This is a genomic window from Sporomusa intestinalis (assembly GCF_055383785.1).
Genome location: NZ_AP042390.1, coordinates 229,316 through 286,986 on the forward strand (window position 1 = coordinate 229,316; position 57,671 = coordinate 286,986).

At 53.2% G+C, this 57,671-nt stretch carries 43 protein-coding genes, 2 tRNA genes and 1 riboswitch (2 of these 46 running past the window's edge); of the genes, 39 read left to right on the forward strand and 6 right to left on the reverse strand.

Going from position 1 to position 57,671, the window contains the following annotated elements; translation table 11 throughout:
• From ACZ481_RS01110 to addA, 4 genes are all read left to right on the forward strand, one after another.
• Positions 1–75: the final stretch of an iron-containing alcohol dehydrogenase gene (locus ACZ481_RS01110; protein ID WP_464768368.1), read on the forward strand. It extends 1,068 nt beyond the left edge of the window; 75 of the gene's 1,143 nt are visible here — the last part of the coding sequence; its start codon lies off the left edge, out of view; the stop codon is at positions 73–75.
• 98 nt (positions 76–173) lie between these two features.
• Complete coding sequence (locus tag ACZ481_RS01115; protein WP_464768369.1) at positions 174–1,772, forward strand: sensor domain-containing diguanylate cyclase/phosphohydrolase; 1,599 nt, start codon at positions 174–176, stop codon at positions 1,770–1,772.
• Positions 1,769–5,263 (forward strand): helicase-exonuclease AddAB subunit AddB, encoded by a 3,495-nt coding sequence (gene addB, locus ACZ481_RS01120; RefSeq protein WP_464768370.1) that lies wholly within the window; start codon positions 1,769–1,771, stop codon positions 5,261–5,263. Before ACZ481_RS01115 ends, addB begins: the two co-directional genes overlap by 4 nt.
• Complete coding sequence (addA, locus tag ACZ481_RS01125; RefSeq protein WP_464770553.1) at positions 5,247–8,993, forward strand: helicase-exonuclease AddAB subunit AddA; 3,747 nt, start codon at positions 5,247–5,249, stop codon at positions 8,991–8,993. Before addB ends, addA begins: the two co-directional genes overlap by 17 nt.
• 50 nt (positions 8,994–9,043) lie before the next feature.
• Here addA and ACZ481_RS01130 read toward each other — a convergent pair whose 3' ends face one another.
• Together ACZ481_RS01130 and ACZ481_RS01135 are read right to left on the reverse strand one after the other, a co-directional pair.
• Positions 9,044–9,919: an LPP20 family lipoprotein gene (locus ACZ481_RS01130; RefSeq protein WP_464768371.1), complete on the reverse strand. Its 876-nt coding sequence runs from the start codon at positions 9,917–9,919 to the stop codon at positions 9,044–9,046.
• Positions 9,920–10,401: 482 nt separating this feature from the next.
• Positions 10,402–11,352 (reverse strand): magnesium transporter CorA family protein, encoded by a 951-nt coding sequence (locus ACZ481_RS01135; protein WP_464768372.1) that lies wholly within the window; start codon positions 11,350–11,352, stop codon positions 10,402–10,404.
• A gap of 614 nt (positions 11,353–11,966) precedes the next feature.
• Between ACZ481_RS01135 and ACZ481_RS01140 the strand changes: the two genes are divergently transcribed.
• The 9 genes from ACZ481_RS01140 to ACZ481_RS01180 all read left to right on the forward strand — a co-directional run bounded on the left by ACZ481_RS01140 (position 11,967) and on the right by ACZ481_RS01180 (position 20,140).
• Positions 11,967–12,055 (forward strand) — tRNA-Ser (locus ACZ481_RS01140).
• Between the two features lie 143 nt (positions 12,056–12,198).
• Positions 12,199–12,289, forward strand: a tRNA-Ser gene (locus ACZ481_RS01145).
• 286 nt (positions 12,290–12,575) lie between these two features.
• Positions 12,576–13,268, forward strand: coding sequence for an aspartate/glutamate racemase family protein (locus ACZ481_RS01150; RefSeq protein WP_464768373.1), 693 nt, complete (start codon positions 12,576–12,578; stop codon positions 13,266–13,268).
• 212 nt (positions 13,269–13,480) lie between these two features.
• A riboswitch (cobalamin riboswitch) is annotated at positions 13,481–13,663 on the forward strand.
• Between the two features lie 220 nt (positions 13,664–13,883).
• Positions 13,884–15,458 carry an ABC transporter substrate-binding protein gene (locus tag ACZ481_RS01155; RefSeq protein ID WP_464768374.1) on the forward strand — a complete coding sequence of 525 codons (1,575 nt, stop codon included), beginning with the start codon at positions 13,884–13,886 and terminating at the stop codon, positions 15,456–15,458.
• A 33-nt stretch (positions 15,459–15,491) separates the two neighbouring features.
• Positions 15,492–16,478, forward strand: a complete 987-nt coding sequence (locus ACZ481_RS01160; protein WP_464768375.1) for an ABC transporter permease — start codon at positions 15,492–15,494, stop codon at positions 16,476–16,478.
• Complete coding sequence (locus ACZ481_RS01165) at positions 16,471–17,331, forward strand: ABC transporter permease (protein WP_464768376.1); 861 nt, start codon at positions 16,471–16,473, stop codon at positions 17,329–17,331. Before ACZ481_RS01160 ends, ACZ481_RS01165 begins: the two co-directional genes overlap by 8 nt.
• Before the next feature lie 12 nt (positions 17,332–17,343).
• On the forward strand, positions 17,344–18,276 hold the full coding sequence (locus ACZ481_RS01170; protein ID WP_464768377.1) for an ABC transporter ATP-binding protein: 933 nt from the start codon (positions 17,344–17,346) through the stop codon (positions 18,274–18,276).
• On the forward strand, positions 18,266–18,889 hold the full coding sequence (locus tag ACZ481_RS01175; protein WP_464768378.1) for an ABC transporter ATP-binding protein: 624 nt from the start codon (positions 18,266–18,268) through the stop codon (positions 18,887–18,889). The genes ACZ481_RS01170 and ACZ481_RS01175 overlap by 11 nt, the downstream gene beginning before the upstream one ends.
• 255 nt (positions 18,890–19,144) lie before the next feature.
• Positions 19,145–20,140 (forward strand): xylose isomerase, encoded by a 996-nt coding sequence (locus tag ACZ481_RS01180; RefSeq protein WP_464768379.1) that lies wholly within the window; start codon positions 19,145–19,147, stop codon positions 20,138–20,140.
• A gap of 122 nt (positions 20,141–20,262) precedes the next feature.
• Here ACZ481_RS01180 and ACZ481_RS01185 read toward each other — a convergent pair whose 3' ends face one another.
• Entirely contained in the window at positions 20,263–20,991 is a 729-nt protein-coding gene (locus ACZ481_RS01185) for an alpha/beta hydrolase (RefSeq protein WP_464768380.1), read from the reverse strand.
• A gap of 310 nt (positions 20,992–21,301) precedes the next feature.
• Between ACZ481_RS01185 and ACZ481_RS01190 the strand changes: the two genes are divergently transcribed.
• The 4 genes from ACZ481_RS01190 to polX all read left to right on the forward strand — a co-directional run bounded on the left by ACZ481_RS01190 (position 21,302) and on the right by polX (position 26,864).
• Complete coding sequence (locus ACZ481_RS01190; RefSeq protein ID WP_464768381.1) at positions 21,302–21,511, forward strand: hypothetical protein; 210 nt, start codon at positions 21,302–21,304, stop codon at positions 21,509–21,511.
• Between the two features lie 486 nt (positions 21,512–21,997).
• Entirely contained in the window at positions 21,998–22,681 is a 684-nt protein-coding gene (locus ACZ481_RS01195; protein WP_464768382.1) for a TerC family protein, read from the forward strand.
• Between the two features lie 507 nt (positions 22,682–23,188).
• Positions 23,189–25,129: a penicillin-binding protein gene (locus ACZ481_RS01200; protein WP_464768383.1), complete on the forward strand. Its 1,941-nt coding sequence runs from the start codon at positions 23,189–23,191 to the stop codon at positions 25,127–25,129.
• Positions 25,130–25,142: 13 nt separating this feature from the next.
• Positions 25,143–26,864 carry a DNA polymerase/3'-5' exonuclease PolX gene (gene polX / locus ACZ481_RS01205; RefSeq protein ID WP_464768384.1) on the forward strand — a complete coding sequence of 574 codons (1,722 nt, stop codon included), beginning with the start codon at positions 25,143–25,145 and terminating at the stop codon, positions 26,862–26,864.
• Between the two features lie 59 nt (positions 26,865–26,923).
• Here the strand turns inward: polX and ACZ481_RS01210 are convergent, their stop codons facing one another.
• The gene (locus tag ACZ481_RS01210) at positions 26,924–27,205 is read right to left on the reverse strand and encodes a small, acid-soluble spore protein, alpha/beta type (RefSeq protein ID WP_464768385.1); all 282 of its coding nucleotides are present in this window, start codon (positions 27,203–27,205) and stop codon (positions 26,924–26,926) included.
• Between the two features lie 221 nt (positions 27,206–27,426).
• Between ACZ481_RS01210 and hypA the strand changes: the two genes are divergently transcribed.
• The 8 genes from hypA to ACZ481_RS01250 all read left to right on the forward strand — a co-directional run bounded on the left by hypA (position 27,427) and on the right by ACZ481_RS01250 (position 35,624).
• Positions 27,427–27,768: a hydrogenase maturation nickel metallochaperone HypA gene (gene hypA / locus ACZ481_RS01215; RefSeq protein WP_464768386.1), complete on the forward strand. Its 342-nt coding sequence runs from the start codon at positions 27,427–27,429 to the stop codon at positions 27,766–27,768.
• A 2-nt stretch (positions 27,769–27,770) separates the two neighbouring features.
• Positions 27,771–28,460, forward strand: a complete 690-nt coding sequence (hypB, locus tag ACZ481_RS01220; protein WP_464768387.1) for a hydrogenase nickel incorporation protein HypB — start codon at positions 27,771–27,773, stop codon at positions 28,458–28,460.
• Entirely contained in the window at positions 28,453–28,632 is a 180-nt protein-coding gene (locus tag ACZ481_RS01225; RefSeq protein WP_464768388.1) for an aspartyl-phosphate phosphatase Spo0E family protein, read from the forward strand. Before hypB ends, ACZ481_RS01225 begins: the two co-directional genes overlap by 8 nt.
• Positions 28,633–28,740: 108 nt before the next feature.
• On the forward strand, positions 28,741–30,102 hold the full coding sequence (locus ACZ481_RS01230; RefSeq protein ID WP_464768389.1) for an amino acid permease: 1,362 nt from the start codon (positions 28,741–28,743) through the stop codon (positions 30,100–30,102).
• Positions 30,103–30,283: 181 nt separating this feature from the next.
• Positions 30,284–31,396, forward strand: a complete 1,113-nt coding sequence (gene alr / locus ACZ481_RS01235) for an alanine racemase (protein WP_464770554.1) — start codon at positions 30,284–30,286, stop codon at positions 31,394–31,396.
• 312 nt (positions 31,397–31,708) lie between these two features.
• Positions 31,709–33,091 (forward strand): amino acid permease, encoded by a 1,383-nt coding sequence (locus tag ACZ481_RS01240; protein WP_464770555.1) that lies wholly within the window; start codon positions 31,709–31,711, stop codon positions 33,089–33,091.
• Between the two features lie 273 nt (positions 33,092–33,364).
• Positions 33,365–34,480 (forward strand): alanine dehydrogenase, encoded by a 1,116-nt coding sequence (gene ald, locus ACZ481_RS01245; RefSeq protein WP_464768390.1) that lies wholly within the window; start codon positions 33,365–33,367, stop codon positions 34,478–34,480.
• A 364-nt stretch (positions 34,481–34,844) separates the two neighbouring features.
• Positions 34,845–35,624 (forward strand): CheR family methyltransferase, encoded by a 780-nt coding sequence (locus ACZ481_RS01250; protein WP_464768391.1) that lies wholly within the window; start codon positions 34,845–34,847, stop codon positions 35,622–35,624.
• A gap of 8 nt (positions 35,625–35,632) precedes the next feature.
• On the opposite strand, the gene ACZ481_RS01255 is transcribed toward ACZ481_RS01250, so the two are convergent.
• Positions 35,633–36,790, reverse strand: coding sequence for a D-alanyl-D-alanine carboxypeptidase family protein (locus ACZ481_RS01255; RefSeq protein WP_464768392.1), 1,158 nt, complete (start codon positions 36,788–36,790; stop codon positions 35,633–35,635).
• A 190-nt stretch (positions 36,791–36,980) separates the two neighbouring features.
• Here ACZ481_RS01255 and ACZ481_RS01260 point away from each other — a divergent pair, with 190 nt between their 5' ends.
• A complete protein-coding gene (locus ACZ481_RS01260) occupies positions 36,981–37,637 on the forward strand; it encodes a polysaccharide deacetylase family protein (protein ID WP_464770556.1) in 657 nt (218 codons plus the stop codon).
• 23 nt (positions 37,638–37,660) lie between these two features.
• Here ACZ481_RS01260 and ACZ481_RS01265 read toward each other — a convergent pair whose 3' ends face one another.
• On the reverse strand, positions 37,661–38,044 hold the full coding sequence (locus tag ACZ481_RS01265; RefSeq protein ID WP_464768393.1) for a hypothetical protein: 384 nt from the start codon (positions 38,042–38,044) through the stop codon (positions 37,661–37,663).
• A 157-nt stretch (positions 38,045–38,201) separates the two neighbouring features.
• Between ACZ481_RS01265 and ACZ481_RS01270 the strand changes: the two genes are divergently transcribed.
• The 13 genes from ACZ481_RS01270 to ACZ481_RS01330 all read left to right on the forward strand — a co-directional run.
• A complete protein-coding gene (locus ACZ481_RS01270) occupies positions 38,202–38,798 on the forward strand; it encodes a glucosaminidase domain-containing protein (protein WP_464768394.1) in 597 nt (198 codons plus the stop codon).
• 402 nt (positions 38,799–39,200) lie between these two features.
• On the forward strand, positions 39,201–40,364 hold the full coding sequence (locus ACZ481_RS01275) for a glucose-1-phosphate adenylyltransferase (RefSeq protein ID WP_464768395.1): 1,164 nt from the start codon (positions 39,201–39,203) through the stop codon (positions 40,362–40,364).
• A 116-nt stretch (positions 40,365–40,480) separates the two neighbouring features.
• Positions 40,481–42,451 (forward strand): 1,4-alpha-glucan branching protein GlgB, encoded by a 1,971-nt coding sequence (glgB, locus tag ACZ481_RS01280; RefSeq protein WP_464768396.1) that lies wholly within the window; start codon positions 40,481–40,483, stop codon positions 42,449–42,451.
• Positions 42,430–43,632, forward strand: a complete 1,203-nt coding sequence (locus tag ACZ481_RS01285; protein WP_464768397.1) for a glucose-1-phosphate adenylyltransferase — start codon at positions 42,430–42,432, stop codon at positions 43,630–43,632. Before glgB ends, ACZ481_RS01285 begins: the two co-directional genes overlap by 22 nt.
• Before the next feature lie 34 nt (positions 43,633–43,666).
• Complete coding sequence (gene glgD / locus ACZ481_RS01290) at positions 43,667–44,788, forward strand: glucose-1-phosphate adenylyltransferase subunit GlgD (protein ID WP_464768398.1); 1,122 nt, start codon at positions 43,667–43,669, stop codon at positions 44,786–44,788.
• Position 44,789: 1 nt separating this feature from the next.
• On the forward strand, positions 44,790–46,223 hold the full coding sequence (gene glgA / locus ACZ481_RS01295; protein ID WP_464768399.1) for a glycogen synthase GlgA: 1,434 nt from the start codon (positions 44,790–44,792) through the stop codon (positions 46,221–46,223).
• Positions 46,224–46,273: 50 nt separating this feature from the next.
• Entirely contained in the window at positions 46,274–48,715 is a 2,442-nt protein-coding gene (locus tag ACZ481_RS01300; protein ID WP_464768400.1) for a glycogen/starch/alpha-glucan phosphorylase, read from the forward strand.
• 16 nt (positions 48,716–48,731) lie between these two features.
• The gene (locus tag ACZ481_RS01305) at positions 48,732–52,241 is read left to right on the forward strand and encodes a bifunctional glycogen debranching protein GlgX/4-alpha-glucanotransferase (protein ID WP_464768401.1); all 3,510 of its coding nucleotides are present in this window, start codon (positions 48,732–48,734) and stop codon (positions 52,239–52,241) included.
• A gap of 252 nt (positions 52,242–52,493) precedes the next feature.
• Positions 52,494–52,907: an RrF2 family transcriptional regulator gene (locus ACZ481_RS01310; protein ID WP_464768402.1), complete on the forward strand. Its 414-nt coding sequence runs from the start codon at positions 52,494–52,496 to the stop codon at positions 52,905–52,907.
• A 20-nt stretch (positions 52,908–52,927) separates the two neighbouring features.
• Positions 52,928–54,313, forward strand: coding sequence for a cytochrome ubiquinol oxidase subunit I (locus ACZ481_RS01315; protein ID WP_464768403.1), 1,386 nt, complete (start codon positions 52,928–52,930; stop codon positions 54,311–54,313).
• Complete coding sequence (gene cydB / locus ACZ481_RS01320; protein WP_464768404.1) at positions 54,304–55,308, forward strand: cytochrome d ubiquinol oxidase subunit II; 1,005 nt, start codon at positions 54,304–54,306, stop codon at positions 55,306–55,308. Before ACZ481_RS01315 ends, cydB begins: the two co-directional genes overlap by 10 nt.
• A 24-nt stretch (positions 55,309–55,332) precedes the next feature.
• Positions 55,333–57,435 carry a WD40 repeat domain-containing protein gene (locus ACZ481_RS01325; protein ID WP_464768405.1) on the forward strand — a complete coding sequence of 701 codons (2,103 nt, stop codon included), beginning with the start codon at positions 55,333–55,335 and terminating at the stop codon, positions 57,433–57,435.
• A gap of 17 nt (positions 57,436–57,452) precedes the next feature.
• Positions 57,453–57,671, forward strand: partial view of a hypothetical protein gene (locus tag ACZ481_RS01330; protein ID WP_464768406.1) — the start only. 1,110 nt of this gene lie beyond the right edge of the window; 219 of the gene's 1,329 nt are visible here — the first part of the coding sequence; its start codon is at positions 57,453–57,455; its stop codon lies off the right edge, out of view.

Sequence of the window (57,671 nt, forward strand, 5' to 3'; positions counted from 1 at the left end):
ACCCGTGTTAACCCCGTAGCGGTCACTGCTGAACAAATGGCCAGTGTACTGAGACTAATGTATAAGGGCGGATGATTTTACAATTATAACCAGCAGGAAAGCGGTTTGACAGCGGCGAAATTATATTGCAGATTCTGTCAAGACAGGAACCTTGGGAAAGGCAGGGATGATATATGCTTGATATATACCGTCTGAACGCCTATCTAACGTCACTTCATAATACCGCGATGGCTTTAATGAACCATCTTGATATCCAGGAATTGCTGGAAAGTATGGTGAGCCGGGCTGGGGACCTTGTTGGCACCAAGAACGGTTATATTGCCCTGCTGGATGAGGCTTCGGGCCGCTTTACCCTTAAGGTCACTGCCGGTTTTTTTACCCGCTGCCTGGGCATGGGAATTACGCCCGGCGATGGCGTTATGGGGCAGGTCCTGCTGCAGGGTGAAACCTGTATTATTAATGATTATGCCACCTGGCGCCACCGCAGGCAGGAACCTGAATACAATGAGCTCAGGGCCGTAATGGGAATGCCGCTCAAGGCCGGTGGTGACCTGGTGGGCATTATTGGCCTGGCTTACACCGAACCCCGCGTATTTGGCCGGGAGGAGGCTGTTGTACTCAGCCGGTTTGCCGATCTGGCATCTATCGCTCTCACCAATGCAACCCTATATACCGCCTTGCAGCAGGAACTGGCCGGTCGCAGGAAGATTGAGAAAAAGCTAAGGTATATGAGTTATCACGATGCCCTTACGGGGTTATACAACCGGACCTTTTTTAAGCGGGAAATGGGACGGATTGAGCGTGCCGGCAATAAGCCTGTTGCCATTATTTTATGTGATGTGGACGGGCTTAAACTGATCAACGATACCTTAGGGCATGAGCAGGGCGATTTGCTGCTGGATGCCGCCGCCGACGTCATCAAAGCCAGTGTCCGGTCCGGTGATATTGTTGCCAGGATTGGCGGCGATGAATTCGCAATTTTACTACCCGATACGGACAATAAGCGGGCCGGTTCCATTTGCAGCCGGATACGCAGGGCCGTAGATGCATATAATGCCGGGCATCTGGAGCTGCCGCTCAGTATGTCGCTGGGGTTTGCCGTCAGTGATGGCAGTGCGGTGGGGACCGGTACTATGAATGAACTGTTCCGGGAAGCTGATGATAATATGTACCGGGAAAAACTGCACCGGAGCCGTAATACCCGCACGGCGATTGTGAAGGCCTTATTGAAAGCCCTGGAGATTCGCGATTTTATTACCGAGGGCCATGGTGACCGGCTGCAGGCTTGGGCGGCAGAGCTGGCTGCAGCCCTCAATTTATCCGAGCGGCGTACCAATGATATTAAACTGCTGGCTCAGTTCCATGATATCGGGAAAGTGGGGATACCGGACCGGCTCCTGTTTAAGCCAGGCCTGCTAACGCCGGAAGAGCACCTGGAGGTACAACGGCACGCCGATATCGGGTATCGGATCGCCCAGTCGATTTCCGATCTGATTCCTATTTCCGATTTTATCTTAAAACACCATGAATGGTGGAACGGCCATGGTTATCCGATTGGCTTGAAAGGCGAGGAGATTCCACTGGAATGCCGGATTTTAGCCATTGTTGATGCCTATGATGCGATGACCAGTGACAGGCCATACCGGAAAGCCCTGCCGCCTGAGGCGGCCCTTGCCGAACTCAGGCTGCAGGCCGGCAGTCAGTTTGATCCGGAGCTTACGGCAAGGTTTTGCGAGCTTATCGTAAAGCGCTTAGGGGGGAACAGCGTTTGACTCTTAAACTAATCCTGGGCCGGGCCGGCTATGGCAAGACCTGGCAGTGTTTTGACGATATTTTATCCCGGCTGGCCGAATCGCCTGATGGCCGGCCGCTTATTTTTATTGTTCCCGAGCAGGCTACCTATGAGGTCGAGCGGGCCCTGGCCTCTGCCTGCCCTGCTACCGGGTTTGTTCGTGCCCATGTTCTGGGATTTCGCCGGCTGGCCCACCGGGTGCTGAATGAGACCGGGGGCGCTGTCAGACCCCATATATCCGAACTCGGCAAGCGGATGGTCTTTCGCCGCCTGCTAATGGAGCATAAAGCCAGCCTAAGATTGCTTACCCGGGCGGCGGCCGAAAAGAGCTTTGCCGTAACTATTGAAGGCCTGGTTAAAGAATGTAAGGCTTATAAAATCAGCCCGGCCATGCTGGCGGCAGCGGCGCAGGAGCGAATGGAAAGTCCGGCGCTTGCCGCCAAGCTTCACGATGTGGCTCTCCTGTATCAGGGGTTTGAAGATTTTCTGGCCGAACGGTATATCGACCCCGAGGATGTTCTAAACCTCTTGGCTGAAAAAATTTCCGATTCGGGGCTTTTAGCCCAGGCTGAGGTCTGGATTGACGGCTTCAGCTGGTTTACGCCTCAGGAATATGCGGTCCTGGAGGCTTTGCTGCAAGCGGCGGCAAGTATTACCGTTACCCTTTGTCTGGATCAGCCGGACAATCCCTTTAACACCCGGGAGGAAGCGTTGTTTCACCGTCAATGGCAAACCTATGAAAAATTAAAAACAATGGCCGCAAAACTGAAGGTGCCTGTTTGGCAGCAGGAATTAACCAGACCGCACCGGTTTGCCAAAAGGCCGTTAGCAGCTATTGAACGGAATTCTTTTGGCGGGTATAAGGCCGTGGCAGCGGATGCCGGCGATAACGGTACCGGTTTTGTATTGGCGGAGGCCGCTAACCGGCGGATTGAGGCTGAGGCCATTGCCTGTGAAATGATCAGACTAAGCCGGGAAGAAGGCCTGCGGTGGCGGGATATGGCGGTTTTGGTCCGGGACACAGACAGTTATGTGGAATTGATGTCGACCGTGCTGGCTGATTATGACATACCGTTTTTCAGTGACGGCAGCCGGCCGGCCGTGCACCATCCCCTGGCTGAGCTTATGCGGTCAGCCATTGAGCTTGTGCTGGAAAAATGGAGCTATGAACCGGTATTCCGCTGCCTCAAAACCGATTTACTGCCCGTAACCCGGGATGAGGTTGATAGCTTGGAAAATTACTGCCTGCAGTTTGGCATTCGCGGGTCGCGCTGGACGAACCCGGAAGCCTGGACGTTTCGCCGCCGTTATTCGCTGGCAGAGGACGAATGGGCCGGCGATGAGTTAAGCGAGCCCGAGCAGGCGTATCTGGAACAGATTAATCGTATCCGCCGCCAGAGTACGGCCGAGTTGATACAGTTTGCCGGCAGGCTGATGCCGGCTGGGCGTCAGGGGGTGCCGCCAGTGGAACTGGCGCAGGCGGTTTATGAGCTGTTGACAGGCCTCCAGGTCCCTGACACGCTGGCGGCCTGGGCTGCTGCCGCCGAACAGGCCGGGGACCTGGAACAGGCCCGTGAACACCGGCAAATATGGGCCAAAGTGATCGAACTGCTTGATCAGATTGTGGATACGTTTGCGGAGCAGCCGTTAACCCTGGAGGATTTTGCGGCGATTATCGGCGAGGGGCTGGAAGGGACCCGGCTCAGTCTGATTCCACCCAGTCTTGACTATGTAACGATTGCCGCGCTGGAACGAACCAGGCGGCTTCACATCAAAGCGGCCTTTGTGCCGGGGGCAAGCGACGGCGCGCTGCCGCGCCGGCGGCGGGAGGAAGGACTCCTGACTGACAATGAACGGGCTTTGTTGACCAAGCTGGGGTTGGAGCTTGGCGGCGGTGCCGCTGCTGATACTTTTGCCGAGCAGTTCTTGGTCTATACGGCCTTAACCCGGGCCAGCAGCTGGCTGTGGGTGAGTTATTCCCTGGCCGATACGGAGGGCAAGGCCCAGGGGCCGTCACCCATTGTGCGCAGGCTTAAAGACATTACCGGCAATAAAGTCCGGACTTTGCCGGTTGAGCCGCCGCCCGGGCAGGAGGCGCAATATCTGGCCAGAGCTGACCGGGCGTTGGCGGCGCTGGCCTGCGCCCTCAGGCTGTACAAGCAGACAGGCCGGATCAGTCCTGCCTGGTGGGAGGTCTATAACTGGGCGCTGGCCAAAACCGGTCTGCGTCCCCAGTTGGCTGCCGCCCTGGGTGGTCTGTTTCATTATAATCAGATCGAGCGGCTGCCGCCCAGTCTTCCCGGCCGGCTGTACCTGAAAAATGACGTGCTGCAAGGCAGTGTCACCCGGTTTGAGGCCTTTCGGGCCTGTCCGTTTAAGCATTTTGCCCAGTATGGCCTGGGGTTAAAGGAGCGGGCTGTTTATCAGCTTAAAGCCCCTGATCTAGGCCAGTTTCTGCATGCTGTCATTAAAGCGTTTGGCGATAAACTGGCAGAAACCAGGCAGGCGTGGGGCGATGTGACCCCAAGCCAGATCAGCGAGCTGTGCACCGGTATTGTGGCCGCGCTGGCGCCTAAACTGCAAAATGAGATCCTGTTGAGCAGCAAACAGCATGCCCATTTAGTCACAAGGCTGACCCGGCGGGCTGTCCGGTCCATCAGCCGGCTGGTAGCCTGGGCCCGGGTAAGCAAATTTAAGCCGCTGGCGCTGGAACAGTCCTTCGGGCGCGGGCCGGGTGCCTTGCCGCCGTTGACCTTTCCCTTGCCGGCCGGAACGTTGGAAGTAGCCGGGCAGATTGACCGGCTGGACGAAGGCGTGCTGGAAGGGCAGCCCTATGCGCTTGTCATTGATTATAAATCCGGCGGGGCCTGGCTTAGCCTGGCAGAGGTATATTACGGCCTTAAGCTGCAGCTTTTGACCTATCTCCTGGTGGCCGTCAGCAGGAGACCGGGCGCCAACGCCTGTCTGCCGGCCGGGGTTCTGTATTATTTTTTGAAGAATCCGGTGGTGTCAGGCGCAACGCTGAAAAGCACCGAGCAAATTGAAAAAGAGATCAACGGCAAACTCAAAATGCCGGGCTGGCTGCTGGCTGATGTCAACCTGGCCGGACTGCTGGATGAGTCCTTAAATGGCTGGTCCGAGTTTTTTAAGATTGCTGTAGGCAAGAACGGTTTCTATGAAAGCTGCCTGGACAAACTCAAGACCGGGGAGGAATTTACCCTGTTACTGGCTCATGTTGAGCAGGAACTGGTGGCTGTGGCAGCGGCGATTCTGGCCGGGGAAACGGCGATAAGGCCCTACCGCCTGGCAAAAACGACCCCGTGCGGTTATTGTGCCTTCCGGCCGGTCTGCCAGTTTGACAGAAATTTGCCGGAAAATGACTATCTGCTGCTGCCGCAGCTGGATGATCAGACCATCATGAACGAACTGCGCCAGCGGCAAGGAGGCCAAAGTGATGCAATGCTCCCCTGAACAGCTCGCCGCTATTGAAACACGCGATCACAACCTGTTAGTTGCCGCCGCGGCCGGATCAGGCAAGACCTGGGTGCTGGTCGAGCGGATTATCCGGCGCATTATCGATCCGGACGAACGGTTGAGTGTGGATCGTTTACTTGTTGTTACCTTTACCAATGCTGCCGCCAGTGAGATGCGCGGCCGGGTGGGCGAAGCCTTAGGGGCCGCAATCGCCGATCCGGGCTTAACAGATCCCGAACTGAAGCGCCATCTGGAACGGCAGCTGGTATTGCTGAACTCGGCCAGTATTTCTACCCTGCATGCCTTTTGCCAGAGTCTTGTCCGCCAGTATTTTTACCTGCTGGATATCGAACCTAATTTTCGGATCGCAAACGAGACTGAGGTTACGTTAATCAAAAGTGATGTGCTTGAGGCGGTGTTTGAGGAGGGATATACGCAGGCTGAGCCTGGGTTTTTAGAACTGATTGAGCATTATGGCGATGAAGATGGCGACAACTCGCTGGCCGGGCTTGTGCTCAGGCTGTACAATTTTTCGCAGAGCCATCCCTGGCCGGAATACTGGCTGGCCGGATTGCCGGCTGCGTTTGCCCTGCCGCCGGAAACTGATTTTGATGCTACTCCCTGGTCGGCTTTGGTGCGGGACAAACTGATGCTGGACTGGGAGGAGGCCCGGCAGTTGCTGACGGCGCTTATGGCCCAGGCGGCACAGCCGGGCAACCCGGCCGCTTATGCGGCCACCTTCGCGGAAGATATTCTTATTATTGACAACCTTCTGCTCGCTGCCGGCAAGTCCTGGTCGGAGCTGGCGCCGGCTATGGCGGCGCTCAGCTTTCCGCGGATTGCGCCGGTGGGAAAGGATGTGCCCAGAGCGGTTAAGGATTATTTTCAAAGTCAGCGCAACAAGGCGAAAAAGCGGGTGACTGATGCCAAGGCTGCCTATTTTGAGCGCAGCGGCAGCGAGCTTAGCGACGATTTGCGCCAGGTTGCCCCGCTGGTTGCAGCCCTGGTCAAGCTGGTTAGCCGGTTTGCCGCCGGCTATACAGCCGCCAAACGGGGCAAAGGCGTAGTTGACTTTAATGATCTGGAACACCTGTGCCTGGCGGTGCTGCGCGATCGGGACGCCGGACCGGAGGCCTGCATCCCGTCGGCTGTGGCGAAAGGCCTGAGAGCCAGATTTAGTGAGATCATGGTTGACGAGTATCAGGATACCAATAAGGTACAGGAAGAAATTATCCGCCTTGTTGCCAGTGATGAGCGCCCCAATCTCTTTATGGTGGGGGATGTCAAGCAGAGTATTTACCGCTTCCGGCTGGCCGAACCGGAGCTGTTTATGGATAAGTACCACCGCTATCAAAGCGGCGGGGAGGCTGGCTGCCGGCGCATTGACCTCAGCCGGAACTTCCGCAGCCGGGCCGGTGTGCTGCATGCCGCCAACTTTTTGTTTTGTCAGTTGATGACGAGGCGGACGGCTGAGCTTGATTACGGTCCGGCAGAGCAGCTTAATCCCGGCCCGGAATATCCGGCGACAGACCTGCCTTGTTTGCTAGGCCCGGCCGAATTTATCATAATTGACAGTGACGGTGCTGATGATGAGGACTCGCAGGCAAACGACGGCGGCCCGGGACCGGAGGAGGAAGGCGGGCCTGAGGCTGCCGCGAGCCTGCTGGCGGAGGAGGAACTGGGGTCTTTTGAGCAGGAGGCAGTACTGATTGCCGGCCGTATCCAGCAACTGCTGACCAGCGGCTGCCACGTATTTGATAAACACAGTGGCGGTTACCGGCCGCTATGTTACCGGGATATTGTCATTTTGTTGCGCTCTGTTCAGGGTAAGGCCCAGATTTTGCAGGATATCCTGCGGCAAAACGGCATTCCCTGTTATGCCGAGCTTGCGGCCGGTTATTTTGCCGAGACCGAGATTACCATTATGCTGGCCCTGCTGCAGGTTATTGATAATCCGCACCAGGATATTCCCCTGGCGGCAGTGCTGAGATCGCCGCTGGCCGGTCTGACCGGGGCGGAGCTGGCCGGGCTGCGTCTGATCAAGCCTGAAGGCAGCCTCTGGGATGCGGTGGTAGCTGCCGGTACTGCCGGTGCAGCCTCCGACAAGGTAATACTGCTAACCGAACGAATAACTGCCTGGCGCAGCCTGGCCCGGCGCAAAGGGGTTGCCGACTTAATCTGGAGTATTTTCCGTGATACCGGTTACTATGATTATGTGGGCGGCATGCCTGGCGGGGGGCTGCGCCAGGCCAATCTGCGGGCTCTTTATGACCGCGCCCGCCAGTATGAAACAACTAATTTTCGCGGCTTGTTCCGTTTTCTGCGGTTTATTGAGCGATTAAAGGAAAAGAAGTCTGACTTATCCGTGGCGCGGGCCCTGGGGGAGAGCGAAGATGTTGTCCGGGTCATGAGTATCCATAAGAGCAAAGGGCTTGAGTTCCCGGTGGTCATTGTCGCCGATGCTGGCAAAAGTATTAATCTGCAGGATACGACAGCCCTGGTATTGTGTCACAAAGAACTGGGCGTTGGCCCGTATGTCACACTGCCGGAGCTTCGGTTCCGCTATCCGACACCGGCTCGCTGGGGGATTCAGCATAAGCTTGAGCTGGAGACAAAAGCCGAAGAGCTGAGAATTCTTTATGTTGCCCTGACGCGGGCCCGGGAAAAGCTGATCCTGGTCGGCTCGGCCAGGAAGCTTGCGCAGAAATGCGCTGCCTGGTGCCGGAATGTGGGCGAACCGGCGATTACCCTCCCGGCCAGCCAGGTCATCAAGGCCAAAAGCTATCTGGAGTGGATTGGGATGGCTGTAGCCCGGCATGCCGACGGTGCGGCGATCAGAGAGTATGCCGGCTGCCCTGAAGCACCGGCGAATGAACTGGCCCGGCACCCAGCCTGGTGGGAAGTGAAAATTTTCCGGCCTGGTGATATCAAACAGCCGGCGCAGTCGGCTGCGGCCGATGACGTACTGTTGGCGGCGGTTCGCCAATTAGCTCCGGTTGCCGGTGGGGATGGCACCGGCTGGGTTGATAAGATCCTCAACTGGGAGTACGGTTGTGCCGCCGCTGCCGGCAGACCGGCCAAGCTGGCTGTATCTGAAATCAAGCGGCGGCTGGAATTGGTTGAGCTGGAGGAAAACGAAGCCGAGCAGCTGTTTCTGCCGGCAGAGGTTCATACCCGCCCGCGGTTTCTTCAGGCTGCGTCAGGCCTGACTGCCGTGGAATACGGGGTTATGATGCACACCGTCATGCAGCATGTTTCCCTGGCGGGGCCATGTACGGCAGCTGCCATTGCTGCCCAGGTCCGGCAGCTGGAGGATTGCCAGATTTTGCTGCCCGGCCAGGCTCAGGCAGTTGATACCGCCGGGATCGCCGCTTTCTTTGCCTCCGGTTTGGGCCAGCGGCTCCTACAGTCGCCGCAGGTGTGGCGTGAACTGCCTTTTAGCCTGATGCTGCCGGCGGAAAAATTTTTTCCTGAATTAAATGGCTGCGGTGAGCAGATTTTTGTACAAGGGGTGATTGACTGCCTGTTTGCTGAGGATGACGGCCTGGTACTTGTTGATTACAAGACTGACCGGGTGGCGGCACCGGACGAGCTGGCCGCTAAATATGCCGTGCAGCTCAGCATGTACAGCACCGCTGTGGAACGGATCTTTGGGCGCCCGGTAAAGGAGCAGATCCTGTATGCCTTTGGCTTAGGCCAGGCAGTCAGTGTAACGGCCCGGGGCTAACAGGCAAAAAAAGGGTTGTGCGCATGAATTCCGCACAACCCTTTTTACCATTACTGCCGTACACAAACCATTGCTTTCTGGAGGAAGTTGCTCTGGGCGTTCGCGGCCAGTATCCGGTCCGCGTCAGCCTGGCTAATAATGATATTTACATTATGATCGCGAAGGCCAATGGCTTTGACCGTAATGGGGACGGTACCGGCGCGGGACTGGCCCAGCTCAACGGCGCGGATATCTTCCGGCGTGCACATGTAATCGACCATCCCCTGCGACACGATATATTCAGGAATAATATTGGTGTGGCCGTAGACGGCGCGGCCGTTGTCATCAAAGATTACCGGGGACATCGCCCGTTCCAGCGACAGACCGCTTACGTCGATAACTAAGCCCGTATATACCGGCAAGGCAACCGGGGCGTAGGAGGGAGAGGGTGACGGCAGGGGGACGGGGGTAACCGGTTTGGTAGCATCGACAATAACCTCGGCCAGGCTGCCGCTGCCATAGAGATTAATACGCAGCGTTACCTGGTAGGTGCCGTCAAGCAATTGTTGTTCATTGACGATTTTCGCTCCTTTGACAATGCCGGTCACCTGGGTCCTTATCGTATCATCGGTTGTTTCTAAGTTTTGCACCGTAGTTTTGGCTGTGATCCTTACCCCCTCGATACTTTCCAGCAGGTTGCGCTGGGCATCGACAATGGCTGCGCGCCTGGCCATCAGGCGGGCTTGGGCCGGGGACTTGGCGATACTCGAAGGTACGCCGGTGCCGGTCGCCTCAACAAAACCTTCAGCCCAGTTGATGGAACCGCTGACTCCCAGCTGATCAATGGCGGGGACCGATGTACTTGCGGTTGCCGCCCCGGCTGCTAGCGGTAAGCCGGCAATAAGCAGTGCGCAGAGTGTGAAGCAGATTAACGTTCTTTTAAACATGGGATATCCTCCTCTGGATTAGTATTTCATGACAGACTGAATGCCGTTCTGGTGATGCCGGTGCTATTCGGCTGAATAGCACTTACTTTCTCCAGTTTTCTGGTCAGGGGTTTAGAGGCCTATGTATAGTTGCTGTCAAAAGAATAAGTACTAAGGCGAAGGGATTCTTTGTTGACACAGATAACCAGTCCTCTCCAATTTTTCATGATTTTAGTATTTCGCGTAGCAGCACTGATTTCCTGCCCTCTGCCCGCCGATCAGCAAAAATATCCAGTAGGTCCCCTGTGGCATACAGAAAACACGGCTTGCGCCGAGCCTTAGCGACAGCGCAAGCCGATGTTGCCTTTATCCAGGGAAAACTAACCTTTCTACCTTGAAAAATAGCATTTTTCATTCTTTGATGGTGCCGTTGTACGGCATGACTGTCTATCAGGATAAAAAAGACCGGAGGTTTTCCCCCGGTCTTTACCTGCATGGTCTAATTAAAACATATCTTTTCGCCATAGGCCAAAAGCACTTAAGGCGGTGACTGCTCCGGCAAACAGCAGTGTAAATGAAAAGCCACCCGGGCTCTCGCCCAGCGGTATATCGACATTCATGCCCATAAAACTGGCCACCATGGTGGGGATTGCCAGGATAATGGTCATAGAAGCCAGGAATTTCATAACGCGGTTCAGGTTGTTGGAAATGATGGAGGTAAAGGTGTCCATCATGCCACTCATAATACGGCTGTACATCTCAACCATCTCAATGGCCTGCTTGTTTTCGATAATAACATCTTCCAACAGATCCTCGTCCTCTTCATAGATCTTAATAAGATGCTGCACCTGACTGGTGGAACGAAGTCTGAGCAGTTTTTCCAAAACAATGCCGTTAGACCGCAAGGAGGCGGCAAAATAGGTTAAGCCCTTTTGCAGTTCCAGCAGCTGAAATATTTCCTTGTTTTGCATCGAACGCCGTAAATAGCGCTCAATTTCATCGGTACGGCGGTTAATCTGTTTCAGGTATTTGAGATATAAAGCCGCCGATTTGTATAAAATTTGAAAAAGGAAACGGGTTTTTTTAAAAGTACTGAATGCCCGGGCATTTTCCGGATTAAAATCTGCCAGCACATCATTGGCTTCCAGACAGACAGTAATAATAAATTCAGGTGTCAGAACAATGCCTAATGGCAGAGCGTCGTAACTGTCATGACCACGGGTCACAGGAATATTGGTAATGACCAGCATCGAATCTTCATCAAGCTCAATCCGGGAACGTTCTTCCTCATCCAAAGCCGCTTTAAGAAAATCCAGCGGGCTGCCGGTAGCAGCCGCCACTTGCTCAAGTTCTTCCGGGGTCGGATTTATGAGTTTGAGCCAGGCACCTTTTTCCAGTGTCTGCAGTGTTAATTCAAATAGACGCGTACAGTTACTGCGATAAATTTTTAGCATGATTGCTCCCCCTTTCTTAAGTGAGGGGAATACAATTTTCGGCTGAGTTGCCAACGGGCAGGAGCTAGCAAACAGTATGATCCTGTACGCTCAGACAAACATCGGCGAAAAAAAATGGAATATTCCCCTGTATTTAATTAAAATCGTCAGAATCGGCCCGCCAGGTCGGTCTATATCCATCTATCTCACCTACTTTTACATTTGTACTGATTATCTTTCGATAACTCTATAAAGAATATAATTCTGTTTACGGTATTAGTCAACCTTTTTATGAAAAATTAATCTGATTTTTACCGTTTCTTAGCATAGGGTCAGATCTCTATATGATAGAATGTTACTAAACTCCCGGTTCTATGTATTAATGTATTAAACGGACAGGCTGAGTGTGACCGCAAGGACTGACAGGAAAGGGGGGGAGAAAATGGAGGATGCCTTGACAGATATAAAACTGACTGAAGAAGAACTGGCTGAGCTGCTGCGGGATTTGCCGCAAATCGTCCGGGAACTGGAAACTGCCTGCCGGGCAGAACATAATTAACAGAGAAATTTTACCTGCGCCTGTTTTGTTGACAAGGCAGATTGCCGTTTGTTATAATATTAAATGTGTCGGATACGGAGGGGTGTCCGAGCGGTTTATGGAGCTGGTCTTGAAAACCAGTGATCCCGCAAGGGACCGTGGGTTCGAATCCCACCCCCTCCGCCATAAGCAGAGAGTCGGGTTTTTAGGAGCGTGAGCGACGCGGAAACTTGTGCGAATCGCTTAGTTCCGAGCGGTAGTGAGGAACATCTATATAATTGACTTACTATTAGGCTTTTGCTATAATCAAACTGTTAAGTACGAGATACGGAGTGGTACTCAAGTGGCTGAAGAGGACGGTTTGCTAAATCGTTAGAGGTCGTGAGGCCTGCCAGGGTTCAAATCCCTGCCACTCCGCCATATATTAACAAAAACAGCTATCAGTTACTAACTGATAGCTGTTTTTTTATGTACAGGCTCCCAATGGAATCCTTAATAATCGTTCTAGCAAAGCCGCAGCGGCCTGTCAGGGGTATGACAGATATGGCACTTGAGTATATAAGTAAGGATTGACAAATAGAAACAGGTTTGCTATTTTAAAATTTAAATAAAGCACAGGAAGTATTTGTCAGCTATAGGGTTAACCCTTAGTTGTGATTTTTGCTAATCCAGACAGGATTAAAAATTAAGGAGGCAGGCGAGGCGCATGAAAAAGGTTGGGATTATTGGCGGAATCGGCCCGGCATCGACGCTAGACTATTATAGCGGTATTATTGAAGGGTACCGTGCCGCAAAACAGGACGGAAACTATCCGGGCCTTGTAATCGACAGCATAAATATGACAGAAATGCTGGGCTATGTTGCTGCGGAGAATTGGGATGGGTTGATTGCCATGCTGCTGGCAGCAGTAAAAAATGTGAAAAATGCGGGCGCCGACTTTGTTGCGATAGCGTCAAACACACCGCATATTGTTTTTGACCGGCTGCAGGCTCAGTCCTCCCTGCCTCTGATCAGCATTGTGGAGGCAACCTGTCAATATGTTAAGGAAAAGGGATGTACCCGGCTCATTGTAATGGGGACAAAATTCACCATGACCAATGGTCTTTATACCGAAAAATTGCCCCAATATGGGCTGCAGGCATTTGTTCCCAATGAACAGGAAAAGGAGGCTATCCATAATATTATTTTTCCTAAACTGGAAGAAGGAATCGTCGTGCCTGAGGATAAGAAAAAACTGTTGGAAATTGCAGAAAAACTTATAACGAAACATCAGGCCAACGGACTTGTTTTAGGCTGTACGGAACTCCCGCTGATGGTTCATGCCGGCGACTTGCCTATAGAAATTTTGAACACAGCCCAAATTCATGTGCGATCAATTGTCAAATATATGCTGGGTTAAGAAAACTTGTGGAAATATCTCGCTAATGCCTTAAAATACATAGCCTACTATTTTTAAGCACTTCAAAATGCTTTTTACAGACGCAATCGTGGTGTAAGTAATGCTATAGGCTGAGCGCACCTTGCAGCCTGGTAGCCGTAAAAATAATTGACAAGCTGTGACAGAAAGTGCTATTCTTGGCATGATAGCACATTGTGCAGGTTGTTAATAATTGAATAGGTTATGAAATAGGTGCCCGTAAGGGCTTAATAGGGAAGACCGGTGTAAAGCCGGCGCGGTCCCGCCACTGTAATGGGGAACAGCTTCGCAAGAAGGTCACTGAGGCATATGCTTTGGGAAGGCGCGAAGGGGTTATGATCCAGAGCCAGGAGAACTGCCTGTTTAACAATCACCGTTTACCTACGAGCGATAGGGAGGGGATTATGCTGGCGCATTGATCTGTTTTTTCGTCCTGTTACAGCTTCTGATATCCTGCCCTTCCTTACTCCGGAAGGGCTTTTTTGCTGTCTTGAAGAGGTGAAATTCCCGCAGGGATTGCCACCCGAGGCGGGATACAAACAGCAAAGGCGGCAAACGGCGGTTAGCAATAACAATTTAGTTAAAAGGGGAGTCGGAATGAAAAAAATTATTGGCCTATTACTTATTCTTGTTCTGGTAGTTGCGACAGGGTGCTCATCCTCAAAACCAACAGGAGCAGTAAAGAAGGATGAAGTGGTCATTTCGGTGGGCGTAAATATGACAGCCGGAGGCTATGACCCGGTTGCCGGTTATGGTGTTTGGGCACCGGATATTTTTCACAGCGCCCTGTTGAAGTATAATGTAAAAAGCGAGTTGGAGGCTGATTTGGCAACAGCTTACGAGGTAAGCCCCGATGGCCTGAGCTATACCTATCACTTGCGCAAGGATGTAAAATTTGCCGATGGCCGGCCGCTGACGGCCAAGGATGTGGTTTTTGCTTACCTGAAAGCCAAAGCCAGCGGCTCCCCCGCCGATCTGACCATGCTGGAAGAGGCGGCGGCAGTGGATGATTATACGGTTCGTTTCACCCTTAACAAACCCTGGTCGGTATTTACGTCAACAACCGCGACTATCGGCATTGTGCCCCAGCATGCCTATAATGAAAAATACGCGGATAACCCGGTTGGTTCCGGCCCCTGGAAAGTGGCCCAATTTCAGAAGGACCAACAGCTGATTTTAGTGCCCAATGAGCATTACTACGGAAAAAAGCCGGTTTTGCAGAAAGTAACAATATTAAAAATGGATGAAGAGGCCGCACTGGCCGCTGCGAAGTCGGGACAGTTAGATCTCGTCCTGGTAGAAACAGAATTCGCCAAAACCCAAGTGCCGGGTATGAAGCTGGCCGAGCTGGAGACCGTATCCGGACTGGTGATCAATTTGCCGATGGTGCCGGAAACGAAGACCGCGGACGGAAAGGTAATCGGGAATCATGTTACCAGTGACTTAGCTATTCGCAAGGCGTTAAACATTGGTATCGACCGGAAGGTAATTGTGCAAAACGCATTTAATGGCATCGGTGATCCGGCGTACGGCTGGTCAACAGCCCTCCCCTGGGGGAATGGGCAGGCTGCGTTTGCTGATAACCGGGTGGAAGAAGCCGAAAAAATCCTTGCCGCTGCCGGCTGGATTGATACTGACGGTGACGGGATCAGGGAGAAAAACGGGCTTAAGGCCGAATTTGTGGTTACAGGGCGGAGTAATGATCTGCAAAGGTATAATACGGTGGTTGCGGTGGCCGCGGAAGCTAAAAAACTTGGCATCAATATTATTCCCAAAGCCGCTCCCTGGAATGAATGCCGGCTTGCCCAGGCGACACCGACCTGCTGGGTATTCGGCAGCCATAATCCGATGGACGTTTACCGCTACTATCATTCCTCACAAATGGGGAAGGGCGTGATCGGCAATCCTTCCTCCTATGCCAACCCTCAGGTTGATGCGTATATTGACAAAGCACTGGCTGCCACCAGCGCGGACCAAGCGGCCGAGTACTGGCGTTTGGCCCAGTGGGACGGCAATACAGGCATGAAAGAGGATTATCCCTATCTGTGGATTGCCAATAGCCGTCTTACCTACTTTGTCAAAGACGGTCTGGATATCGGCCAGCAAAGGGTGCATGTAAGGAGTCAGGGAATTCCCGTAGTGGAAAACCTTAGTGAATGGTCGTGGCAATAGAGCGGCCCCAGACTGAGCAAAAGGAGGAACCTGATGAGTAAGGGCACCTTAACATACTGGGGGGCGGCCTTTTTCCGGATGTCTACCCTGCTGATAGCGATTAGTATGGTTAGTTTTATCCTGCTTGCTTTATCGCCGATTGACCCTGTTGATGCCTATATTGGCGAGCTAAGTGTCTCCGAGGAGCAACGCAATAATATTATTGTTTACTGGGGGCTGGATAAGTCGCCGGCAGAGCGTTACCTCCTCTGGGTCAGGCATCTGTTCGAAGGGGATATGGGCATGTCAATCACCTACCGGCAGCCGGTGGCCCAGATAATCGGCGAACGGTTTCAGGCCTCGCTGGCATTGATGGGGCTGGCCTGGGTGTTTTCCGGGATTAGCGGTTTTATTCTTGGCGTCGTTGCCGGCGTTCGCCGGGGCAGCTTGCTGGACCGGGTCATTAAAACATTCTGCCTGACCCTGACCGCTACGCCGGTTTTCTGGCTGGGGCTGCTAATTTTAATGATCTTTGCGATCGAGCTGCAGTGGTTCCCGCTGGGGCTGGCCGCACCTATCGGCAAAGTCGCCAGCGCGGTGACCTTGGGTGACAGGCTGTACCACTTAATCCTGCCGGCATTTACGCTCAGCATTACTGGGGTAGCCCCCATTGCCCTGCATACCAGGCAAAAGATTATCGATGTAATGAAGAGCGAGTACGTGCTATTTGCCAGGGCCAGGGGGGAAAAACAGTGGGGGAGTGTGGGCAGGCACGGCATCCGCAACATCCTGCTGCCGGCGATTACGCTGCAGTTTGCCTCTTTTAGCGAGCTTTTTGGCGGCTCTGTCCTGGCAGAAAAGGTATTTTCCTATCCGGGACTGGGCAATGCGGCGACGACTGCCGGTATCAAGGGCGATATGCCGCTGCTGCTGGGCGTGGCTGTATTTAGCGCGGTATTTGTTTTTGCCGGCAACTTTATGGCCAATATAATCTATGGAATTGTCGACCCGCAAATCCGGGAAGGAGGTACAAATGGCTAGGGAGTCTACGGTGCTGATTCAGCCCCGGAGCGTGTGTCTCAATAAAAGAACCCGGATGGCGCTGGTCGTGGCGGGCGCCCTGCTTTTGCTGACGGCCGTTACGGTTGCCGGCGTTTTTATAGACCCTCTTGCTTATGGCCCCGATTATTCCGCCAAGCGTCTGGCCCCTTCGGCCGAGCATGTTTTTGGCACCGATTATTTAGGCCGGGATATGTTCTACCGGACTGTCAAAGGGCTTTCGACCAGCATCCTGATCGGCTTGTTAGCGGCTTTTATCAGCTCGATTATCGCCCTGGTGCTGGGGGTGCTTTCGGCTACCTTTGGCGGTAAAACCGATCAATTTATTAACTGGCTGATCGACCTGTGCATGGGAGTGCCTCACCTCATACTGCTCATTCTGATTTCGATTATGCTTGGCGGCGGTGTCCAGGGCGTTATTATTGGGGTTGCAGTAACCCACTGGCCAAACTTAACCAGGGTGGTACGGGCCGAGGTTATGCAGATCCGGTCGGCTCACTATGTGCAGGTTGCCCGGAAATTCGGCAAAAGCAAATGGTCAATTGCCAAAGATCACATTGTGCCGCATGTTTTTCCTCAATATGTGGTGGGGTTAATTCTGCTTTTCCCTCACGCTATTCTGCATGAAGCAGGGATTACCTTTCTCGGGTATGGGCTGCCTTTGGATATGCCGGCAATAGGCATTATCCTCGCGGAATCAATGAAACATCTGGCGACAGGTATGTGGTGGCTGGCTTTTTTCCCCGGTCTGGCCTTGCTGTTGATCGTTATCTTATTTGATACAATTGGCGACTACCTGAAGATGCTGATTGACCCTTTTAGTGCGCATGAATAGGAGGCAGTAAGAATGACACAACATAAAAATGGCGACTTGCTGCTTGACGTGGCCGAGCTGTCTGTTGCTTTCCGCATGTATGATGCCGCTTTTGAGCAGCAGGAATTGCAGGTAATTTCCGATCTGAGTATTCAGGTGCACCGGGGGGAAATGCTGGCTATAGCCGGGTCCAGCGGTTCCGGTAAAAGCTTGCTGGCCCATGCTGTGCTTGGGTTGCTGCCGGAAAACTCCATAGTCACAGGCCGCATTGCTTATGACGGCGAGCTTGTGACCGGAAAAAGGCAGGCCGAGCTGCGGGGCAGCAAAATCGCGCTGGTGCCGCAGTCGATCGCCTACCTTGATCCACTGATGCGGGTCGGCGAGCAGGTACGGGGGCCGCACGGCGCAGCCTCGGCTCAGCGGGCCGCCTTTGCGCGGTATGGCCTCGGGCCTGAGGTGGACAGGCTGTATCCGTTTCAACTGTCCGGCGGCATGGCCCGGAGAGTACTGGTGTCTACTGCTGTGGTGGCCGATGCGGAACTGATTATTGCCGACGAGCCGACCCCGGGGCTCGACCTCGCCATTGCCCTGGAAACCCTTAAAAATTTCCGGGAATTTGCGGATCAGGGCAAAGGGGTTATTTTGATCACCCATGATATCGACCTGGCTTTTCATATTGCCGACAGGGTTGCCGTGTTTTATGCCGGCACAACGGTGGAGGTGGCTAAGGCCTCTGACTTTAGCGGTAACGGTGAAGCCCTGCGGCACCCCTATACCAAGGCTCTGTTTCAGGCTTTGCCCCAAAACGGTTTTCATCCCATTGCGGGCTTCCAGCCCTATCCGAAGAATCTTCCGTCAGGCTGCCTGTTTGGGCCGCGCTGCCCGCATAAAGGGAAAGCCTGCGAGGAAAAAATTCCTATGCGCAAGCTGCGGGGCGGGATTGTGAGGTGCAATCATGGCGCTTGAAGTAAACCATATTAGTTTTCGTTACCGCAACGGACCCTGGATTCTCAAAAATGTCAGTTTTCGTGTGGAAGCCGGTGAGCGGGTCGCTTTGGTGGGACCCAGCGGTTATGGGAAAAGCACGCTGTCCAAAATAATTTCCGGCTACCTGCAGCCAACCCAGGGGGAAGTCCTCTGGCAGGGAAAGCCGCTGCCGGCAACCGGCTATTGTCCGGTGCAACTGGTATATCAGCATCCGGAGAAAGCCGTTAATCCCCGCTGGAAAATGGCCGAATCCCTCAATGAAGGCTGGGCACCGGATCAGGCAATCCTTGCTGCTATGGGAATTAAACCCGAATGGCTGGGGCGCTGGCCGAACGAGCTGTCCGGCGGCGAGCTGCAGCGTTTTTGCGTTGTGCGGGCTTTGGGGCCTGAGACCCGGCTGCTTATTGCCGATGAGATGAGCACAATGCTGGATGTGATTACCCAGGCGCAAATCTGGCATTTGGTGCTCAAGGTAATTAAAGAGCGGCAGATGGGGCTGATTGCGATTACCCACAACCAGGCTCTGGCAGCAAAGATTGCCAACCGACTTATTGATTTGCCGGCAATAAATCAGCTGCAAGCACTGGCTTAGCAGAAGCAGGGAAAACAGACGGCTATCGATGGGGGAGCGGTAGCCGTTTTTGCTCTGTATACCTATGCAGGCGCAGTGCTAGTATCAGCGTCAGCCAAAGTGTTGTCTCCATACCGCAAATGAGGTATTTACAGGCTTCCCTTGTTTGGCATATTATGGGGAAAGGCGGTTCCTGGGCAGATGCTGCTGACCGCCGGCTTCTGAGGTAATCTTTAGAAATCGCGAACAATAACCCGGCGAAAGGGGAAGATGTCCATGCGGCAGTTAATCAGCCTGGCTGACTGCCCAAACAAACAGGAAAGCAGACCGGCCAATTACGACTGGCTGGAGCCCTTGCTGGCGCGCCGCCACCTTGACGGCATTGAAGTTGAGCTGGGCAGTCCAGGGGAGCTTGCGGTTTTACCAGCGCGATGGATCTGCGGCGCCCAGCTTAACCTGGGCGATTCATGGCTGGATTTCTGGCGGCAGGACCGACAGGCACTTCTGCGCCAGTTCGGCAGCGAAGCCGGAATAAAAGCACGCTATGGCACTTTGGACCGGGATGAATGGCTCGAAGGCCACCGGCAGAAGATTGGCGCCGCCCGGGCTGCAGGCGCCGGCTATCTGGTTTTTCCTGTCAGTGAGGTTAAGCCCTGGGAAACCTATACCTGGCAGTTTGGCACCACCGACGCAGAAGTGGTCAGCGCGGCGCTTGAAGTCGTTAATGAATTGCTGGCCTGGATACCGGAGGATATGGCGCTGTTGTTTGCAAACCAGTGCTGGCCGGGTTTGCGGCTGCTGGATAAAAAGATGGCAGCCAGACTGATCCACGGAGTGAAACGTCCTAATATAGGTTTTATGCTGAATACAGGGCAGGTGATGAACACCAACCAGCAGTTAAAGACTGAGGTCGAAAGTGTCGATTATATCCTGGCGGTGTTGCGCAAGCTCGGCCCGTACGGGCGGCATATGCGCGGTTTGCACTTGAACTGCTCCCTTTCCGGGGAGTATGTGCAGCGCAAACAAAAGCAGGGAAACGGGAGCGCTGCAGGCAAGGCGGATTTGCAGGCCCATTTGGTGCGCATCGATGAGCACCGGCCATTTAGGGTGCCGGCAGTCAAACGGATTATCTATGCAGTGAGACCGGAGCTGGTGGTGCATCACTTCCGGCCCGAGCCGGTCTGCGACTGGGAACGTAAAATCCGCCGGCAGCAGGAGGCCTTGCTCAGTCCGGCGGAACGCCGGCGGCAGGGGGCAGGCATTTGCCGGTAATACAGGCCGATGTGTGCAGACCGATACCCAAAATAAGAAAAAGCCAGAAAGAGACTCCAGAACATTGCCGGAGCCTCTTTTTTTGTGCAAAAAATAGTAAGTTTATTCACTGCGGCACCAAGCTAGAGCAAGGCCGCTTTTTTCAGCCAGGCCAGAATGGCTGCACCGGCCTGGGTGCTGTGACCTGATAAATGGTGGTCACCATCTTTGTACAATTGCAGTTCTTTGGGGCCTGATGCCAGTTTATAAATGGTATAAGCCTGGCTGACAGGCACAATTGTGTCGGCCGTTCCGTGGAGTATAAGCAAAGGCGTGCGGGTAAGGCGTTGGGCCGCAGCCGGCAGATCGTGATTGTGAAAATCGCGGATAAAATCAGCTGTCAGCAACAGGCTGCCGTATTCATCTGTTAAGCTGAGGCTGTCTGCGGTTAACAACTGATTATAGTGAGCACCTAAGGCCAGCTGAAAAGTGGCTGCCAGGTCACAGGGGGTTGACCAGAGGATAAGGCCTGCTATCCTCTGATCAGCTGCAGCTGCGGCCAGGGAGGCGCTGCCGCCCATGCTGCGGCCCAGCAATATCGTTTTTTCGCTGACGGCCTGGCGTGAATATTCAATAACCGCAGCCAGTTCCGAGATTTGGCAGGTTAAGCTCCGGAGCGGAGTAAAGTCGTACCGGAGTACGTGCAGGCCGGCGGCGGCCAGCGTTTCGGCAAGCCGCACAGCCCGGCCCCCGCCATCTTTAGTGCCGCGGAAACCATGCGAAATAATCAGCGTTGCGGCTGAGGGACGGGCGGACCGGTGGATTATGCCGGTTAACGTGTTATTCCCGATGGGGATCGCAATCGATTCCATGAAAATATACCTCGCAGAATGTTATTTGCCGGGCAAGTATTATACCGACTTGGATATACTGAAACTATAGCACAAAACTCAGGGAAGGAGAACCAGAGTACCTTGACAGCTCTAAAACGGTAGAATAATGGCGAGGCTATTTTTCGCAAACCAAGGCGGAGGAGGGAGGCATACCGGACGTATGCCGACTGACGACAACGATGGGTTGCGGAAAATAGACCGTCAGTATTCACTGGATTAGGGCTGTCAAGGTACTAATGTTGAGAACAGATTGTCCGGCGGCTTGCCGCCAGGGCGAAGGAGGATGAAAATGACAGGAATGATACTGGCATATTTGATCAGCAATTTTTTAATCGACAGCCAGCAGTATGCGCAATGGAGCCAATTAAGTGCAGACGATTTAAAAGCTGCTCTGGCCGCGGCGGGCATTATGACCGCCGGCGAGTTTGACAGTGTAAGCGTTCAGCTTACTGCCGGCCTGGAATTTAATGAAGCCCGGAATGAATATGGCAACGTCTGAGCGGATAGGCACCGCAGCTTTGCGGGCAGTATAAGTAGCACGCTCAGGAGATAAAAGTAAGTATATAATGGATGAAAAAAAGTGGTAATATGATTTGCATTTAATAGCAGGTAATAATAAAACTGAACCAATTATGTGAATAATAGCCTAAGCAGAAAGCGGAAAAAATCTTTTTTCTGCTTTTTTCTTGTCTAAAGGTCGGCTTATGCGGGCTTAAAACCATAAGCTTCGCCGGCTTATGTCAAGGCTTTTGCCCAGCCTGTTGCGGCAGGTGATGTCGCCTGCGAGCCGCGAGCTATATTTTCCAGGGATGTATACAATATTTTGCCGGTGAGGGGCTTGCACATTTAGTAAACCCTTGATAAAATAAATTTTATCCACACCTTTAATATCTGCTACTAAATTTGATATGGGGAGGTGGGCGTGAGGGCAGGCACTGCTGCCATTGAATCAGTAATCAAAATTTACAATAGAGGAGTGCAGTAAATGGAGTTTTTGTTAGCGCTGGCTAGCATCATGATGGTGAACATCGTGCTTAGCGGCGACAATGCAGTGGTCATTGCCATGGCCAGCCGTTGTTTGCCCCCAAAGCAGCAAAAGATGGCCGTCCTGTGGGGTAGCGCGGGGGCAATAGGGCTGCGGGTTATTTTGACACTTGTAGCGGTTGTACTCTTGCAAATACCCTATGTGCAGTTTATCGGCGGCGTACTCCTTATCTGGATTGCAGCGAAACTGCTGCTCGAGGATAAATGTGAGGAGAATGTCGAGGCCGGCGGTTCCTTTATCGCGGCAATCAAAACAATTATTGTTGCCGATCTGGTAATGAGCCTTGACAATACCCTGGCTATTGCGGCTGTGGCCAAAGGCGATTTTATTTTGCTGGGTCTGGGGCTGGCGCTCAGTATCCCGCTTATTATTTTCGGCAGCCAGCTGATTATTAAAATTATGGATAAGTACCCCCTGGTTGTTTATGCCGGTGCCGCTTTGATTGCCTGGACAGCCGGGGAGATGATGATCAGCGATCATCAAATAGGTCCTGTTATTCATGGGGTTCTGCCGGCATGGCTAATCCCCGCCCTGATTACTTTTGGTGTGCTGGGGACAAGTATCTGGCGGAAAAAAAGCCGCCGGGAGCAAGCTGCCGGCGCCGGCCAGTCTGCTCACCAATAAGCCCGGCAGAAAAATAGCAAGGCAGTAGCTTATGGACATTGCTTACAGGCGATGTCTTTTTTTCCTACCATAATTTGTAAATAAATTCTGTGGACATAAGAACGACGATACCCCAAAGGACTTGGCACAAGCCAAGTCTTTCTTATATATATCAGAATTTATAAGTTTTGAGAGGCTGAAAGTCCTTATAAATAAGGGAAACTAAGGTCAATGTCCAGCTTGAGCAGAGACGGTGCCCCCGCACCCCCGGTAACCCCCGGCCTTTCAGCTTTCGGAGGCTCTGGGCCTAGCCTTTTTGCTTACTTTTGTGGCGATGACAAAAGTAAGACACTGCCCTGGCATTCCGGATCAACTGAAGTGTGCAAAAGCCAAAGGACCGCGATAGCGGCTTTTCTTATGCAGGTAATTGCTGTGGTACAGCGAATAATTAATAGGTGAATTTTGTAATCTAAGGAAGGGTTGACTACCATGGTGACAATGCCTGCACATATTCAAAAACGTCTGGCTTTGTTTCTGCTTTTAACAATTGTGGCGCTGACCGGTTTGGCTGCCAGAATTGCCTGGATTCAGTTCGGTGACGGTCAGCGGCTTAGTGCCAAAGTGCGGGATCAGCTTAAAGAGAACCGGATTATGCAGTCGCCGCGCGGTACTATTTATGACCGCAATGGGCGGGAACTGGCTGTTAGCACTATGACAAAATCATTATATGCCAATCCACGGGAGGTAAAGGATGCCGCCGTGCTGGCCGAGCTGCTGGCTGCTGCCCTTAATATCAGTCCTGAGGGAATCAGAGAAAGACTGGCCACCGGCGCAAGCTTTATATGGATAAAAAGAACCCTTGAACCGGAGCAGGCCCAGGCTGTGACCATGCTTATCAAGGAGCATGGGCTGACAGGCCTTGGCTTTGTGGAAGAAAGTAAACGTTATTATCCCAATGACAGCTTGGCCGCTCAGGTATTGGGGTTTGTCGGCACCGATGATATCGGCCTCGAAGGCATTGAAATGACGCTTGACAAGACGATTAAAGGCCGGGAGCTCAAGCAGGTTATCGATACCGACAGTCATGGTACGCCGATTTTCAAATCAATATTTTCCTTCCTGCCTGAAAAGGAGGGAAAATCGGTTTATTTGACCATCGACAGCGCAATCCAATACATTGTTGAGCGGTCGCTTGATGAGGCCATGGCCAAGACCGGAGCCAAGGCCGCCACCGTTATTATTATGCAGCCGAAAACGGGAGAGATTCTGGCAATGGCCAGCCGGCCCACCTATAACCCTAATCAGTTTGAGCGCTACAGCCCGGAACAATGGAAAAACAGGGCGGTCTCCATAGTCTATGAGCCTGGTTCCACCTTTAAGGCCGTGATTGCCGCCGCGGCCCTTGAGGACAGAAAGGTGCGGCCGGAGGAACGGTTTGTTGATAAGGGGTTTGTTGAAATCTCCGGGCGGCGGATTAAAAACTGGAGTGGTGAAAGCTACGGGGAGGTGTCTTTTACCGATATTATCAAAAACTCGATTAATACCGGCTTTGTCGAGGTCGGTATGCGGGTGGGGGCAGCCAAGCTGACAAGCTATGTGCGCAATTTTGGCTTTGGCAAGCCATCAGATATTGAATTGCCCGGTGAAGAAGCGGGGCTGATGTTCGACCCTAAAGAGATGCGGGACAGCGATACTGCGACCATGTCCATCGGGCAGAGTATTGCCGTTACGCCTATTCAACTGACCGCGGCCATTGCCGCTATTGCCAATGACGGTGTATTGCTGAAACCGCGAATTATCAGAGAATACCGCAATCATGACGGCACAGTGGCAGACGTATTTGAGCCAATCGTTGTCCGGCAGGCCATCAGCCCGGAGACTGCGCGGGTACTTACCGGCATGCTGGAGAAGGTTGTCAGTGAAGGCGGGGGGAAGAATGCAGCGGTAAAAGGTTACCGCTTTGCCGGTAAAACGGGAACGGCTGAAAAGCTGAAACCCGAGGGCAATGGCTATTTGGCCGGCCACTATATTGCCTCCTTTGGCGGGTATGGCCCGGTTGAGGATCCACAGGTCGCCGCTCTTGTTGTTTTAGATGATCCGGCGGGATTCTATTATGGCGGTGAGATAGCGGCACCGATATTCAGTGATATTATGTCTCAGGTCATGCGGTACCTGAATATCAGGCCTTATGACGGCAACCCGCTGCTGCCGCCTGCTCCCGCGTCTACAGGTATTGAGCAGCCAGTCCCGGTCCCCGCCGCCCCAAGTCCTCCGGCGCCGCTGCCGCCCGGTCATGTGTCAATGCCGGCGTTAAGCGGCAAGACGATCAGAGAAGCAGGGGAAGAACTGCACAGCCTGGGGCTGACTTTTGTGCCTGTCGGAACAGGCACCGCCGTCAAGCAAAACATAGCTCCCGGTGAGGCCGTAAAGCCGGGGACGGAAATCATTGTTCATTTTGAACCAAAATAGGGGGGGGCTGCCTATGCGCGATAAATATGAATTGGCCCGGCTGCTGGCTGAAATTGCCCAGTTCCTGGAACTGGGCGGGGAGAATACCTTCAAAATCCGTGCTTATCAGAATGCTGCCCGTACTATGGAGCAATTTGACGGTAATCTTGCAGACCCTGATATTGAAATTAGATTGACAGGCCTTAAGGGCATTGGCCCGGCACTCCGGGAAATCATTCGCGAATACATTGCGACAGGGCGGATAAGCTATTATGAAGAGCTTAAAAGCAGTTTGCCGCCGGTACTTTTTGAACTGATGGCCCTTCCCGGCCTGGGCGCCAAGAAAGCTGGGGCACTGCATGCCCAGCTTGGTATCCAGTCACTGGGGGAGCTTGAATATGCCTGCCGGGAAAACCGGCTGGTGTCTTTGGCCGGCTTTGGCAGTAAAACCCAGGAAAGGATTTTGCAGGGTATTGAATACATGAAAAAATTTCAAGGCCAATTTATCCTTGGTGACGCGTGGCCGGTAGCCGATCTGATTGTCGAATATATTAAGCTGCAGCCGGGAGTGGAGCGCGCCGATATTGTCGGCAGCATCCGCCGAGGTCTTGAAGTTGTCAGCTCTATTGACATTGTAGTCGCCTGTTCTGCGCCGGCCGGCCTGCTTGCCGGTATAAAGAATATGCAGGGGATCGACCAGGTCATTGGTGATGAAGACGGCAAATATGTATTCCGGCTGGTAAATGGCCTTATTTGTACGCTTTATATTGTTGGTGCTGATGAATACGGGACCGCACTGGTTTATCATACCGGCAGCAGCGGGTATGTCGAGAAACTGGCAGAACAGGCACGGCAGCAAGGCTTTCTGTTCAGCGCCAGCGGCGTAAAAACTGCCGCCGGCGGCCAGATTGCCATCCAGGATGAGCAGGCGCTTTATTCCCTGCTGCATTTACAATACGCCGAACCTGAGTGCCGGGAAGAGGAGGACAGGCTTATCCCGCTCGGATCGGAAAAGCTACTGCTGGTGTCTTTGTCAGATATCCGGGGTGTATTCCATGTCCATACTTCTTATTCGGACGGGGCGGCGAGCCTTGCCGACATGGCCGGTGCGGCCAGACAGCGGGGCTGGGCATATCTGGGTATTGCCGACCATAGCCGGACTGCCGTTTATGCCCACGGCCTCAGTCTTGAAACGATTAAGGCCCAGCGGCGGGAGATTGAAAAATTGAATGCCAAGCAAGCCGGTTTTACTATTTTGGCCGGGATTGAAAGCGATATATTGCCGGACGGATCGCTCGATTATCCTGATGAAATACTGGCAGAATTTGATTTTGTAGTGGCATCTGTCCATTCCGCTTTTCGCCAGAGCGAAGCGGATATGACCCGCCGGATTGTGAAGGCTGTGCAAAACCGTTATGTTACTATGCTGGGGCATCCGACCGGGCGGCTGCTGTTAGGGCGCAAAGGCTATGCCGTTAATTTGACTGAGGTGATTCGGGCCGCTGCCCACAGTGGCACTATTCTGGAAATTAATGCCAGTCCTCATCGGCTTGATCTTGATTGGCGCTGGTGCCGGCTGGCGAAGGAGCAAGGGATACTATTTGCAATTAATCCGGATGCCCATGGTGTAAACGAATTTAACTATATGCGTTATGGCGTGGCGGTTGCCCGCAAAGCGGGGCTGACGGCAGAAGATATTGTCAATGCCCGGCCTTTGCCCGCTGTGCTGCGGCTGCTGCAGCAAAAGCGCCAATAAGCTAAGCACTGCTGAAAAGACATAAGAGATGGCTGAGCGCCATCTCTTATGTTACCAAATTAATTGCTGCTGTTAATGTCGTATTGGGAAGTCAGGGTGCCGGTAGTTGCGGTTGACGTGGTGGTAGTAGTTGTGCTTTGGCCACCAAGGGATGATTCATATTGCTCGATCATCCGGCGGACCATATGGCCGCCAACCCGGCCGCAATCGGCTGAGGTCATGGTATACCAGCCCTGGCTGCGGACTTTTTCACTGATACCCAATTCATTGGCAATTTCCATTTTCATGCGATCAAGGGCGTTTTCGGCGCCGGGATTAACTGGTTTTCTGCTTCTGGACATGTAGTAAAGCACCTCCTGAAATTTTTCTAAACCTAGTATCTGCGACTGCATGCATCATTATCCCATAAATATTATGTTAATTAAGTGAAATATTGCCAATCACTAGTTGACTTATCCTGTAGAAAAATAGTGAAGATTTTTTGGAAGGAATTTACAGAAGGAAGGAGAACATTATATGCACTGCAATGTTACGATAGAACTGCCGCCTGGCTGGGGCCGCCATGCATGAACTGGCAATCGCCCAGGGTATTTTGGAGCTGGCGCTGAACACCGCTGCCAGTCATGGCGCCGGCAAAGTAACAGGCATTCGGGTACTGACAGGTGAACTGACCGGTATTGTGCCTGAGGCACTGGAGTTTGGCTTTGCGGCTTTGGCCGAGGGGACAATAGCGGCGGGGGCGTGCCTGTCTATCAGCATTGTCCCGTTAACCGGCCGTTGTCAGGATTGCGGCGACGAACGGGGGATTGACAAATACCGCTTTGTTTGTGCAGCCTGCGGTTCATACGCGATTGAGATTGTGTCAGGCCGGGAACTTAAAGTTGAAAGTGTGGAGGTAGAGTAGCTGTGGAAATTCCTGTTATGAGCAATATTCTTCATAAGAATGATGAACATGCGGCAGAATTGAACACTATGCTGACAAACCGGGGGATTTTTACGGTTAACTTAATGGGATCACCAGGTTGTGGTAAAACCTCGTTGCTGGAGCAAACCTTAAGCTTGTTAAAAAATGAGCTTACTCTTGCCGTTATCGAAGGCGACTTATATACCTCTAAAGACGCGGACCGGATTGCCGGGGCGGGAACCCCGGTCATACAGATTAATACCGGCGGCGGCTGCCACCTTGATGCATTTATGGTTAAAGCCGCGTTAACCAGGCTTGATTTAGCGGCTGTCGATATTCTTATTATCGAAAACGTCGGCAATTTGGTATGTCCTGCTGAATTCAATGTGGGCGAGCATGCCAAGGTAGTCGTGTTAAGCGTCACCGAAGGGGAGGACAAGCCGCTGAAATATCCGCTGGTTTTCCGGCAGTCGGAGGCGGTCATATTAAATAAAATTGATCTGCTGCCGTATACGAGTTTTGATCTGGATGCTGCCATCAGCGACATAAAAGGCTTAAATCCGCAGGCAAGTTTACTGCAAACCTCATGCCGAACCGGTGACGGATTGCCGGCGTGGCTTGCATGGCTTAAAGCCGGGGCTGCGCGGATTCGCCGGCAGGCAAATATGATTCAGGGGGTTAAGTGTGACTAGTCTGGCGGAAAAAGAGCGGGAGATTGAGATAGTGCGCAGCCAGCTGCACCTGTTAGTGGAGCAAAAACAGGGTGATTTTTCTGATAAAGAGGTGGCGGCGATGAGCATATATCTTGATAAGCTGATTGTGGAATACGAACTGGCCAGTACCAGGCGGTCTAATCAGGATTAACCTGTCAGGTTAGGAGAAAACAGAGGTCTAATCCGGCTGCTGCAATTATAAATTTGTACTATGGGGTTTGATGCACACCCAATAGTACTTTTTATAGCAGCGGAGGGAATGGATTTGAGTAAAACAGGAAACAGGCAGGAACTCAAAAGAGGGCTTAAAGAGCGCCATATCCAGCTGATTGCTCTTGGCGGCTCGATTGGGGTAGGGTTGTTTCTGGGATCTTCATCAGCTATTCAGACAGCTGGTCCCGCGCTCCTGTTTGCGTATCTTATCGGCGGTATCGTCGTTTTCTGTCTCTTACGGGCGCTGGGAGAGGTGGCTGTTGCCTATCCGGTAGCAGGTTCATTCAGTACCTATGCCCGCTCCTTTCTGGGACCTCTGCCGGGATTCCTGACAGGGTGGACATATTGGTTCATGTGGGTAGTGACAGGCATGGCCGAGATTACCGCTGTCGGCGTGTATATGAACTACTGGTTCCCTGAACTGCCCCAGTGGATCCCTGCCCTGGCTGCAGTCATTATAATGACCTGTGTAAACCTTGTTGCCGTGGAAACCTATGGTGAATTCGAATTCTGGTTTGCCTTAATTAAAATTATTGCCATTCTCCTGTTGATACTGGGCGGGTTTGGCATGATCATCTTTGGTATCGGTAATAATAATGTTCCCCTGGGAATTTCCCACCTTTGGCAGCATGGCGGTTTTTTTCCCCATGGAATCAGCGGGGTGGTTATGGCTTTGGCCATGGTGCTATTTTCTTATGTAGGCATTGAGGTAATCGGGATTACGGCCGGTGAGGCCAAGGAGCCCGGGAAAACGCTGCCGGCGGCTATTGATAAAGTGTTCTGGCGGATTATTTTGTTTTATGTCGGCTCTCTGTATGTCATCATGTCTATCTATCCCTGGACGGAAATCGGCAGTGTCGGCAGTCCGTTTGTTTCGGTCTTTGAAAAGCTGGGCGTAGCCAATGCGGCCGGGATGATGAACTTTGTTGTGCTGTCGGCGGCGCTGTCCTCCTGCAACAGCGGGGTTTTTAGCACCGGCCGAATGCTGTATACTCTGGCTGAACAAGGGGAAGCCCCGGCTTTTTTGCGGAAGCTGAACAATAGTCAGGTGCCGGTTAATGGCGTGCTGGTTTCCTCGGCCTGCTTAACCGCCGGGGTAGTCCTCAACTATCTCATTCCGGCTAAAGTATTTACTTATGTCACCAGTATCGGCACCTTCTCCTGCTTATGGGTCTGGGCTACCATCGTTATTGTCCAGGCCAGATTCCGCTGCAGCCTGACCCCGGCCCAGACTGCCAGGCTGGCTTATCCAATGCCCTGGTATCCGGTATCAGGAATTTTTTGTTTGTTTATGCTGGCGCTGGTGGCGGTGGTAATGAGTCAGGACCCCGACACGCTGCTGGCTTTAATCGTCGGCCCGATATGGCTGCTGGCCTTGGTGCTGGCATACTTTTTTGGGCGCAAGTGAGAGTAAAGGGACCGGCTGTTTTATTGTCCTGCCGGAAAGGATAACTTTCCGCCTGGATAAGGGCAACAGCGGCTTGGGCCTGTGGGCAGGCTCGGCGCAAGCCGGCTTTCTTAATGTTAAAATTGGCGCGATTTTTGCATAAGTTTTGCTGCAGGATAGGGTGCAATTTAGGGGGGATATGATGTTTGAGCGTCCAGTCTGGTCAGAGATTGATTTGGCTGCTGTCAAAAAAAATGTGGAAATGATAAAAAGCAGCCTTAAGCCGCAGGTGAAATTCTGCGCTGTCGTTAAGGCCGATGCTTACGGGCATGGCGCGATACCCGTGGCCGGAGCAGTTTTGTCTGCCGGGGCCGAGCGGCTGGCAGTAGCCCTCCTGAGCGAGGCGGTTGAACTCCGGCAGGCAGGTTTTTTGGTGCCTATCCAGATTCTTGGCTATACGCCGCCGCACCAGGCCCGGACCGTTGCCGCTTATAATATTGCCCAGACCGTATATTCGCTGGATACTGCCCAGGCTTTAGCGGCGGCAGGCGTTGCGTCCGGCCGGGCGGTAAAAATCCATATAAAAATTGATACCGGCATGGGCCGGATCGGCATTTTGCCCGCCGAGGCCGGAGATTTTGCCAGTGCGGTGGCGAAGATGCCGGGGCTGGAGCTTGAGGGGGTATTCTCCCATTTCGCGACAGCCGATGCTGCTGACAAAACCTATGCTAAAGAGCAGTATGCCAGGTTTGCGGAAGCCCTTAACCGCATAAAGGCCAGAGGTATTGAAGTGCCGATCAGGCATATCGCCAACAGTGCAGCTACGCTGGAAATGCCGGAGACCCATCTGGATATGGTAAGACCAGGCATTATTTTATACGGCTTGTGGCCATCGTCCGCCTGTAAGCGCAGCCTGGCGCTGACTCCGGCTATGCAACTGAAAGCGCAGGTGGCTCAGATTAAAACGGTCGGGGCGGGAGCGAGCATCAGCTATGGCCGAACCTATACGGCCCGGTCTGAACGCCGCATTGCCACACTGCCGATCGGTTATGCCGATGGCTGGACACGGCTGTTGTCGGGAAAAACCGATGTCCTTATCCACGGCTGCCGGGCACCGTTGGTTGGCAGGATCTGCATGGATCAGTGTATGGCTGATGTCAGCGGCATACCCGCTGTTCAGGCCGGTGATACGGCCATCTTGTTTGGCGATCCCGCATTATCGGCAGATGAGGTCGCAGCGGTTATCGGAACAATAAATTATGAACTAGTATGTATGGTGAGTAAGCGGGTGCCGCGGGTATATAAAAATTCCTAGTACTTCAGCTTTCTCGGCATTACCTTTGCAAGGCAGGCCTCTGTTAGAGGGCCTGCCTTTTCTGTTACATTTTTTGGAAATATTTTTTTCCACCTGGAAACTGCAAGTACCAAAAACTGTAAATATATGTTTCCAGATCAGCGGCAAAGTCGGGAACAACCTTTAAATTTAAATAGTCGAAATCTTGGCACAGTTCATGCAATGCATACATAGTGAGAGAATGTACTTCGATTGGTGGAGGTGAAGATAAGAGCGTGGGCTTATTCTAGTTGGTAGAATGGGGGAGGAGTAAGCGTGTCTAAGAGAGATGGGATGCATGAAGAACTGCACCGCGGGTTGGAAGAGCGCCATATTCAGCTAATTGCCCTGGGCGGGGCCATTGGTGTCGGTTTGTTTTTAGGGTCGGCCTCAGCGATAAGAACAGCCGGCCCGGCGCTGATGATTACCTATCTACTGGGTGGCATCATCATATTCTATATCATGCGGGCCCTGGGCGAAGTGGCCGTGGCCTATCCGGTATCAGGCTCTTTCAGTGCCTATGCCAACCGATTTTTGGGGCCTATGGCCGGTTATCTGACCGGTTGGACCTATTGGTTCATGTGGGTTGTCACATGCATGGCCGAGATTACGGCTGTCGGCGTGTACATGCAGTTTTGGTTTCCCGAGGTGCCGCAGTGGGTTCCGGCTTTGGCGGCGCTGATATGCATGACGGTTGTCAACCTTGTTGCGGTATCGGCTTATGGCGAGTTTGAGTTTTGGTTTGCTCTTATCAAAATTATTACAATCATTATTATGATTGTGGCCGGGTTAGGCATGATTATTTTCGGTATCGGCAACAGCGGTGTACCGATCGGCATCTCCAATCTTTGGGCTTATGACGGCTTTTCGCCCAAAGGCCTGCCGGGCATGATTATGGCCTTGGTTATGGTGATGTTTGCCTATGTAGGCATTGAACTGGTCGGGGTAACGGCCGGGGAAGCCAAGAATCCGGAAAAAACGCTGCCGGCAGCAATCGACAAAGTATTCTGGCGTATTTTGATCTTCTATATTGGCGCCTTGTTTGTTATTATGTCGCTTTACCCCTGGAATCAGCTGGGGTCTATCGGCAGTCCGTTTGTATTAACCTTTGAGAAGCTGGGAATACGGTCGGCGGCAGGGATCATTAATTTTGTTGTTATGACGGCCGCGTTATCTTCCTGCAACAGCGGCATTTTCAGTACCGGACGCATGCTCTATAATTTGTCTTTGCAGGGGCGGGCACCGGAGTTTTTTGGCCGGCTGAGCAGCCGGAAAGTGCCGATGAACGGTATTTTAGTCTCGGCCGTGTTTTTGTTGATTGGCGTCGTCCTGAATTACCTGGTTCCCGGCAAGGTATTTACTTATGTAACCAGTGTCGGCACCTTCGCCGCCCTGTGGGTCTGGGCCATTATTGTTCTGGTGCAGATGAAATTCAGGCAGGAGCTGACGCCTGAACAGCAGGCCAATTTAAAATACCCCATGCCCGGTTATCCGGTGCTTAACTGGGTTTGCCTGGCTTTCTTGGCCTTTGTGGCCGTTGTTATGTGCTTTGATCCGGATACGCTGGTGGCGATGATTGTAGGGCCTATTTGGCTTGTTTTGCTTGTGGCCGGATATTATCTGTGCGGCTGGAACAAGGCGGACACTCAGGGCCGGGATATCAATAGCGCCAGGTAATTGTATACAATAAACAAAAAGATTTGGAAACTAAAATTTCCAAATGGCACAGTTTATTGCCATGTTGCTGGCAACTTAAGTTTCCGGCAGTGGATTTGCGCCCGCTTGTTTGCCGCCGGGGAAGCTGCCTTGATTCTGTTGGCTTTAGCGCCGGTTTGCCAGAAGATTCTCCCCTGGGGGAAATGCACATGTATTATTGGCATAACAATTGCATTATCAATGCCTGTGAGAGAAATGCGTTTTGGCATATCATTTATTAAGGAGGCCAAGTATATGATTATTGGTGTGGCTAAAGAGATTAAAAACAATGAAAACCGGGTGGCTCTGACTCCGGCCGGTACAGAAACGCTGAAAAAGGCCGGGCATACCGTGCTTGTCGAGCAAAGTGCCGGTAGCGGCAGCGGTTTTTCTGACGAAAGCTACGTAAAAGCCGGGGCGCAAATTATCGCTGATAAAAAAGCATTGTTTGACCAGGCGGAAATGATTATGAAGGTCAAGGAACCGCTGGCTCCGGAATATGAACTGTTTCATGAGGGGCAGATACTTTTTACCTATCTGCATCTGGCCCCTGAACCGGAATTGACTAAAGCCCTGCTGGACAAAAAGGTAGTCGGCATCGCCTATGAAACAATAGAACGTCACCACACACTGCCGCTGTTGACACCGATGAGTGAGGTTGCCGGGCGGATGTCTGTGCAAGTCGGGGCTCATTGTTTGGAAAAGCCCTTTGGCGGCAAGGGTATCCTGTTAGGTGGCGTGCCTGGCGTCGAATCGGCTCAGGTCGTAATTATCGGTGGCGGCGTTGTAGGGACAAACGCAGCTAAAATGGCTGTCGGCATGGGGGCCCGGGTTACGATTATTGATAAGTCGAATGAGCGGTTGGCCTATCTTGATGATATCTTTGGCGGCCGGGTTACTACGGTTATGTCTAACAGCTATAATATTGCCGGCTGGGTCCAAAAGGCTGATTTGCTTGTGGGCGCGGTGCTGCTGCCTGGTGCCAAAGCCCCTAAACTGGTTACCGAGGAAATGGTCAAGTCGATGGAACCCGGTTCGGTTATCGTTGATGTGGCTATCGATCAAGGCGGGTCGGTGGAAACCATTGACCGGGTAACGACACACAGCGACCCGACCTACGTGAAGTACGGCGTTGTCCATTACTCTGTCGCGAATATGCCGGGTGCTGTTGCCCGGACGTCAACCTTTGCTTTGACCAACGCAACCATCGAATATGCCCTGCAGATTGCCACTAAGGGCTGGAAGGCGGCACTCAGGGATGATCCCGGCTTAGCCAAAGGCCTCAATGTATATGATGGCAAGGTCGTATTTACAGGTGTTGCCGAGGCTCATAACCTGCCGGTTACACCGGTAGAGCAAATCTTAGCATAACCAGCTTGGAACGATTGTCGGGTCAGGTTAGGCTTGCCGTGCAGGCAAGTCTGACCTGACTTTTTTGGTCTACCAGAATTTATAAATAAACTCTGTGGACATAAGAACGACGATACCCTACAGGGCATCGTCCGCAAGGACTTGGCACAAGCCAAGTCCTTGCTTATGCTGATAGCAAGGTTAACTTTCCCTGGATAAGGGCAACATCAGCTTACGCTTGGCGCAGCCGTGTTTTCTTTTATGCTGCTGTTTACGGGCGCTGAAATAAGCAAACAAAAGAGGTAGGAAAACATCCGTGTCATGTCGAAGTTTACAATTAAGCTAAACTGTAAAATTAGATTTATCTCTATAACAGGGGGTTTCCATGAGCGACAAAGACTGGGAGCTGTTTAAACAAAAGCTTCATGTTAAATCAGGCATTAATCTTAACGACTACAAGCCGGCGCAAATGCAGCGGCGTATCGGCAACATGATGAGCCGCCATGGGGCCAACGGGTATCTGGACTTCTTTAGTAAGATTGAGGCTAATCCTAAACTGTATAAAGAGTTTATCGATTTTCTCACAATCAATGTTACCGAATTCTTCCGGACACCGGAAAAGTTTGATGAACTGGAGAAAAGAGTTATTCCCGATCTGCTAAAGCAAAGTGCAAAGCTTACTATTTGGAGTGCCGGCTGTTCCATTGGGGCAGAGCCTTATTCGCTGGCGATTATGCTTAATGAACTCACGCCCTACAGCAAACATCGCATTCTGGCGACAGATCTTGATGTGGAAATGCTGGCTAAAGCCAAGCAAGGGGTTTATACAACCAATGAGCTAAAAAATATACCGCCGGCCCGGCTAAATAAATATTTTAAGCAGGCAGACGGTGTTGCGACTATTGGCGATGATATGAAGACGCGGATTGAGTTTCAGCGTCATAACCTCTTAGTTGATAAATTTGAATCAGGGTTTGACCTTATCCTGTGCCGGAACGTTGTCATCTATTTTACCGAGGAAGCCAAAGACGGGCTGTATCGCCGCTTTTTTGCCGCCCTGAAACCGGGCGGGGTGTTGTTTGTCGGGGGGACTGAGGCGATACTGAACTTCCGGGATATTGGCTTTCAGCATTATTTGCCATTCTTCTACCGGAAACCGGTATAGCCGGCCTGTCATAATACCCCCCAGCTGGATAATCTTCTCAGGGTATCCAGCCAGTGGCGGAGCAGGATTTTGCTGATGGTGCTTTCTTCCACGGCATTGCCGGCGATGATGTCGACAGTTTTTACCGCCTTATCCTCTATATAAAAAATAATTTCGCCGATTTTCTGGCCCTGGTATACCGGGGCTTTTAATTTTTCCGGTAAATCAACTTCCGTCGTTACGGAAGGGTAATCTTCCGCACTGACTACCAGCGAGCCCGGGGCTTCCACAATGGCGTCAACCATCCCGGTCATTCCATTCTCCACCGGCAGCGAGGTAAGTATTGCTCCCTGCTCCGCGTATTCATATAAATCAAAGGAATCAAAACCATATTTTAAAAGCTGCATCGAGTCAAACCAGCGGGAACGATCATTTAATACAACGGCAATAAGCTTTTGGTTGCCGCGGGTTGCACTGGAGACCAGGCACGGTCCGGCGCGGTTTGTTGTCCCTGTCTTTACCCCATCGGCGTCTTCCAGCATCCACAGGAGCTTATTGGTGTTGCGGAGACTCCGGTCCTGACTTTTGCCTTTCCGGTCAAGCCATTCTATATTTGTTTCCTTCGTGCTCACGATCTCGGCGAATAGCGGGTTGCTCAAGGCATACCGGGTCATCCAGGCCAGATCGAAGGCTGTGGACAGGTGGCTGGGGGCCGAAAGGCCATGGGGGTTGCTGAAATGAGTATGGACTGCGCCGATGCTGGCGGCTTTCTTGTTCATAATTTCCACAAACGCATCAACAGAACCGGCAAGATGCTCAGCAATTGCCACGGCGGCATCGTTGCCGGAACGGAGCAGCAGACCGGTAACCAACTCCCGGAGCGTAATATTCTGCCCGGGATAGAGATTAAGGGAAGAGCCGCCGGTGCCGGCCGCGGCCGCGCTGATATGAACCGTTTCATCCAGACGCCCGCTTTCGATAGCAATGATTGCAGTCATAATTTTGGTTGTACTGGCAGGAGCGAGTTTTTTGTTTATATTTTTGTCATGGAGTACCTGGCCTGTTTTGAAATCCATTAAAATAGCGCCCTGGGCGGACAGCGCCGGCGGCGCGGCCAGGGCAAGGCCGGTAACCGTGCAGAGCAGCAGTAGACTTAAGGCGGCAGATCGAAAAATCAGGCAGCCCATGGAATACCCCCTTTTAATCAGCTATATTAGTATATTGCTCACTTGCGCCGGTCATACCCATTTATTGTCATATATTACAGGCTGCAGGCGTAGTATCAAGAAGAAGCTTTATCTGGAGGGGGCTCTTATGGACAGAAAGAATGGGTTGCGCCGCAGCTTTTTTAGTATTACAGTGCTTGCCGCCGGTCTAATGTGCAGTGTGTTGTATCAGGCTGTCCATGTGTTTGATGATAACAGCCGGGTGATCAGAAAAATACCAACTACCCACAAGGTTGTGGCAATTAGTATTGATGATGGACCCCATTATAAAACAACACCGGAAATATTAAAGGTGTTGAAGGAGAAGCAGGTCAAAGTGACCTTTTTTGTTTTAGGGGCCAATGCCGAGGCTCACCCGGAAATCGTTGCCCAGGCAGTGGCGGACGGGCATGAAATAGCGTCTCATGCCTACAGCCACAAACGTCTGAATCGATTAACCGCGGCCGAGGTAGCTGATGAGTTCGCACGGCTGGAAGCCGTGCTGCAGCCGGTTGCCCCCAAACCGACATTGTTTAGGCCGCCTGACGGGGCGTACAACGATGGTATTGTTGCGTTTGCGCGGGAACGGGGTTACACGACCGTGCTCTGGTCAGTTGATACCGGTGACTGGCGGCAGGGGCCGGCGGACCTCGTGGTGAAGGCAGTGCTTGATCAGGTGCAGCCTGGCTGCATTATCCTTATGCACGACGGCCAGTATCCGCTGCCCACGCCGCAGGCCATGCCTATTATTATTGACAAGCTGCAGGCCGCTGGCTACCAGCTGGTAACGGTGAGTGAATTATTGCAGTATTATGAGGTAGCCCGTTAATGGCAGTGTGTCAGAAACCACGGTTAATATTGCTTTAAATTTTGCCAGTGCGTCTTAATAAGCTGGTCATACCGGTGGATAGTCGCCGAACGCTCGTTTCTGAGAGCCTGAATTGTGCCGAGAATTTTTTGATCAAAGGCATATACTTTGAGTTTGGGGATTGTTACCGGCTTGGCGTATTCTTTGAGCTTGGTGGCAACTTTGCAATTAAGCTTTGTTTCCTTAAGGATAACAGCAGGTTCTAACAAGTCCGAACCTTCATAACGGTGAATCAGACAGTTGGGCTGTAAGCGGTCGATTACATTTTTGTTATCACCGGCTAAGATAATCTCATTGCCGCAGCCGGGACAGGCAGACAAATCGTCCGGCAGGCAATTATGGCAGCTCATACATACGACTTCGTTCATTTGACATCCCTCCGAGGGTTATTGTGTCCCGAATAGGAAAAGTTATAATCCCGGCAACCCCTTTTACACCCGGTCTGCAAAGGCGTATAATATACAGGTAGACAGTTACGAAATAGGCCGTTGTACAATTGACAAGGCATCATTTGAGGTGATCTGTTTGTTTTTCCTTGTATGGCTGTTGCTGCTGTTTCCGCAACCGGCTGCGGCGTCTCCGCTGCCGGTTGAGCTGAAAACCCCGTCTGTTGTGGATCTGTCAATTATGGGCGAACCGCTGGCGACAGAGGCGCAGTGTGTTGCCTATCTGCATAAACGGGGGTACATGCCCTTGCTGACCGTATCGGTCGAGCAGCTTGTCCGGTATTTCTATCAGGAAAGCCGCCGGGAGGGAATCAGGCCTGATGTGGCTTTGGCCCAGGCGATCCATGAGACCGGCCATTTTCGCTATGGCGGTGATGTGTTACCGCTGCAGAATAATTATTGCGGGCTCGGTACAACCGGGGGCGGGGTAAAAGGCGCCTGGTTTCCGACGGCGCAAATCGGCGTTAGGGCCCAGATCCAGCACCTGCTGGCCTATGCTTCGACCAGGCCGCCGGCGCTGGCAATCGTCGATCCGCGCTATGAGCTTGTCAAACGGACGGGAAACTTTGGCCAGGCCCGTACCTGGACCGACCTGAACGGCAAGTGGGCTGTTCCCGGAACAACCTATGGGCAGAAGATACTGCGAATCCACCAGAAAATACTAAGCGGTGATTAAGGCAACTGGCTGATTTTTAACGCCAGCGAACCGCCCCCGTGAGGCGGGGGCGGAATTAACAAATACTTAACTGCAATTTAACAAAGGGGAGCGGGATTTTAGGTATAATGGGCTTGGAAATACTGATGAGGTTATCTCTCTCCCCTATATATAGTCTGAGGCGCCGCTCTGCAGCTTGTAGAAACGGCGCCTTTGACTTATATTAATGCGCCTTATACTGGGCGGATAAAGAAAACCCGGCTTGCGCCGAGCCGTTGCGAAAGCCGAAGCCGTTGTTGCCCTTAGCCAGGGGCGGTTAACCTTTCTACCAGGAAAAAAAGTGCGCCGGCCCGGTTCTAGGCAATACCCTCCTTGCATACAGTAGTATATCTGCTATTTGGGCGACTTTTCGAGGAGGGGCATATGAGGAATAAAGAATGGATTGCCATGATACTGGCCGGGGGGCAGGGAACACGGCTGGGGGAACTGACGCGGGCGTTGGCCAAGCCTGCGGTTCCGTTCGGCGGCCAATACCGCATTATCGATTTTACTTTAAGCAATTGCCACAATTCCGGCATTGATACAGTGGGTATCCTGACCCAGTATGAGCCGCTCGCACTCCATAGCTATATCGGGAGCGGCAGCGCCTGGGACCTTGACCGGCGTGACGGCGGCGTGCATATTTTGCCGCCTTACGCCCGGGCGCAAGGCCGCCAGTGGTATGCGGGAACCGCCGATGCCGTATTTCAAAACATAGAGTTTATTGAACAGTATGAGATCGACTATGTGGCAGTGCTGTCAGGTGACCATGTATATAAAATGGATTATGCCGCCATGCTTGAATATCATAAGCTCTGCCAGGCGGATGCCACGATTGGCGTTATTGAGGTCCCCTGGAGTGAGATCAGCCGGTTTGGCATTGTGGAAACAGCAGCGGGCGGACGAATTACGGATTTTGTGGAAAAACCCCGTCAGTCCAAAAGTAATCAGGCCTCCATGGGTGTGTATATTTTTTCCTGGAAAGTGTTAAAACAATATTTGTTGTCTGATGCCGCGCAACAGGATTCGTGTCATGATTTTGGCAAGGATATCATTCCCGGCATGCTGGCTGCCAGGCTGCGCCTGCAGGCGTACCGCTTTCATGGCTATTGGAAGGATGTTGGCACAGTGGACAGTTATTGGGAAGCCAATATGGACCTGCTGGGGGATAACCCCAAAATCAGGCTGACTGGTGATGAGTGGCCTGTTTATTCGCCCAGCGTAAGCCTGCCCCCTCATTACCACGGCCCTGAGGCCAGCGTACGCTGCTCGTTAATGGCCGGCGGCGCCATTGTGCTGGGAGAGGTGGAGAACTCGGTTATTTTTCCAGGGGTTTATATTGGCCCCGGAGCCCGGGTTAAAGATTCGGTTGTGATGCCTCAGGCCAGGATTGAAAGCGGCGCGTTCGTCAACCGGGCCATTGTTACCGCCAATACGGTAGTAGGTAAAGAAATTGCCGGCAGCGACCGGGACGGAATTATTGAGGTAACCGCCAAACGGCAGCCAGAGCCCGGTGAAGCGCAAAAACAGGTAAGTCTTGCCGGGTAAATGGCAGCAGTTTAGGAAAATTACCATTAGCTAACAGGAATTTTCCATGCCGGCAGCGAACGTTATCAAAAAATGTTGCCATCATTTTACAATTAGCTGATAAAGGATGGAATTGCATGAATACGGCGTGGATGAGTGATCAGGAACTATTTTTGTTTCATGAAGGGACCAATTACCGCAGCTATCAGCTGCTGGGGGCACATGTGGCCGCAGTTGACGGTCTGTCAGGTGTCCGGTTTGCCGTATGGGCGCCTGATGCGCAGCGGGTTGGGGTTATTGGTGAATTTAACAACTGGGACGGCCGCCGCCATCTGCTGGAGAAAATCAGCACCTGCGGCATCTGGGGCTTGTTCATACCCGGGCTGAAGGCTGGTGACATCTATAAATATGAGATTGTAACCGCCGGGGGAGAGATTCTGCATAAAGCCGATCCTGTTGCTTTTGCTGCCGAAATCAGGCCGAAAACAGCCTCGATGGTGGCCAGCCTGGGCAGATATGCCTGGCAGGATGAACAGTGGCAGGCTGCGAAGGCCAAGCAGTCCGCTTATGAGCAGCCAATAAATATTTATGAGGTTGATTTAGGCTCGTGGAAACTGGGCCCTGACAGGCGGCGCCTGACCTACCGGGAGCTGGCGCCGGCTTTAGCCGGTTATGCCGTAAGCATGGGTTACACCCATATTGAGCTTTTGCCTGTGGCCGAACATCCTTTTGACGGTTCGTGGGGCTATCAGGCAACCGGTTATTATGCGGTGACCAGCCGTTATGGCTCACCGGAGGATTTTATGTATTTTGTTGACTATTGCCATCAACAGGGTATTGGCGTTATTTTAGACTGGGTGCCTGGTCATTTTTGCAAAGATGCTCATGGCCTGGCCCGTTTTGACGGCACCACTCTCTATGAATATGCCGATGAGCGCCGCAGCGAGAATCGCGGCTGGGGTACGCTTAACTTTGATCTCGGCCGGCCTGAAGTCATGAGCTTTTTGATCTCCAATGCCATATTCTGGATGGATGTTTATCATATAGACGGCCTCAGAATTGATGCTGTCGCCAATATATTATACCTGAATTATGGACGGGAGGAGGGGGAATGGTCGCCTAACCGCCAGGGCGGCACTGAGAACCTGGAGGGGATCCGGTTTCTGCGGTGCCTGCATGAGGCCGTTTTCGCCAGTTATCCGCAAGCCCTGATGATTGCCGAGGATTCCACGGCCTGGCCCCTGGTTACCAAGCCTACGTTTGCCGGCGGCCTTGGCTTTAACTTTAAATGGAATATGGGCTGGATGAACGATATGCTGCGCTACATGGAACTTGAGCCTATACACCGTCAGTTCCATCATAACCTGTTAACCTTTTCTTTCATGTACGCATTTTCGGAAAACTTTGTCCTGCCTTTGTCCCACGATGAGGTAGTACATGGCAAGCGATCCTTATTAAATAAAATGCCTGGCGATTATTGGCAGAAATTTGCCAACCTGCGCGCCTTCTACGCTTACATGATGGCCCATCCCGGCAAAAAACTGCTGTTTATGGGGGGCGAATTCGGCCAGTTTATTGAGTGGAATTACCAGGACAGCCTTGACTGGCATCTGCTGGAATATGATATGCATGGCAAACTGCATAACTATGTCCGGGACCTTAACCACTTTTATCTGGCTAATCCGGCCCTGTGGCAAAATGATTACGACTGGAACGGGTTTTCCTGGATTGACTGTGAAGACCGCCGGCAGAGCGTGCTTGTTTTTAAACGGCAAGGCAAAAAAGACGGCGACTGGGTCATTGTGGTGTTAAATTTTACGCCGGTCGTCAGGCACGGTTACCGGATCGGGGTGCCGGCGGCTGATTACTATCTTGAGGAATTCAATAGTGATAATCCCGCCTTTGGCGGATCGGGGCAGGGCAATCCCGGCAAGCTGAAGCCTGAACCCGAGCCGTGGCAGCAGCAAGCCCACTCGCTTGTCCTGACACTGCCGCCGCTGGCGGCAGTGTACCTGAAGCCGGTTGCTGCCAAACGCAAAATTCGTAGAAAAAATAAAGAGAATGATAATAGAGAGAGGGGAACACTTTGCGTAACAAAGAGTGTGTAGCGATGATTTTAGCCGGCGGCCAGGGCAGCAGACTGGGTGTGCTGACCAAAAAGCTTGCCAAGCCCGCAGTGCCTTTCGGCGGGAAATACCGGATTATTGATTTCCCCCTGAGCAATTGCTACAATTCCGGCATTGACACCGTAGGCGTGGTTACCCAATATCAGCCGCTGGCTCTTCATTCTTATATCGGTATTGGCAGTGCGTGGGATCTTGACCGCAGGAGCGGCGGCGTCTATGTCCTGCCGCCTTATGTCCGCGAAAAAGGCGGGGAATGGTATAAGGGCACCGCTGACGCCATTTACCAGAATATCAACTTTATTGAAATGTTTAATCCGGATTTTGTGCTGGTACTGTCAGGCGATCATATTTATAAAATGGATTACTCGCTGATGCTTGATTATCATAAGAACAAGCAGGCCGATGCCACTGTTGCCGTATTTAAGGTGCCCTGGGCGGAAGCCAGCCGTTTCGGCCTTATGCATACGGCGGCGGATGACCGGATTGACGAGTTTGAGGAAAAGCCCAAAAAACCGAAAAGCAATCTGGCTTCCATGGGAGTCTATGTGTTTAGCTGGCCGGCGCTGCGGGCTTATTTAACAGCAGATGCGGTCAGTGAACTGTCAAGCCATGATTTCGGCCGGAATATCATACCCCAGATGCTGGCCGGCGGCGAGCGTTTATTTGCCTACCGGTTCAGCGGCTACTGGAAGGACGTCGGCACGGTAGAGAGCTATTGGGAGGCCAATATGGACCTGCTGGGCGATGAGCCCGCCCTTGATCTGTATGATCCCGACTGGCGCATCTATTCGGTCAATCCCGCCCAGCCGCCCCATTTTGTCGCCGCCACGGCTAAAGTAGCCTGCTCAATGATTACCGAGGGCTGCAAGGTGTACGGCGAGGTGGAGAACTCCGTATTGTTTCCCGGCGTAACAATCGGCGCCGGGGCCAGGGTTAAAGATTCCATCATTATGCCCTATGCCTTTGTCGGAGCCAACAGTATTGTCTCTAAAGCTATTTTAGGCAGAAAATCAGTGGTCGAGGCCGGAGCTCAGCTTGGCTCCGAAGCCGCGGCCGGGGAGGAAGTAAGCCGCTGGTTTTCGGGTATCACCCTAATTGGTGATAACCTGACAATCAGCAGCGAAACCAAAATCAGGCGCAATGCCCTGCTGGCCCGGCCTTAGCACTTGCAATATACCAGTTAGGAGGGGAAGTTTATTGAAGAATATTATGGGGCTGATTAATTTACATGAAAGCGACGAATTGCTCCGGGAAATTACCGGCTACCGGCCGCTGGGCGCGATCCCGTTTGCCGGGCGCTATCGTCTGATTGACTTTATTTTATCCAATCTGATCAATTCCGGTATTACCAATGTCGGCATACTGGCGGTTGGCAATTCCCGTTCGCTGATGGATCACATCCGTTCCGGCAAAGAATGGGATCTGGCCCGCAAAAAGGATGGCCTGTTTATTTTGCCCTCATTGCAGACCGGTCAGGTACAGGGGGCCTTTCCCAACGATTTAGCCGACTTTTTCAATAATCTGGACTATATCAAATGCAGCCGTCAGCACTATGTTCTGCTGGCCGGCAGCCGGATGGTCTGCAATATTAATTTTGAGCCCGTATACCGGTTCCATACGGAAAAAAAAGCGGATATCACGGTATTGTACAAAGAATATGACAGCAGCGACATCAGCCGCTTAACGCAGGCAACCATGGTGGAAACAGATAGTGACGGCCGGGTTATTGACATGGAGATTTGTCCTGTCAATCCGCGCAGCAATAAGCTGTCGCTGGAAATGTACCTTATCGACCGCCAGCTGCTGATTGATCTGATTGATGCCAGCATGTCCCGGGGCGGGACTAACGTAGCCCGCGATTGTTTTATCAAAAACCTGACCAACCTCAAAATGTACGGCTACCCCTTTGGCGGCTATCTGGCTTGCGTAAACTCGGTGCAGCGGTATTTCGAACACAGCCGGGAACTGCTAAACCCGGAGGTGTGGCAGGAACTCTTTTTTGCCAACGGTTCTATCTATACTAAGGTGAAAGATGAAGCCCCGGCGAAATATCAGCAGGATGCAGCCGTGCAATATTCCTTAGTGGCCAATGGCTCCGTTATTGCCGGCAAGGTCGAAAACAGCATCCTGTTCCGGGGAGTAAAAGTGCATAAAGGGGCCCGCGTTGTTAACAGCATTATCATGCAAAAAGGGGAAATCGGGCCGGGAGCCGTGTTAGAAAACGTTATTTGTGATAAAGATGTAAAAATTACAGCAGGCAAGCGGCTCAAAGGCGAGCTGAACCACCCGGTTGTAATTGGCAAAGGAACAGTGGTTTAGTATGCTGAAGGTATTATTTGTGGCATCGGAAGCAGCGCCATTTGCTAAAACCGGCGGCCTGGGCGATGTGATCGGGTCTCTGCCCAAGGCGCTTAAAAAGCAGGCGATGGACGTCCGGGTTATCCTGCCTAAATACGGCTCGATTCCCGCAGAGTTCACGGAAAATATGACCCGGACCGCAACCCTTACGGTTCCTGTCGGCTGGCGCCGCCAGTATTGTGGCTTGTATGAACTGGAATATCAGGGGGTTACCTGGCATTTTGTCGATAATGAGTATTATTTCAAGCGGGAACAGCTGTATGGCTATTACGACGAAGCCGAACGGTTTGCCTACTTTTGCCGGGCGGTGCTCAAGGGGCTGCCCCACTTAGGCTTCCGGCCTGACATTATTCACTGCCATGACTGGCAGACCGGGCCGCTGCCGGCGATGCTGCGGCAGCAGTATCTGATGCGGAGTGCGTATGCGGGCATAAAAACCATGTTTACTATTCATAATCTTATGTATCAGGGGATTTTTCCCGCTGACATTCTGGGCGACCTGCTTGGCCTGCCTGCTACTGTGTTCACAGAAGACGGTCTGGAGTTTTACGGCCAGGTAAACTTTCTTAAAGGCGGTCTGGCCTTTAGTGATTGTATTACAACTGTCAGCAAGTCTTACGTGCAGGAGATTCAGCAGCCGTATTTCGGGGAAAAGCTCAATGGCTTTTTGGCTAAACGCCAGGCTGACCTGTATGGAATTGTCAATGGCATCGATTATGAAATATATCATCCGGCCCAGGACCCTGCCATCTATACCAACTATACCTGGCGGGGGACTGTAAAACGGCTGGAAAACAAGTGCAAGCTGCAGGCTGAGTTAGGCCTGCCTGTAGACAGACAAATCCCGCTGCTGGGGATTGTTTCCAGGCTGGTTGACTCTAAGGGCCTTGATCTTATCGCTCATGTTATGGAAGAGATTTTGAACCTGGATGTCCAGTTAGTGGTGCTGGGGACAGGTGAGGCCCGCTTTGAGCAGCTGTTTACTGATGCTGCGCGCCGCCATCCCCGGAAAGTGTCGGCCAATATTACTTTTTCGGAGGCGTTGGCTCACAGAATTTATGCCGGCTCTGATCTTTATCTTATGCCGTCCCGGTTTGAGCCCTGCGGTATCGGCCAGTTGATCGCCCTCCGGTACGGCAGTATTCCGATTGTCCGGCAGGTCGGCGGCTTAAAGGATACGATTACGCCGTTTAATCCGGCAACAGGCACCGGCAATGGCTTTGCCTTTATAAATTATAATGCCCATGAGATGCTGCAGGTCATTGAAGAGGCGGTGCGGTTATACCAAGACCGGAATCAGTGGGCTAAGCTAGTTAAAAATGCCATGCGTTCCGACAATAGCTGGCAGCACTCCGCTGGGGAATACCGGGCCCTGTACCAGTTAGTGGCGGATTGATGCCGGCCGGGGCAGGATGAGACCATCGCGGATGAGGGGAGGGGTTTACGATGTTTAAAACTAAAGAGGAATTCAAAAAAGCTTTTATTGAAAGGCTGGAAACCCTGTTCGGACAAAGCCTGGATGAATCTTCCACGACTGATAAATATGTGGCCTTCAGTGCCTTAATCCGGCAGATTATCAGCAAAAGCTGGTACCAGTCCAACAGGCAGTACCGGGCGACGAAGGAAAAGCAGGTCTATTATTTTTCTATGGAATTTTTGCTGGGACGGCTGTTAGGCAGCAACCTGTTTAATCTGGGGCTGACTAATGTCTGCGAGCAGGGGCTTAAAGAATTAGGCATTAACCTGAGCGAACTGGAGGCGGTGGAGCAGGATGCCGGCCTGGGCAACGGCGGGCTTGGGCGCCTGGCGGCCTGTTTCCTGGATTCGATGGCCTCTTTGCAATTACCCGGCCATGGCTGCGGGATACGTTATCGCCATGGGATGTTTGAGCAAAAAATTGTTGACGGCTATCAGATTGAGCTGCCTGATAACTGGCTTAAGGACGGCTATATCTGGGAAATGCGCAAGGCTGACCGGGCCGTAACCGTAAAGTTCGGCGGTCAGGTCCGGCTGGAGGCGCAAGGCGGGCGGCTGGTGGCGATCCATGAAAACTATGAGCCGGTACTGGCTGTTCCCTATGATGTACCGGTGGTGGGCGCCAACTGCAATACGGTAAACACCCTGAGATTATGGAGTGCCGAAACCAACCACTTTGATTTGTCTTCTTTTAGCAAGGGTGACTTTTTAAAGGCTGTTGAACAAAAATATTCCCTGGAAGCGACTTCGCAGATCCTGTATCCTGATGATAATTACCCGGAGGGGAAAACCCTCCGCCTCAAGCAGCAGTATTTCTTTGTATCAGCCGGCCTGCAGAGTATTGTCCGCCGCTATAAGCGGACCCACGGCAGCACCCCGGCCGACCTGGCCAGAATCCATGAGAAAATTGCCATCCACATAAATGACACCCATCCGGCCCTGGCCATTCCCGAGCTGATGCGGATTTTAATGGATGAAGAGGGCCTGGGCTGGGATGAGGCCTGGAACACCACCTGCAAGACGGTTTCTTATACCAATCATACGATTTTGCCTGAGGCTTTGGAAAAGTGGCCGGTTGACCTGGTGCAGGCCTTATTGCCGCGAATGTACATGATTATCCATGAGATTAACGAGCGGTTTTGCGCCGCCCTCTGGAAAAAATATCCCGGCCAGTGGGAACGCATCCGGGAAATGGCCATAATTGGCGACTGCCATGTCCGCATGGCGAACCTGGCGGTGGTGGGCAGCCACAGTGTCAACGGGGTGGCCGAGGTGCACAGCGAGATCCTGAAAAAAGAGGTTATGAGTAATTTTCATCAGTATTTCCCGCACCGGTTTACCAACAAGACCAATGGCGTGACCCACCGGCGCTGGCTGGCCAAAGCGAACCCCAGACTGGCGTCCTTAATTACGGAAACGATTGGTTCGGGCTGGCTGGCCCGTCCCAATGAGCTTGCCAATCTTCGGCGTTATGCCCATGATCCGGCCTTCCAGGCGTCTGTTAAGGCTGTCAAGCAGGCCAATAAGGCCAAACTGGCTGCCTATATCAAAGACAAAATGGCAATAACGGTTGATGTTAATTCCATTTTTGACGTGCAGGTAAAGCGCATTCACGCGTACAAGCGGCAGACCCTGAACGCGCTGCATATCCTGGATTTATACAACCGGCTAAAGGCTGACCCTGCAGTCGATATTGAGCCGCGCACCTTTATTTTCGGCGGCAAAGCGGCTACCGGCTACTATCTGGCCAAACGCATTATCAAGTTTATTAACACGCTGGCGCAGGTAATCAACAATGATCCGGCGATCGGCGGCCGGATCAAGGTGATTTTTCTGGAAAACTACAGTGTGTCCCTGGCAGAACTGATTATACCGGCTGCAGATGTCAGCGAGCAGATATCAACAGCCAGCCGCGAGGCGTCAGGCACCGGCAATATGAAGTTTATGATGAACGGCGCTGTTACCATTGGTACCCTGGATGGGGCCAATATCGAAATTCGCGATGAGGTGGGCGAGGATAATATCGTCATTTTTGGTCTGACAGCGGCTGAGGTGCTGAATTATTACAAAAACGGCGGCTATAACGCCCTGGAGGTATATCAGGGCAACCCTCGGCTCCGCCTGGTGGTCGACCAGCTGATGAACGGCTTTCTGCCGGTCAGCCCGGATGAGTTTCACAGTATCCATCATTCGTTGCTGCGCACAAATGACGAGTACTTTGTGCTCAAGGATTTTACCGGTTATGCGGCCGCCCAGGAAAAAGTGGCCTGCCTGTACCGCGACCCAAGCCGGTGGCAGGCCATGGCCGTTAATAATATCGCCTTTTCCGGGCGTTTTGCCAGTGACCGTACCGTAGCGGAATATGCGATTGGCATCTGGGGGATTAAGCCAGTCGTCATTCGGGAAAGTTAATGATGGAGGTGACGGCATGAATCAGTACTGGATATTGCACGACTCGCACAATCCGGAGTTTCGCAGCCCCTTTGGGGCTGTTTCTTGTCATACAGAGGTTACGTTAAGACTGCTGGTGACCATACCGCGGAACTACCGGGTGCCGCCGGTAGAGTCGGTGGTCCTCCGGCAGTGGCAGGACGGGGTCGGGGAAACGGTAACCACGATGCTTCCCGTCCCGGAACAGGGCGGTCAGCAGTTTTATCAGACCGTAATGGCCGCACCGGCTGTGCCGGGGGTTGTCTGGTATTACTTTATCGTCAGGCAAGGGGGCCAAACCTTTTATTATGGCAACAACGCGGAAGAGGCCGGCGGTGTGGGCCGGATTACCGATTCGCCGCCGCCGTCCTATCAAATCAGCATCTATAAACCGGGGGCGGTGACGCCAACATGGTTCAAGCATGCCATCGTCTATCAGATTTTTGTTGACCGCTTCCATAACGGCCTGCCTCAAGGTCAAATTCTGAATCCCCGGCCAGGCAGCCTGCTCCACGCCGACTGGCAGGACACGCCGGTATATACCCGGGATATGGATACCGGGGCGATCCTGGCCTATGATTTCTTTGGCGGCAATCTGGCCGGGGTTATTGCCAAGCTGCCCTATCTTGAGTCCCTGGGAATAACCGCCATCTATTTCAATCCTGTGTTCGCCTCGCCTTCGAATCACAAGTATGATACGGCTGATTATAAAACAATTGATCCGATGTTCGGGGATAATGCCCTGTTTGCTGAATTGTGCGCCAAGGCCAAGGCGCGGGGGATAGCCGTTATCCTTGACGGTGTGTTCAGCCATACCGGCAGCGACAGCATCTACTTTAATCAGGACAATACCTATGACAGCGTCGGTGCCTGCCAGTCCCCCGAGTCCCCTTATTATTCCTGGTATAAATTTTCCGATTATCCGGAGCAGTATGAATCCTGGTGGGGCATTGGCACCTTGCCCAATGTCAACGAAAACGATTTGTCCTATCAGAATTTTATCATTGATGCGGCCGACAGTGTGCTCCGGCAGTGGCTGGCACTGGGGATTAAGGGCTGGCGGCTGGATGTTGTTGATGAATTGCCGGCGGCTTTTTTGCAAAAATTTTATCAGACCTTAAAGGCAACCGATCCGGAGGCGGTTCTGATTGGCGAGGTGTGGGAAGATGCGTCCCATAAAGTGGCCTATGGCGAACTGCGGCAGTATTTTAACGGCGCGGAGCTGGATGCGGTAATGAATTATCCCTTTCGCAAGATCGTCCTGGACTTTATGCTCGGCTGGTGTGATGCGCAAGCGGCGCAACGGGCCCTGTTCAGCTTATTTGAGAATTATCCCCGGGAAAACTTTTATGCCAATTTGAATATTATCGGCAGTCATGATGTGCCGCGAATAGTAACCCTGCTGGCCGAGGCGCCGCCGGAGGAGTCGCAGAGCAAGCTTGCTGCTTTTAAGCACCGGCTGGAGCCGGCAGCGCGGGCGCTGGGGCTGGCCCGCCTCCGCCTGGTAATGCTGTGGCTGCTGACCTTCCCGGGCGCTCCCTGCATTTACTACGGTGATGAGGCCGGGGTTGAGGGGTATACGGACCCCTTAAACCGCCGGACCTTCCCCTGGGGCCGGGAGGACCAGGAGCTGCTGGCCTGGTGCCGGCTGCTTACAGGGCTGCGCCGTCAGTATTCGGTGCTTAGGACCGGTGAGTGGCTGCCCTTACTGGCTGAGGGTGACGTCTATGGCTATGGGCGGCGTATCCGGGGCGGTCAGGATGTATTTGGCGATCTGGAAGCGGACAATACGGCGATTATGATTTTCAATCGTAACAGCAAGGAGCCGGCTGCCATCCGTATGGATGGCGGCACCTGGTTTGCCGATCAGGCTTATGTAACTGATGTTTTGTCAGGTGAAAAGGTGTGGCTGCCTGAGCACGGCCCGCTGGAAAGGACACTGCCGCCGCTGTCCGGCTGCCTGCTGCTGGGCCAGGTGGCGCCGGCCGGCAAGGAGCTTAAGCGCCGCAGCGGTGTATTGTTGCACCCGACTTCGCTGCCGTCACCGTTCGGTATTGGCGATTTAGGGCAGGAAGCCTACCGGTTTGTCGACTTTCTGGCGGCCGCCGGGCAGCAGCTGTGGCAGTTCCTGCCCCTTAACCCGGTTGGTTTTGGCGAGTCGCCCTACCAGTGCCTGTCCGCTTTTGCCGGCAGTCCCCTGCTGATCGCCCCGGCGAAACTGGTAACCGCCGGCTGGCTGCGGGAAGCTGAGCTGCCTTATGGCGGCTTTAGACATTCTGACCCGCAGAGCATTGATTTTGCGCGGGTGAAGCTGTGGAAGGAAAAAATCTGCCGGCTGGCATTTGACCGCTTCCGGCACCAGCCCCAGTCTGCCTCCTATCAGGCCTTTCTGGACGATGCCGCTTTTTGGCTGGACGACTATGCGCTGTTTGCCGCGCTGAAAAAACATTTCTGCGGCTTAGCCTGGCCGGAGTGGGACCCTGATATCAGCCGCCGGGAAGCGGCGGCGCTGGAGTATTACCGGCAGGTGCTGGAGGAAGAGATTGCCTATCAACGGTTTTTGCAGTTTGTCTTTTGGCAGCAGTGGCAGGAGCTGAAAACCTACGCCAATGACCAGGGAATAAGCCTGTTTGGCGATTTGCCGCTGTTTGTCGCTCATGACAGTGCCGATGTCTGGGCCAATCCCCGGTTATTTCAGCTGGATGCGGGCGGCAATCCTGCCAAGGTAGCCGGTGTTCCCCCCGATTATTTCAGTGCTACCGGCCAGCTGTGGGGCAATCCGCTGTATGACTGGGAACAGATGCGCAAGGACGATTATCATTGGTGGCGGCAGCGCCTCACCGGGCTGCTCAAGGCGGTGGACCTTGTCCGGATTGACCATTTCCGGGGCTTCGAGGCTTGCTGGGAGATTCCGGCCGGTGAAACGACGGCTGTACATGGCCAATGGGTGGACGGACCGGGGCCTGAGTTTTTTGCCGTGCTGGAGCAGTACCTGGGCAAGCTGCCGCTGGTAGCCGAGGACCTGGGGGTGATCACCCCCGGCGTCAACCGGCTTAAGCACCGCTTTGGCTATCCCGGCATGAAGGTATTGCCCTTTAGCTTTGGCGGCGGCGGGGCAGCCCCGGATTTTCCCCATAATACCGGTTATCATACGGTTGCTTATACCGGCACCCATGATAATGATACGCTGCTGGGCTGGTATCAAAAGCTGGCCGGCACCGACCCCCAGCTCAGAGCGGTTGTGCTGGCCCACCTTCAACGGCTGCAGCTGGGCAGTGACTGGAGCGAGGCGGGGGTGTGTGAACAGCTTATCAGGCTGACCTATCTCAGTGCGGCCAATACGGTTATAATTCCCCTGCAGGATGTACTGGGCCTGGACAGCCGGGCGCGCATGAATACGCCGGGCACGGTGGGGGAGAACTGGGGCTGGCGGCTGGGACCGGGAATGCTTACGCCGGCGGTGGTTAAGCGTCTGGCCGGCTGGACTACGGCCGGCCGGCGGGGATAAGGAGCCAATCAGGCGCCGGCACTGCTGCCAGGTGGTGCCGGTGTACCCGGCGGCACCTGCTGCAGCGGGGGGGCCGGCAAATAAAAACAAGGTCAAGAATATATATCTATATTTTTATAGCGAATTATTTTTTAGTAATAAGATTTTTCAAATAATATCTATTGACATTATTTAGGTTTTAGCAGTACAATAAAATCAATACTATACCAGTTCAGTATTGATTTATTATGACAACTAGAAGGTGGTGCCATTGTGCAGTTGAATCAGGCCACTGACTATGCATTCCGGGTCGTTCTGTATCTGGCCGGGCTGCCGCCGGGCGAGGTGGTCAGTGGTGTTATTATTGCTGACAGGCAAAATATCCCGCACCGGTTTCTCCAGAAGATTATGCGGCTGCTTGCTGCCGCCGGCGTGGTAAAATCATTCCGCGGTGTGGTGGGGGGATTTTCCCTGGCTAAGGCGCCGGCAGAAATCACTTTATATGATGTGATTGTCGCGATGGAAGGGCCGCTGGGCATTCACCGCTGCCTGGCCGACCGCAAAGCCTGTAACCGCAATTGTGGCCAGGAGTGTCCGGTCCATCAGGCGCTGGCCGGTATTCAGGACCGGTTTGCGGCTGATTTAGCCAGTGTTACTTTTGCAGCCCTGGCTGCTAAAAGCAAATAAATCTATCAGGAGGTAGGCAAATGGAAGAACTCATTTTGTCCCGCTGGCAGTTCGGGATAACTACAATCTATCATTTTCTCTTTGTCCCGCTGACGCTGGGGCTGTCGCTGATTGTAGCTATTCTGGAAACTATCTATGTCCGCACCGGTAATGAAATGTACAAGCAGCAGACTAAGTTCTGGGGAAAACTTTTCCTGATCAACTTTGCTATGGGTGTGGTCACAGGTATTGTTCAGGAGTTCCATTTTGGTATGAACTGGTCTGAGTACGCCCGGTTTATGGGGGATATTTTTGGCGCCCCCCTGGCGATGGAGGCGCTTACGGCCTTTTATCTGGAGTCCGTATTCATTGGCCTTTGGATTTTTGGCTGGGACCGCATCCCGAAGGTATTACATGCCGTGAGCATTTGGATTGTGGCGCTGGCGACTAATTTATCGGCTTTCTGGATTTTAACAGCCAACTCGTTTATGCAGTCGCCGGTAGGGTATGTCATTAACAATGGCCGGGCCGAGATGACCGATTTTGTTGCACTTATTACTAATCCCTATGTACTTTATCAATTTCCCCATACGGTTCTGTCCGGCTTTGTGACGGCCGGTATCTTCGTGTTAGCCATTAGTGCTTATCACCTAATCCGGAAAACGCATTTGGACTTTTTCCGGGCTTCGTTTCAATTGGGACTGGTCTGGACAGTTGTCAGTCTGTTTTTGTTAATGGGCAGCGGTCATGCCCAGACCCAGTTTATGGCCAAGGCCCAGCCGATGAAGCTGGCGGCGGCCGAGGCCCTGTGGGACACTGCTAAGCCGGCACCTTTTGCCATCGCCGCCATCATTGACGAACAAAACAAGACCAACACGGCCGAACTGAAGATTCCCGGCCTGCTGTCGCTGCTGGCCAATAATAATCCCAATACGGCCGTAAAAGGGATCAAGGACATCGAGCAGGAGTATATTGCACAATACGGCCCCGGCAATTACGTGCCTGCCGTCACGCCGGTATTCTGGAGTTTTAGAATCATGGTGGCCGCCGGTTCGATTATGATGCTGGTCGTATTGGCCGCCGGTTTCTTCTGGTGGCGCGGCCAGCTGGAAGCCAGGCCCGGTCTGCTGAAAGCGGTGCTGTGGAGCCTGCCGCTCCCTTATATTGCCAATTCCACAGGCTGGTTTGTTACCGAAGGCGGGCGGCAGCCGTGGATCGTTTTCGGGCTGCAGCGGGTGGAGCAGGCTGTGTCGCCGTCAGTTGGCGCGGCCAGTATCTGGATTTCTCTTGTGGGCTTTACTCTGGTCTATGCCGTATTGGCAGCGGCGGCTGTATATCTAATCCGGAAATTTGTCCGCCTGGGACCGGGAATAACAAGTGATCAGCTCAAACAACCGGCAGTGAAGGGGGCGACATTATGGAGCTAAGTGTGCTGTGGTTTATTCTGCTTACGGTGCTGTTTATCGGCTTTTTCTTTCTGGAGGGCTTTGATTATGGGGTCGGGATCCTGCTGCCTTTCCTGGGGAAAGAGGATACCGAGCGCCGGGTGATTATCAATACGATCGGTCCGGTATGGGACGGCAATGAGGTATGGATGATTACCGCCGGCGGGGCTATGTTTGCCGCTTTTCCCCACGTATATGCAACCTTATTCAGCGGTTTTTATCTGGCCCTGTTTCTCATGCTGATGGCGCTGATTGTCCGGGGCGTTGCTTTTGAGTTTAGAAGCAAGGATGAGAACCGGACCTGGCGCAGTACCTGGGATTGGATGATATTTATCGGCAGTGCCGTACCGGCCGTCCTCTGGGGAGTAGCGGTGACCAACCTGATCCAGGGGGTGCCGATCAATGCGGATATGCAGTATGTGGGGACATTTTTTGATTTGCTGAGTCCCTACACCCTGGTAGGCGGGGTTGCGTTTTTCCTGGTATTCACCTTTCATGGCGCTTTGTACCTGACCCTCAAAACCGAGGGGGATATGGTGAAGCGGTCCCGGCAGGCCGCAATCAAGACCGGCGTTCTCGCCGCGGTGTTCTGTCTGCTGTTAGTTGGCATGACTTACAGCCGCACCGATTTGTTTGCCAGTGCAGGGGCCGGTATTGCCCTGTGGGGAGCGGTGGCTGTGTTTGTCGCAGCCCTGGGGGCGGCCTACAGGCAGCGTTTCGGCTTAGGCTTTATTTTCAGCAGTTTGACAGTCATGTTGACAACGATTGCCTTCTTCTGGGGCCTTTTCCCCCGGCTGATGGTATCAAGCCTTAATCCGGCCTGGAGCCTGACAATTACCAATTCAGCCTCTTCCCAGTACACACTGACAATCATGACGGTGGCCGCTGTGGCGTTGGTGCCGGTGGTACTTGTGTATCAGGGCTGGGTTTACTGGATGTTTCGCAAACGGGTCAGCGCGAAGGAGCTGGAATATTAAACAACCTTTGCGGGCGGTGAGAAGATGGCGCTTCGTGATGACGATAAAGAATTTTTACGGCAGCTAGCCTGGATATATCCCAGCGAATATGTGGCTGAACTCAAAGAACTGGCGGAAGCCGTTATCGCCGAACAGCTGGCTGCCGGGGAGCGCCAGAATATCCGCGATATTATCTGGCGCATTATGGCTAAAATCCGGTCAGAGGCCGACGGCAGCACCGTGTCTGAGGCGGAGAAGGCGGCCAGCGAGGCGGCTCAGGCCGAAGCGGACCGGGAAACCCGGGACCGGGTGTGGGCGGCGCTCAGCGCCGGTCAGCTGCATATTCCGGCCGGCATGGGACCGGAGGTGATTCAGCCTCTGGTGGAAGCGCTGGCCGAACCGCCACTGGCGGCCAGGGCCCGGTCTGTGCTCTGCCGGCTGACAGACGGCGGAGCGATTGATGCCTTTTGCCGCGAATGGGCTAAGAGCCGTTCACCCGAACTTGAGGAAATATTGCTGGAAGCCGGGTATTTGGCAGCACAGCCGCTCCGGCTAAGGCTGCTGACCGTGCTGAAAACGAATGCTGACAGGGTTATGCTGGCCGAGGGAACTGAACTGGTGCCGGAACTGTTAGCTGCTGTCGATGATCCCGACCGGGGCATCGCCGGGCTTGCCCGGCGCCTGCTTCTAACCCTGACGGACAGGCAGGCCATTGATACCGTATGTGAAACTGTCCTGGCCGACCCGGAGAATGAGCGGCTGCAGGCCTGGGCGGTTATGGCCTGTTACGCACCGGCCAATGACAGCCGGGCGGCTTTGTACTACGCTGTTACCGGGCAATGGGATAAATATTATGCTCTGGACTGGCAGGAAGACCGGCCGCTTCTGACCCGGGGCTATCGTGAGGCTGCGGTAACGGAACGGCGGCGATTTCTGGCCGCGGCCCGCCAAGGCGGCCAGGGTTTGCTGCTGACAGGGCTGCTCCTCACCGGCACTGGCCAGGAGGAATATGAGGAAATCACCGCTGCCGACTGGGAGGCGCTGCTGGATCTGCTTGCCGGCCAGCAGCGCTGGCCGGAATTGCACCGGCTGGTCTTCCGGGCGCCGGCCCAGTGGGCGGCCGAGATTACCCTGCTGTTGCGCAGCTCCGGCTGGCAGCCCGGGGCTTGGGCGCAGCCGGACTGGGAGAAAAGCCTTGCGGCCTGTCCCCGGGCCGGCAAAAACGCATTTGTTCCTGACGGACGGGCGCTTACCGACCTGGCGGCGGATCAGGGCGCTATTGAGGCTATGGCGTTTCATCCCAACAAGCGGCTGGCGGCCGGCGGGGGCTGTGACGGCCGGCTCAGGCTGTGGCAGTTGGGCAGTCCGCAGATATGGCGGACCGTGGATCTCCATGCCGAAGCGATTACGGCCGCTGCCTTTACCGCCGACGGCCGCTATCTGGCCACGGCCGGGCGGGAAGGCAAGGTCCATATCTGGCAGCTGCCGGCTGTGAAATGGGCCGGCAGCGTGAGCGGGCAGCCGGGGCTGGTGACGGCAATGGCCACCGGTCCGGGCGGCACCATTCTTGCTGCCGCCTGTGCCGGTGGTCTGACAGCCGCCCGGGTTTGGGAATGGGATGGGGCCTATATGACAATTCAGGGGCAGTATCCCGGCAACTGGTTTCACGCGGCGGCGGTCAGCGCTGAACACAGACTGGCAGTGGGGGGTGGCCGGGACGGTATTATCCGGCTGTATGCATTAACAGGCAGCCAACAGGACAACCGGTGCTGGGCGGCCCACACCGGGGCCGTAGAGGCTCTCAAGCTGAGCGGGGATGGGAATTACCTGGTGAGCACCGGGGCCGACGGGTTACTAAAAATCTGGCAAACAGCGAGCGGCCGGCTGCTCTGGGCCCTGCCGGCGGCCGGCCGGCTGCTGGCGATTAGCGCTGACGGCGCGTTAGCGGCCAGCGATAACCCCGGCCAGCGCAGCATTGCGATAAGGCAGCTGCGGCTGGTCAAACCGCTGGCCCAGGCCACTCATGCCGACTGGCACCATGCCGGGCGGCTGCTGGCCGCAGCGGACCTTGCGCCTGAGTCCGTCCGGGCGGTAGCGTTTTTACAGACCATCCTTGACAGCAAGTTCCGGTATGATATTAGGCTGTAGGCCGGGGAGGGGACGAGATGGCAGGCAGGCTGGCAATTGATTTTGGTCATTCCTATACCGTTGCGGCCTATTGGCGGCAAAGCAGCCGGCAGGCGGAAACCCTGTATGTGCCGGCGATTACGCGGCCAATTCGTGCCGGCCAGGGGCGTGGCGGCACAACCGTTTACGCCGCTCCCTCGCTGCTGGTGTATGAGCAGGAGCCGGCGGTCTGTCTGGTCGGACAGGAGGCGGCGGAG

Excerpts from the sequence above, each read along its gene's own strand:
- glgA (WP_464768399.1), top strand. The coding sequence starts at position 44,790 with ATGCTGAAGGTATTATTTGTGGCATCGGAAGCAGCGCCATTTGCTAAA.
- ACZ481_RS01315 (WP_464768403.1), top strand. The coding sequence starts at position 52,928 with ATGGAAGAACTCATTTTGTCCCGCTGGCAGTTCGGGATAACTACAATC.
- ACZ481_RS01115 (WP_464768369.1), top strand. The coding sequence starts at position 174 with ATGCTTGATATATACCGTCTGAACGCCTATCTAACGTCACTTCATAAT.
- ACZ481_RS01240 (WP_464770555.1), top strand. The coding sequence starts at position 31,709 with ATGCATGAAGAACTGCACCGCGGGTTGGAAGAGCGCCATATTCAGCTA.
- ACZ481_RS01210 (WP_464768385.1), bottom strand. The coding sequence starts at position 27,205 with ATGTCCAGAAGCAGAAAACCAGTTAATCCCGGCGCCGAAAACGCCCTT.
- ACZ481_RS01175 (WP_464768378.1), top strand. The coding sequence starts at position 18,266 with ATGGCGCTTGAAGTAAACCATATTAGTTTTCGTTACCGCAACGGACCC.
- ACZ481_RS01305 (WP_464768401.1), top strand. The coding sequence starts at position 48,732 with ATGAATCAGTACTGGATATTGCACGACTCGCACAATCCGGAGTTTCGC.
- ACZ481_RS01180 (WP_464768379.1), top strand. The coding sequence starts at position 19,145 with ATGCGGCAGTTAATCAGCCTGGCTGACTGCCCAAACAAACAGGAAAGC.
- ACZ481_RS01325 (WP_464768405.1), top strand. The coding sequence starts at position 55,333 with ATGGCGCTTCGTGATGACGATAAAGAATTTTTACGGCAGCTAGCCTGG.
- ald (WP_464768390.1), top strand. The coding sequence starts at position 33,365 with ATGATTATTGGTGTGGCTAAAGAGATTAAAAACAATGAAAACCGGGTG.
- ACZ481_RS01300 (WP_464768400.1), top strand. The coding sequence starts at position 46,274 with ATGTTTAAAACTAAAGAGGAATTCAAAAAAGCTTTTATTGAAAGGCTG.
- ACZ481_RS01170 (WP_464768377.1), top strand. The coding sequence starts at position 17,344 with ATGACACAACATAAAAATGGCGACTTGCTGCTTGACGTGGCCGAGCTG.
- cydB (WP_464768404.1), top strand. The coding sequence starts at position 54,304 with ATGGAGCTAAGTGTGCTGTGGTTTATTCTGCTTACGGTGCTGTTTATC.
- ACZ481_RS01275 (WP_464768395.1), top strand. The coding sequence starts at position 39,201 with ATGAGGAATAAAGAATGGATTGCCATGATACTGGCCGGGGGGCAGGGA.
- ACZ481_RS01150 (WP_464768373.1), top strand. The coding sequence starts at position 12,576 with ATGAAAAAGGTTGGGATTATTGGCGGAATCGGCCCGGCATCGACGCTA.
- ACZ481_RS01130 (WP_464768371.1), bottom strand. The coding sequence starts at position 9,919 with ATGTTTAAAAGAACGTTAATCTGCTTCACACTCTGCGCACTGCTTATT.
- ACZ481_RS01195 (WP_464768382.1), top strand. The coding sequence starts at position 21,998 with ATGGAGTTTTTGTTAGCGCTGGCTAGCATCATGATGGTGAACATCGTG.
- alr (WP_464770554.1), top strand. The coding sequence starts at position 30,284 with ATGTTTGAGCGTCCAGTCTGGTCAGAGATTGATTTGGCTGCTGTCAAA.
- ACZ481_RS01165 (WP_464768376.1), top strand. The coding sequence starts at position 16,471 with ATGGCTAGGGAGTCTACGGTGCTGATTCAGCCCCGGAGCGTGTGTCTC.
- ACZ481_RS01260 (WP_464770556.1), top strand. The coding sequence starts at position 36,981 with ATGTGCAGTGTGTTGTATCAGGCTGTCCATGTGTTTGATGATAACAGC.
- ACZ481_RS01255 (WP_464768392.1), bottom strand. The coding sequence starts at position 36,790 with ATGGGCTGCCTGATTTTTCGATCTGCCGCCTTAAGTCTACTGCTGCTC.
- ACZ481_RS01160 (WP_464768375.1), top strand. The coding sequence starts at position 15,492 with ATGAGTAAGGGCACCTTAACATACTGGGGGGCGGCCTTTTTCCGGATG.
- ACZ481_RS01250 (WP_464768391.1), top strand. The coding sequence starts at position 34,845 with ATGAGCGACAAAGACTGGGAGCTGTTTAAACAAAAGCTTCATGTTAAA.
- ACZ481_RS01135 (WP_464768372.1), bottom strand. The coding sequence starts at position 11,352 with ATGCTAAAAATTTATCGCAGTAACTGTACGCGTCTATTTGAATTAACA.
- hypA (WP_464768386.1), top strand. The coding sequence starts at position 27,427 with ATGCATGAACTGGCAATCGCCCAGGGTATTTTGGAGCTGGCGCTGAAC.
- polX (WP_464768384.1), top strand. The coding sequence starts at position 25,143 with ATGCGCGATAAATATGAATTGGCCCGGCTGCTGGCTGAAATTGCCCAG.
- ACZ481_RS01155 (WP_464768374.1), top strand. The coding sequence starts at position 13,884 with ATGAAAAAAATTATTGGCCTATTACTTATTCTTGTTCTGGTAGTTGCG.
- glgB (WP_464768396.1), top strand. The coding sequence starts at position 40,481 with ATGAATACGGCGTGGATGAGTGATCAGGAACTATTTTTGTTTCATGAA.
- ACZ481_RS01230 (WP_464768389.1), top strand. The coding sequence starts at position 28,741 with ATGGATTTGAGTAAAACAGGAAACAGGCAGGAACTCAAAAGAGGGCTT.
- ACZ481_RS01265 (WP_464768393.1), bottom strand. The coding sequence starts at position 38,044 with ATGAACGAAGTCGTATGTATGAGCTGCCATAATTGCCTGCCGGACGAT.
- addA (WP_464770553.1), top strand. The coding sequence starts at position 5,247 with ATGCAATGCTCCCCTGAACAGCTCGCCGCTATTGAAACACGCGATCAC.
- ACZ481_RS01190 (WP_464768381.1), top strand. The coding sequence starts at position 21,302 with ATGACAGGAATGATACTGGCATATTTGATCAGCAATTTTTTAATCGAC.
- ACZ481_RS01185 (WP_464768380.1), bottom strand. The coding sequence starts at position 20,991 with ATGGAATCGATTGCGATCCCCATCGGGAATAACACGTTAACCGGCATA.